This is a genomic window from Mesorhizobium sp. M0037 (genome assembly GCF_040323635.1).
In the GTDB taxonomy this organism is placed as follows: Bacteria; Pseudomonadota; Alphaproteobacteria; order Rhizobiales; family Rhizobiaceae; genus Mesorhizobium.
In genome coordinates this window covers 111970-167373 of the sequence record NZ_JAMYVB010000013.1, presented here as the reverse complement: position 1 = coordinate 167373, position 55404 = coordinate 111970, and the positions used below count along the sequence as shown (strand labels likewise).

The 55404-nt window shown below is 64.0% G+C and carries 56 protein-coding genes, 1 tRNA gene and 1 pseudogene (2 of these 58 cut by a window edge); 35 read left to right on the top strand and 23 right to left on the bottom strand.

The window, feature by feature from the left end; translation table 11 throughout:
• Positions 1 to 999, top strand: the final stretch of a protein-coding gene (secA, locus tag NKJ78_RS20420) for a preprotein translocase subunit SecA (protein ID WP_023672992.1). The gene continues 1734 nt to the left of window position 1, outside the view; 999 of the gene's 2733 nt are visible here — the last part of the coding sequence; its start codon lies off the left edge, out of view; it ends in the stop codon at positions 997 to 999.
• A 222-nt stretch (positions 1000 to 1221) separates the two neighbouring features.
• On the opposite strand, the gene NKJ78_RS20415 is transcribed toward secA, so the two are convergent.
• Positions 1222 to 3810 carry a helix-turn-helix transcriptional regulator gene (locus NKJ78_RS20415; RefSeq protein ID WP_352459762.1) on the bottom strand — a complete coding sequence of 863 codons (2589 nt, stop codon included), beginning with the start codon at positions 3808 to 3810 and terminating at the stop codon, positions 1222 to 1224.
• Positions 3811 to 4054: 244 nt separating this feature from the next.
• Between NKJ78_RS20415 and NKJ78_RS20410 the strand changes: the two genes are divergently transcribed.
• From NKJ78_RS20410 to NKJ78_RS20380, 7 genes are all read left to right on the top strand, one after another.
• Positions 4055 to 4327 carry a DUF4242 domain-containing protein gene (locus tag NKJ78_RS20410; protein WP_023673765.1) on the top strand — a complete coding sequence of 91 codons (273 nt, stop codon included), beginning with the start codon at positions 4055 to 4057 and terminating at the stop codon, positions 4325 to 4327.
• Positions 4305 to 4610, top strand: a complete 306-nt coding sequence (locus tag NKJ78_RS20405; protein ID WP_084023795.1) for a hypothetical protein — start codon at positions 4305 to 4307, stop codon at positions 4608 to 4610. The genes NKJ78_RS20410 and NKJ78_RS20405 overlap by 23 nt, the downstream gene beginning before the upstream one ends.
• A gap of 163 nt (positions 4611 to 4773) precedes the next feature.
• A complete protein-coding gene (locus NKJ78_RS20400) occupies positions 4774 to 5277 on the top strand; it encodes a hypothetical protein (RefSeq protein ID WP_023694007.1) in 504 nt (167 codons plus the stop codon).
• Between the two features lie 264 nt (positions 5278 to 5541).
• Positions 5542 to 6945: a lipopolysaccharide biosynthesis protein gene (locus tag NKJ78_RS20395; RefSeq protein WP_352459761.1), complete on the top strand. Its 1404-nt coding sequence runs from the start codon at positions 5542 to 5544 to the stop codon at positions 6943 to 6945.
• On the top strand, positions 6945 to 8225 hold the full coding sequence (locus tag NKJ78_RS20390; RefSeq protein WP_023698693.1) for a GNAT family N-acetyltransferase: 1281 nt from the start codon (positions 6945 to 6947) through the stop codon (positions 8223 to 8225). The genes NKJ78_RS20395 and NKJ78_RS20390 overlap by 1 nt, the downstream gene beginning before the upstream one ends.
• A gap of 75 nt (positions 8226 to 8300) precedes the next feature.
• Complete coding sequence (locus NKJ78_RS20385) at positions 8301 to 9452, top strand: YncE family protein (RefSeq protein ID WP_352459760.1); 1152 nt, start codon at positions 8301 to 8303, stop codon at positions 9450 to 9452.
• A 140-nt stretch (positions 9453 to 9592) separates the two neighbouring features.
• The gene (locus NKJ78_RS20380; protein WP_023673757.1) at positions 9593 to 10168 is read left to right on the top strand and encodes a cation efflux transmembrane domain-containing protein; all 576 of its coding nucleotides are present in this window, start codon (positions 9593 to 9595) and stop codon (positions 10166 to 10168) included.
• A 188-nt stretch (positions 10169 to 10356) separates the two neighbouring features.
• On the opposite strand, the gene NKJ78_RS20375 is transcribed toward NKJ78_RS20380, so the two are convergent.
• A tRNA-Leu gene (locus tag NKJ78_RS20375) sits at positions 10357 to 10441 on the bottom strand.
• Between the two features lie 205 nt (positions 10442 to 10646).
• Between NKJ78_RS20375 and NKJ78_RS20370 the strand changes: the two genes are divergently transcribed.
• A complete protein-coding gene (locus NKJ78_RS20370; RefSeq protein WP_023685316.1) occupies positions 10647 to 11231 on the top strand; it encodes a YqaA family protein in 585 nt (194 codons plus the stop codon).
• 62 nt (positions 11232 to 11293) lie between these two features.
• The gene (locus tag NKJ78_RS20365) at positions 11294 to 11812 is read left to right on the top strand and encodes a disulfide bond formation protein B (protein ID WP_352459759.1); all 519 of its coding nucleotides are present in this window, start codon (positions 11294 to 11296) and stop codon (positions 11810 to 11812) included.
• A 265-nt stretch (positions 11813 to 12077) separates the two neighbouring features.
• Here NKJ78_RS20365 and NKJ78_RS20360 read toward each other — a convergent pair whose 3' ends face one another.
• Entirely contained in the window at positions 12078 to 12635 is a 558-nt protein-coding gene (locus NKJ78_RS20360; protein ID WP_008874122.1) for an HNH endonuclease, read from the bottom strand.
• 128 nt (positions 12636 to 12763) lie between these two features.
• On the bottom strand, positions 12764 to 13405 hold the full coding sequence (locus tag NKJ78_RS20355) for a DNA-3-methyladenine glycosylase family protein (RefSeq protein WP_352459758.1): 642 nt from the start codon (positions 13403 to 13405) through the stop codon (positions 12764 to 12766).
• 74 nt (positions 13406 to 13479) lie between these two features.
• Here NKJ78_RS20355 and gluQRS point away from each other — a divergent pair, with 74 nt between their 5' ends.
• Positions 13480 to 14355 carry a tRNA glutamyl-Q(34) synthetase GluQRS gene (gluQRS, locus tag NKJ78_RS20350; RefSeq protein WP_352459757.1) on the top strand — a complete coding sequence of 292 codons (876 nt, stop codon included), beginning with the start codon at positions 13480 to 13482 and terminating at the stop codon, positions 14353 to 14355.
• On the opposite strand, the gene NKJ78_RS20345 is transcribed toward gluQRS, so the two are convergent.
• The gene (locus NKJ78_RS20345) at positions 14356 to 14643 is read right to left on the bottom strand and encodes a hypothetical protein (protein ID WP_352459756.1); all 288 of its coding nucleotides are present in this window, start codon (positions 14641 to 14643) and stop codon (positions 14356 to 14358) included. It lies immediately after the preceding gene.
• Positions 14644 to 14861: 218 nt separating this feature from the next.
• On the opposite strand from NKJ78_RS20345, the gene NKJ78_RS20340 reads away from it, so the two are divergent.
• Positions 14862 to 15737: a DMT family transporter gene (locus tag NKJ78_RS20340; protein ID WP_023671676.1), complete on the top strand. Its 876-nt coding sequence runs from the start codon at positions 14862 to 14864 to the stop codon at positions 15735 to 15737.
• Here NKJ78_RS20340 and NKJ78_RS20335 read toward each other — a convergent pair.
• On the bottom strand, positions 15734 to 16585 hold the full coding sequence (locus NKJ78_RS20335) for a YihY/virulence factor BrkB family protein (protein ID WP_023671675.1): 852 nt from the start codon (positions 16583 to 16585) through the stop codon (positions 15734 to 15736). The two genes, NKJ78_RS20340 and NKJ78_RS20335, sit on opposite strands and share 4 nt — an antisense overlap.
• Before the next feature lie 60 nt (positions 16586 to 16645).
• On the opposite strand from NKJ78_RS20335, the gene NKJ78_RS20330 reads away from it, so the two are divergent.
• The 7 genes and pseudogenes from NKJ78_RS20330 (at position 16646) to NKJ78_RS20300 (ending at position 22073) form a co-directional block, all read left to right on the top strand.
• Positions 16646 to 17512 carry an SDR family oxidoreductase gene (locus NKJ78_RS20330; RefSeq protein ID WP_352459755.1) on the top strand — a complete coding sequence of 289 codons (867 nt, stop codon included), beginning with the start codon at positions 16646 to 16648 and terminating at the stop codon, positions 17510 to 17512.
• Between the two features lie 24 nt (positions 17513 to 17536).
• The gene (locus tag NKJ78_RS20325; protein WP_023671673.1) at positions 17537 to 17728 is read left to right on the top strand and encodes a twin transmembrane helix small protein; all 192 of its coding nucleotides are present in this window, start codon (positions 17537 to 17539) and stop codon (positions 17726 to 17728) included.
• 19 nt (positions 17729 to 17747) lie between these two features.
• Entirely contained in the window at positions 17748 to 18329 is a 582-nt protein-coding gene (locus NKJ78_RS20320; protein WP_023698700.1) for a cob(I)yrinic acid a,c-diamide adenosyltransferase, read from the top strand.
• 31 nt (positions 18330 to 18360) lie between these two features.
• Positions 18361 to 19160: pseudogene (locus NKJ78_RS20315) on the top strand (rhomboid family intramembrane serine protease).
• A gap of 214 nt (positions 19161 to 19374) precedes the next feature.
• Positions 19375 to 20124: an electron transfer flavoprotein subunit beta/FixA family protein gene (locus NKJ78_RS20310; RefSeq protein ID WP_023686691.1), complete on the top strand. Its 750-nt coding sequence runs from the start codon at positions 19375 to 19377 to the stop codon at positions 20122 to 20124.
• Between the two features lie 20 nt (positions 20125 to 20144).
• The gene (locus NKJ78_RS20305; protein ID WP_023704307.1) at positions 20145 to 21074 is read left to right on the top strand and encodes an electron transfer flavoprotein subunit alpha/FixB family protein; all 930 of its coding nucleotides are present in this window, start codon (positions 20145 to 20147) and stop codon (positions 21072 to 21074) included.
• A gap of 120 nt (positions 21075 to 21194) precedes the next feature.
• Positions 21195 to 22073, top strand: a complete 879-nt coding sequence (locus NKJ78_RS20300) for a 3-hydroxybutyryl-CoA dehydrogenase (protein WP_023671668.1) — start codon at positions 21195 to 21197, stop codon at positions 22071 to 22073.
• A gap of 27 nt (positions 22074 to 22100) precedes the next feature.
• Here NKJ78_RS20300 and NKJ78_RS20295 read toward each other — a convergent pair whose 3' ends face one another.
• From NKJ78_RS20295 to NKJ78_RS20280, 4 genes are all read right to left on the bottom strand, one after another.
• Positions 22101 to 23402 (bottom strand): diguanylate cyclase domain-containing protein, encoded by a 1302-nt coding sequence (locus NKJ78_RS20295; RefSeq protein ID WP_352562619.1) that lies wholly within the window; start codon positions 23400 to 23402, stop codon positions 22101 to 22103.
• Complete coding sequence (locus NKJ78_RS20290; RefSeq protein WP_352562618.1) at positions 23363 to 24034, bottom strand: PAS domain S-box protein; 672 nt, start codon at positions 24032 to 24034, stop codon at positions 23363 to 23365. The genes NKJ78_RS20295 and NKJ78_RS20290 overlap by 40 nt, the downstream gene beginning before the upstream one ends.
• A 202-nt stretch (positions 24035 to 24236) precedes the next feature.
• Entirely contained in the window at positions 24237 to 24875 is a 639-nt protein-coding gene (locus NKJ78_RS20285) for an NrsF family protein (RefSeq protein WP_023671666.1), read from the bottom strand.
• A 1-nt stretch (position 24876) separates the two neighbouring features.
• Positions 24877 to 25428 (bottom strand): sigma-70 family RNA polymerase sigma factor, encoded by a 552-nt coding sequence (locus NKJ78_RS20280; protein WP_023671665.1) that lies wholly within the window; start codon positions 25426 to 25428, stop codon positions 24877 to 24879.
• A gap of 204 nt (positions 25429 to 25632) precedes the next feature.
• Here NKJ78_RS20280 and NKJ78_RS20275 point away from each other — a divergent pair, with 204 nt between their 5' ends.
• The 3 genes from NKJ78_RS20275 (at position 25633) to NKJ78_RS20265 (ending at position 29445) form a co-directional block, all read left to right on the top strand.
• On the top strand, positions 25633 to 26640 hold the full coding sequence (locus tag NKJ78_RS20275) for an iron ABC transporter substrate-binding protein (protein ID WP_023737455.1): 1008 nt from the start codon (positions 25633 to 25635) through the stop codon (positions 26638 to 26640).
• A gap of 154 nt (positions 26641 to 26794) precedes the next feature.
• Positions 26795 to 28366 (top strand): ABC transporter permease, encoded by a 1572-nt coding sequence (locus tag NKJ78_RS20270; protein WP_023737454.1) that lies wholly within the window; start codon positions 26795 to 26797, stop codon positions 28364 to 28366.
• Positions 28363 to 29445, top strand: coding sequence for an ABC transporter ATP-binding protein (locus tag NKJ78_RS20265; RefSeq protein ID WP_023686694.1), 1083 nt, complete (start codon positions 28363 to 28365; stop codon positions 29443 to 29445). The genes NKJ78_RS20270 and NKJ78_RS20265 overlap by 4 nt, the downstream gene beginning before the upstream one ends.
• Before the next feature lie 35 nt (positions 29446 to 29480).
• On the opposite strand, the gene NKJ78_RS20260 is transcribed toward NKJ78_RS20265, so the two are convergent.
• From NKJ78_RS20260 to ugpB, 4 genes are all read right to left on the bottom strand, one after another.
• The gene (locus tag NKJ78_RS20260) at positions 29481 to 30542 is read right to left on the bottom strand and encodes a sn-glycerol-3-phosphate import ATP-binding protein UgpC (protein ID WP_023673333.1); all 1062 of its coding nucleotides are present in this window, start codon (positions 30540 to 30542) and stop codon (positions 29481 to 29483) included.
• 7 nt (positions 30543 to 30549) lie between these two features.
• Positions 30550 to 31398, bottom strand: coding sequence for a sn-glycerol-3-phosphate ABC transporter permease UgpE (gene ugpE / locus NKJ78_RS20255; RefSeq protein ID WP_352562617.1), 849 nt, complete (start codon positions 31396 to 31398; stop codon positions 30550 to 30552).
• A 9-nt stretch (positions 31399 to 31407) separates the two neighbouring features.
• Entirely contained in the window at positions 31408 to 32292 is an 885-nt protein-coding gene (gene ugpA / locus NKJ78_RS20250; RefSeq protein WP_023685330.1) for a sn-glycerol-3-phosphate ABC transporter permease UgpA, read from the bottom strand.
• A gap of 70 nt (positions 32293 to 32362) precedes the next feature.
• A complete protein-coding gene (ugpB, locus tag NKJ78_RS20245; RefSeq protein ID WP_023726977.1) occupies positions 32363 to 33673 on the bottom strand; it encodes a sn-glycerol-3-phosphate ABC transporter substrate-binding protein UgpB in 1311 nt (436 codons plus the stop codon).
• A 474-nt stretch (positions 33674 to 34147) separates the two neighbouring features.
• On the opposite strand from ugpB, the gene NKJ78_RS20240 reads away from it, so the two are divergent.
• Positions 34148 to 36595 (top strand): bifunctional diguanylate cyclase/phosphodiesterase, encoded by a 2448-nt coding sequence (locus NKJ78_RS20240; protein WP_023737452.1) that lies wholly within the window; start codon positions 34148 to 34150, stop codon positions 36593 to 36595.
• On the opposite strand, the gene tlpA is transcribed toward NKJ78_RS20240, so the two are convergent.
• A complete protein-coding gene (gene tlpA / locus NKJ78_RS20235) occupies positions 36592 to 37284 on the bottom strand; it encodes a thiol:disulfide interchange protein TlpA (RefSeq protein ID WP_023743998.1) in 693 nt (230 codons plus the stop codon). The two genes, NKJ78_RS20240 and tlpA, sit on opposite strands and share 4 nt — an antisense overlap.
• Before the next feature lie 34 nt (positions 37285 to 37318).
• On the opposite strand from tlpA, the gene argH reads away from it, so the two are divergent.
• From argH to lysA, 3 genes are all read left to right on the top strand, one after another.
• Positions 37319 to 38719, top strand: a complete 1401-nt coding sequence (gene argH / locus NKJ78_RS20230; protein ID WP_023743997.1) for an argininosuccinate lyase — start codon at positions 37319 to 37321, stop codon at positions 38717 to 38719.
• A 68-nt stretch (positions 38720 to 38787) separates the two neighbouring features.
• Positions 38788 to 38994 carry a hypothetical protein gene (locus tag NKJ78_RS20225; protein WP_023743996.1) on the top strand — a complete coding sequence of 69 codons (207 nt, stop codon included), beginning with the start codon at positions 38788 to 38790 and terminating at the stop codon, positions 38992 to 38994.
• An 80-nt stretch (positions 38995 to 39074) separates the two neighbouring features.
• A complete protein-coding gene (lysA, locus tag NKJ78_RS20220; protein ID WP_023743995.1) occupies positions 39075 to 40343 on the top strand; it encodes a diaminopimelate decarboxylase in 1269 nt (422 codons plus the stop codon).
• 20 nt (positions 40344 to 40363) lie between these two features.
• Here lysA and NKJ78_RS20215 read toward each other — a convergent pair whose 3' ends face one another.
• On the bottom strand, positions 40364 to 40666 hold the full coding sequence (locus NKJ78_RS20215; protein ID WP_023673323.1) for an ArsR/SmtB family transcription factor: 303 nt from the start codon (positions 40664 to 40666) through the stop codon (positions 40364 to 40366).
• Positions 40667 to 40716: 50 nt separating this feature from the next.
• Here NKJ78_RS20215 and NKJ78_RS20210 point away from each other — a divergent pair, with 50 nt between their 5' ends.
• The 3 genes from NKJ78_RS20210 to NKJ78_RS20200 all read left to right on the top strand — a co-directional run bounded on the left by NKJ78_RS20210 (position 40717) and on the right by NKJ78_RS20200 (position 44796).
• Positions 40717 to 41658, top strand: a complete 942-nt coding sequence (locus tag NKJ78_RS20210; RefSeq protein WP_352459749.1) for a threonine/serine dehydratase — start codon at positions 40717 to 40719, stop codon at positions 41656 to 41658.
• A 136-nt stretch (positions 41659 to 41794) separates the two neighbouring features.
• Positions 41795 to 44383: a TIGR02302 family protein gene (locus NKJ78_RS20205; protein WP_023686705.1), complete on the top strand. Its 2589-nt coding sequence runs from the start codon at positions 41795 to 41797 to the stop codon at positions 44381 to 44383.
• A 41-nt stretch (positions 44384 to 44424) separates the two neighbouring features.
• Complete coding sequence (locus NKJ78_RS20200) at positions 44425 to 44796, top strand: glyoxalase superfamily protein (RefSeq protein ID WP_023685340.1); 372 nt, start codon at positions 44425 to 44427, stop codon at positions 44794 to 44796.
• On the opposite strand, the gene NKJ78_RS20195 is transcribed toward NKJ78_RS20200, so the two are convergent.
• Complete coding sequence (locus NKJ78_RS20195; protein ID WP_023698713.1) at positions 44793 to 45656, bottom strand: LysR family transcriptional regulator; 864 nt, start codon at positions 45654 to 45656, stop codon at positions 44793 to 44795. The two genes, NKJ78_RS20200 and NKJ78_RS20195, sit on opposite strands and share 4 nt — an antisense overlap.
• 226 nt (positions 45657 to 45882) lie before the next feature.
• Here NKJ78_RS20195 and NKJ78_RS20190 point away from each other — a divergent pair, with 226 nt between their 5' ends.
• Positions 45883 to 46833, top strand: coding sequence for a DMT family transporter (locus NKJ78_RS20190; protein WP_352459748.1), 951 nt, complete (start codon positions 45883 to 45885; stop codon positions 46831 to 46833).
• A 6-nt stretch (positions 46834 to 46839) separates the two neighbouring features.
• Here the strand turns inward: NKJ78_RS20190 and NKJ78_RS20185 are convergent, their stop codons facing one another.
• The 3 genes from NKJ78_RS20185 to NKJ78_RS20175 form a co-directional block, all read right to left on the bottom strand.
• Positions 46840 to 47211, bottom strand: coding sequence for a response regulator (locus NKJ78_RS20185; protein WP_023694030.1), 372 nt, complete (start codon positions 47209 to 47211; stop codon positions 46840 to 46842).
• A 64-nt stretch (positions 47212 to 47275) separates the two neighbouring features.
• A complete protein-coding gene (hpt, locus tag NKJ78_RS20180; RefSeq protein WP_023673315.1) occupies positions 47276 to 47818 on the bottom strand; it encodes a hypoxanthine phosphoribosyltransferase in 543 nt (180 codons plus the stop codon).
• 23 nt (positions 47819 to 47841) lie between these two features.
• A complete protein-coding gene (locus tag NKJ78_RS20175) occupies positions 47842 to 48477 on the bottom strand; it encodes a hypothetical protein (RefSeq protein WP_023685343.1) in 636 nt (211 codons plus the stop codon).
• A gap of 174 nt (positions 48478 to 48651) precedes the next feature.
• Between NKJ78_RS20175 and ftsE the strand changes: the two genes are divergently transcribed.
• The 3 genes from ftsE (at position 48652) to NKJ78_RS20160 (ending at position 51146) form a co-directional block, all read left to right on the top strand.
• Entirely contained in the window at positions 48652 to 49311 is a 660-nt protein-coding gene (ftsE, locus tag NKJ78_RS20170; protein WP_023685344.1) for a cell division ATP-binding protein FtsE, read from the top strand.
• Positions 49304 to 50293, top strand: a complete 990-nt coding sequence (locus tag NKJ78_RS20165; RefSeq protein ID WP_023673312.1) for a cell division protein FtsX — start codon at positions 49304 to 49306, stop codon at positions 50291 to 50293. Before ftsE ends, NKJ78_RS20165 begins: the two co-directional genes overlap by 8 nt.
• Before the next feature lie 133 nt (positions 50294 to 50426).
• On the top strand, positions 50427 to 51146 hold the full coding sequence (locus NKJ78_RS20160) for a YdcF family protein (protein ID WP_023748503.1): 720 nt from the start codon (positions 50427 to 50429) through the stop codon (positions 51144 to 51146).
• A 98-nt stretch (positions 51147 to 51244) separates the two neighbouring features.
• Here the strand turns inward: NKJ78_RS20160 and NKJ78_RS20155 are convergent, their stop codons facing one another.
• Positions 51245 to 51877 (bottom strand): pyridoxamine 5'-phosphate oxidase family protein, encoded by a 633-nt coding sequence (locus NKJ78_RS20155; RefSeq protein ID WP_352459747.1) that lies wholly within the window; start codon positions 51875 to 51877, stop codon positions 51245 to 51247.
• 114 nt (positions 51878 to 51991) lie between these two features.
• Between NKJ78_RS20155 and NKJ78_RS20150 the strand changes: the two genes are divergently transcribed.
• The gene (locus NKJ78_RS20150; RefSeq protein ID WP_352459746.1) at positions 51992 to 52897 is read left to right on the top strand and encodes a LysR family transcriptional regulator; all 906 of its coding nucleotides are present in this window, start codon (positions 51992 to 51994) and stop codon (positions 52895 to 52897) included.
• Between the two features lie 115 nt (positions 52898 to 53012).
• A complete protein-coding gene (locus NKJ78_RS20145) occupies positions 53013 to 53822 on the top strand; it encodes a lysophospholipid acyltransferase family protein (RefSeq protein WP_352459745.1) in 810 nt (269 codons plus the stop codon).
• A 69-nt stretch (positions 53823 to 53891) separates the two neighbouring features.
• Here NKJ78_RS20145 and NKJ78_RS20140 read toward each other — a convergent pair whose 3' ends face one another.
• Both NKJ78_RS20140 and NKJ78_RS20135 read right to left on the bottom strand, forming a co-directional pair.
• Positions 53892 to 54518: a LysE family translocator gene (locus NKJ78_RS20140; protein ID WP_023704324.1), complete on the bottom strand. Its 627-nt coding sequence runs from the start codon at positions 54516 to 54518 to the stop codon at positions 53892 to 53894.
• Positions 54519 to 54601: 83 nt separating this feature from the next.
• Positions 54602 to 55404, bottom strand: partial view of an aldo/keto reductase gene (locus tag NKJ78_RS20135; protein WP_023685347.1) — the 3' portion only. It continues 145 nt past the right edge of the window; the window shows 803 of its 948 coding nt (coding positions 146-948); the start codon falls outside the window, past its right edge; the stop codon is at positions 54602 to 54604.

The window sequence follows — 55404 nt, the reverse complement described above, 5'->3', positions numbered from 1 at the left end:
CGTTCGAAATTCTTCCTGTCGCTGCAGGACGATCTGATGCGCATCTTCGGCTCCGAGCGCATGGACGGCATGCTGCAGAAGCTTGGCCTCAAGGAAGACGAGGCCATCATCCATCCGTGGATCAACAAGGCGCTGGAAAAGGCGCAGAAGAAGGTCGAAGCGCGCAACTTCGACATCCGCAAGAACCTGTTGAAATACGACGACGTCTCGAACGACCAGCGCAAGGTGGTGTTCGAGCAGCGCATCGAATTGATGGACGGCGAAGGCCTGTCCGAGACGATCGCCGAGATGCGCGAAGGCGTCATCGAGGAGATCGTCACCAAGAACATCCCCGAAAACGCCTATGCCGAGCAGTGGAACGTCGCCGGCCTCAAGGCCGAGGTCGCCGAATTCCTCAATCTCGACCTGCCGGTCGAGGACTGGGTCAAGGAAGAAGGCATTGCCGAGGACGACATCCGCGAGCGCCTGACCAAGGCCGCCGACGCCGCCGCCAAGGAGCGCGCCGAGCGCTTCGGCCCAGACGTGATGAGCTATGTCGAACGCTCGGTGGTGTTGCAGACGCTCGATCATCTGTGGCGCGAGCACATCGTCAACCTCGACCATCTGCGTTCGGTCGTCGGCTTCCGCGGCTACGCCCAGCGCGACCCGCTGCAGGAATACAAGAGCGAGGCGTTCGAGCTGTTCCAGGCGCTGCTCGGCAATCTGCGCCAGGCCGTCACCGCGCAATTGATGCGCGTCGAACTGGTCCGCCAGGCCGCCGAAGCACCGCCGCCCGAAGCGCCTGAAATGTTCGGCAGCCACATTGACGGCACCACGGGCGAGGACGATTTCGAGGGCGGCGAGACCGCACTTCTGGTCCGCCAGGAGAGCAACGCCATCGTCGCTCCCGAAGACCGCGATCCGAACAACCAGGCGACCTGGGGCAAGATCGGCCGCAACGAAGCCTGCCCCTGCGGCTCCGGCAAGAAATACAAGCACTGCCATGGCGCGTTTGCCTGATTTCGAAGGCTAGGTCGGCGGGACAGCACCCCCCTCTGGCGTGCCGGCCATCTCCCCCTCAAGGGGGGAGATCAGCAGCTTCGGCGCCGTAACTTCTTTCAATTTCGACAATTGGCGAAAGCTACAGCGACAGCCAATCTCCCCCCTTGAGGGGCAGATGTCCGGCAGGACAGAGGGGGGTGCGAAGGATCGCGACCTCTCGGTCCAACCCTCGTCAAAACCTCACAACAACCCCGAATCGCGCGCGGTCGCTGTCGCCTCGCCGCGCGACACCGCATCCAGCTTGCCCAGCACCGCCGAGACATGGTGATCGACCGTCTTTGGCGAAATCGTCAATTGCTCGGCGATCCGCTTGTTGGAGAGGCCGCGTTCGATCAGCTGCAGCACCTGCATCTGGCGCAAGGTGAGGCCGGCGAGGTTGGCGCGCGTCGAGCGGCGCGGGCCGCGGGCGATGCCGCCAACGCCGTTCTTGCGCATGATATCGCGCAGGCGCTGGGCTGCCGGCCTTGCCCCCAGGCCGTCGAAAATATCCAATGCCAGCCGCTGCCCCTCGTCGTCGCCGAGGATGAGCGCCAGTCCGCGCTCGTATGGCGCATTCAATTCGGCCCAGAGTGCCGAAGCCGAACGCCAGTCGCCGGTTAGAAGCAGCCGGTATGGTGTCGCCATGTCGGCGGTGTCGCCGGCCGGCATACCGGGAGAGAGCAATGTTCGCCACAGCGCCAGCTCCCCGACATGGGCACGCGAGCGCACCGGCGTTTCGGCGCGGGTGATCAGCGCCAGCGCCTCTTGCCTGTCGGCCAGGCCCAGCCATGCCTGCTCCGCCATCAGCGCCGCGTAAGAGCTCAGCATCTGCAGGTCGCCGCCGCTTCCGACCAGGCGCGCCATTTCGGCGAACAGCGGCTCGGCCGAGGGATCGCCGCGCCTCAGGCGCAGTTTCGCCAGTGCCAGCAGCGCCGGAAACCGGCCCACGGTGGTTGTCCGATCATTATCGATGACATCGCTTGCCGTCGCGGCGGCCTCATCCCATTGGCCCTGACGCAGTTGCACATCGGCCAGCATGCCCCTGAGATAGTCGCGCCAGGTGCCGAGGTCGTTCTCGGTGCAATAGTGGATGCCGCTCTCGAGCACCGGACGTGCCGCGTCGTAGCTCATCTGGGTGATCTCGAAACAGGCGCGGTTGGTGAAGGCGCGCGCGGCATGTTCCTGGAAATTGCCCTGGAGCGCAATTTCAAGGCTTTGGTCGAGGCGCAGGCGTCCGGCATCCGGATTGAGCCACTGCTCGACGCAGCCGACATTGTTGAGGGCATGCGAGGCGATGTCGGGACGGTTCATCCGCGCAGCCAGCGCCGCTGCCTTCTCGCCATAGAACAGCGTGTCCTCCACCCTCTCCGACAGCATCGCCAGATGCGAAAGGTTCGAATAGGCCATGGCGAGTTCGGGACCGGCGGGAGCCGCTTCCAGCATCGCCACAGCCTCGGCGCCGAAGGCGGCCGCCGCCTCGCGGTCATCGCCCATTTCGCTCAGCCGGGAGAGCCATCTCAGGCTGTCGCCCTCCTTCAGCCTGTTGCCGTCTGCCTGATGCAACCGGCGCGCCTGTCCCTGCGCTGCAAGCGCATCATCGATCTTGCCGATGAGATGGCACTCGAAGGCATGACTTTCGTAGAGCGCGGCGCGCTCGATCACCGGCAGGCTGTCGGCCTGCTGCAGGGCGATCTCGTAATAGCCGGCGGCATCGCGATGGGCGCCGACGCGCGACGCCTCGCGCGCGGCGATTGGCGCAAGTTCGCGCACCGCCGCCAGATTATGCGCCTCGACCGCATGATGCACCAGGCGGCCTGTGGAGACGTCGCCATTTTCGAGCAGTGCCGCCAGCGCACGCTGGTTGAATTCCCGCCTGTGCGACGTCGTCAGCATCATCTCGATGGCGCGCCGCGCGATGTCGTGCCGGAAGGCGTAGCCGTCGCCCAGATCGTCGAGCAGGCCGTTGGCGACACACTCGGCCAGCTGGCCGGCGCTGGCGACGCCGCACAGGCCCTGCAGAGCCCAGACGTCGGCGCGGCGCGGAAACACCGACACCGCGTCGAGCATTGCGCGGGCGCCTGGCGACAGCCGTTCAGCCCGCGCCAACACGGCGTCGCGCACGCTTGCCGGCAGCGCCGTTTCGTTTTCCGCCGACAGCAATTCGGTAACGAAGAAGGCATTGCCGGCGGTCGCCCGGTAGATGGCGTCGCCGTCGCGTCCGGCCGCATCGGCGAGCGACAGCACGGCCGCCTCGCTGAGCAGCGGCACGTCGATGCGCGCCACGCTGCCGGCCGGGATTTCGCCCAGGGCGCGGCGCACCCGCATCTGTCCCTCGCTGCGGTCGGTGCGCGCCGTCAGCAACAGCAGGATGTGGGTGTTGGCGATACGCCGGCCAAGGAAGCGCACGAAATCGAGCGTCGCATCGTCGGCCCAGTGCAGGTCTTCGATCACCAGCAGGCTCGGTCCCTTGGCCGCAAAGGCGTCGAGCGCATCGGAAAACAGCGGCAGTCTCTGCCCATGCCGGGCGTCGATTGCGCGCGGCAGCGCCCATTGCGCCTCACGGGCCAGATCGTAAAGCGGCCCCAGCGGATCGGGGATCGACAGGTCCTCGCAAGCGCTGCGCAACGTCGCCGCGCTCTCTCCGACACGGGCCGCGAATGCCTCGACAAGCGCCGTCTTGCCGGCGCCGGCCTCCCCGGCCAGCACGGCGATGCGGCCATGGCCGCGTATTGCATCGCCAAGCAGTGTCTCCAGCTGCTGCAGCTGCATCTGCCGTTCCAGAAGCATCATTGTCATCGTCTCACAGGATCGGAGTTTTCCCACCATGGCGGGCCGCTCACGATTAGCCCGTGAAGAAAGCGCCGCAATGTGACTTCGCACACATTGCCGTGCCTCTTTCCACAAAGAACGACGCCAATATAGGGAATCGTCCCGCCAAATATGGGGAATCGTTCCGATGCGCGGCCCGGGCCGGCGTGGTCAACGTCCAGCAGCGCTCCGATCGAGCGTGAACCAATGGAAAAGGAAACCTTCCATGCCTCGCTACCTGATTGAACGCACATTTCCGGACGGCCTCAACATACCGATGACCGATATCGGCGCCAGCGCGGTGGGCGGCGTCGTCATGCGCAATGCCGAAAAGGGCGTCACCTGGATCCAGTCCTTCGTCACGCCCGACAAGAAGCACAGCTTCTGCATCTACGACGCGCCGACGCCCGAAGCTATCCGCAGCACCGCTCAGAAAAACTCGCTGCCGGTCGACAAGATTACGGAGGTGCGGGTTCTTGACCCTTACTTTTACCTCTGATCCTGCGTTCGGTCGCCACGATGATGAGCATCAAACTGTCCTTCGCGGCCATGGCGAACTGCCTGATGGCCTGCCGCTCGGTGGAATCGGGCCTGTCCTGGGAAAGACCGGCCGGCCAACCTCCGTGCTCGGCCGTCTATGGCGGTTCGCGTCGAAGCTGCCTGCGTATCTGTCTGAAAGGCGGCGCTTGCCCCCGGAAGGCGACTATCTGAGGCGCGACATCGGGCTATCGGAGCGGGACGTCCCGCAGGAATATTGGCAATATTACTTTTGGGATCGTTGATTTTGCTCATTTTTTTAGCGCGGCGGTCAAAGCTCGGCAACCGAAGCGGCATATCCATCGCACAGCCGGCAGGGACAAAACTGTCCCCAATCCTTAAACCACGCCACCGGCGTTTCGGCATCGGCCGCCGTCGCCTTAAGCGTCAACAAACGGACGGAAGACCATGACCATAACTCTTTGGACGACACGCTTCGCGGCTTTCGCCGCCATCTCGATCGCGGCGGGTGCGGCCGCCCAGGCGCACGACGCCAATCCGCTGGCCGAAAAGGTGCGCGCCGCCAACAGCCGCTTCGAAAATGTGGCAGCCGCCACCGCCGAAGGCTATGCCCCCATCCCTTGCGCCAGCGGCATCACCGGCGGCGCCATGGGCATCCACTATGTCAACGGCGCCTATCTCAAGGACGATGCCGTCGATGTCGCCAAGCCCGAAGCGGTGATGTACGAGCCGACGGCCGACGGCAGCCTGAAGCTGATAGCGGTCGAATACATCACCTCGAAAGGCCCGGCCTCGCTCGAAGGCCAGCTGTTCAACTTCAACAGCGCCCCCAATCGCTACGGCCTCGGCCCGTTCTACGAACTGCACGTCTGGGCATGGAAACAGAACCCGACGGGCGCCTTCGCCGACATGAACCCGAACGTGTCGTGCGACGCCATGAAGGGGATGTAACGCCTCACATGTGACACCTCGGGCACCGGACATCCGGTGCCTGGCCATCCCCATTGGCGGGGGAGGGGCGAGCGAAACGCCGACCGGCTCCCCAGTCTTCCCCGGCGTTCGCTCGCCTTTTGTTATGCCCCGGCATACGATGACGCACCTTGCACACGCGGCCATCCTTGGCCCCTCGGCGCACCCGCACCTGCCCACCCTTTCTTAAGGTGTTTCGGATACATCGAAACCTTGAAAAGAGGCGGAAAACGGAGAGACATCGGGGTGCGGTTTTCCGCGGCGACGACGGCCGGGCGGTTCTTGCCGCAGCGCTTGGCGCTGCGCATGGGGCCTCTGCTTGGCCGGATCGATGCGGTGCTGTTCACCGCCGACGAGCGCGGCGAAGCCGGGCGCATGTCGCTGATCGCCTTTGCCATCCGCATCGTCAGCGCCGTCATCGCCTTCATCAGCCAGGTGCTGATGGCGCGCTGGATGGGCTCGTTCGAATACGGCATCTTCGTCCTCGTCTGGGTGACGATGGTCATCGTCGGCAACCTTGCTTGCCTCGGCTTCCACACCTCGGTCATCCGCTTCATCCCCGAATACCGCGAACGCAACATGATGGCCGAGCTGCGCGGCATCGTGGTCGCCAGCCGCCTGTTCGTGCTGATTGCCTCGACCGCGATCGCCGGACTTGGCGCACTGGGCGTCTGGCTTTGCGCGAACTGGATCGAGAGCTACTATGTGATGCCCTTCATCCTCGGCCTGTTCTGCCTGCCGATGATCGCCATGGGCGATCTGCTGCAAGGCCAGTCACGCGCCAATTCCTGGGCGTTGTTTGCGTTGTCGCCGACCTATCTGGTGCGGCCGGTGCTGATCCTGGCGCTGATGGCGCTGATGCTGGCGCTGGGCTATGCGCCCGACGCCAGGACAGCGATCTTCGCTTCGATCGCCGCCACCTACGCCACAACGCTCGGCCAGCTCATCGGCGTGACCACACGCATGGGCAGGAATATCCCGTCCGGGCCGATGAAGGTGCATTTCGCCGAGTGGTTCATCGTCTCGCTGCCGATCTTCCTGGTCGAGAGCTTCTTCTTCCTGCTCACCAACGCCGATGTGCTGATGGTCGGCGCCTATCTCCAGCCCAATGACGTCGCCGTCTATTTCGCCACCGTCAAAACGCTGGCGCTGGTGCATTTCGTCTATTTCTCCGTCAAGGCCGGCGTCGCCCAGCGTTATGCGCAGTTCACCCATGGCGAACCGGAAAAGCTCGCCGCCTTCGCCCGCGAGACCGTGTCGTGGACGTTCTGGCCCTCGCTGCTGATGGCGCTGCTGGTGCTGGCGCTCGGCGAACCGATGCTGGTTCTGTTCGGCCCCGAATTCACCGCCGGCTATCCGCTGCTGTTCCTGCTGGTGTTCGGCGTCGTGGCGCGCGCCGCCGTCGGCCCGTGCGAAAGCCTTCTGACGATGAGCGGCAACCAGAACATCTGCGCCGCCGTCTATGCCATGACGCTGGCCTTCAACATCGGTCTCAACGTGGTGCTCATCCCGCTCTTCGGCCTGTGGGGCGCGGCGATCGCCACCAGCCTCGCCATGGTCTTCGAGGCCAGCGCCCTGTCCTTCACCGTCTGGCGCAAGCTCGGCATCGTCATGCTGATCTTCGTGCCCGCAGCAAAGCGAGCCGCCTGATGGCCGCCATCCCGCTGATCGAGGAAACCAGCGGCGGTCCGGCCGGCGCCATGGTGTCGGGCCTTGCCGGTCTGGCGCGCGATGCCGATCCGGCGCATCTCGAGATCCTCGCCAACAACCGGCCGCTGCGCAAGCTGGCGATCTATCCGGCTTCGGCCGGCTTCGAACTGGTCGAGGAACTCGACTATCTGTGCACCCGCACGATCGAGCCCAACGTCTTCTTCAACCCGCGCTTTCTGGCGCCGGCCATGCCCCGGCTGGAAGATCGCGAGGTCAAGCTGGCAGTGATCCGCGACGGCGACGAATACCGCAACCGGCTGCGCCTGCTGGTGCCGTTCTCGGTCGAGCGGCCGGCCGTGCCGCTCGGCGTTCCGGTGATGCGCACCTGGTCGAGCCCGTTCGGGCCGATCGGCACGCCGCTGGTCGACCATGACGACCCGATCGGCGTCGTCGAGGATTTCTTCGGCATGCTGTCGCGGCCGCATCTCAAGCTGCCGAAGGTCTTCGTGCTGCCCGACATGCGCCTCGACGGCCCATTGGCCAGCGTGCTGGCCACCGTTGCCGAGACGCGCGGCCTGACAATGGTCACCACCGGCAAGGCGGACCGGCCGGTGCTCGAAAGTACGCTCGACGGCGAGGCGTATCTGAAGGCATCGCTGCGCGCGCACCACTACCGCGAATTCCGCCGCCTGAAGCGGCGCCTGGGGGATCTCGGCAGGCTGGAACATGTCGTGGCGCGGGGACCGGACGAAATCCGCCACGCCATCGAAAGTTTTTTGACGCTGGAAGCCGCCGGCTGGAAGGGCCGCGAGCGCACCGCCATGGCCATCGACCGCTACCGCGCCGCCTTTGCCCGCGAAGCCGTGCACCGGCTGGCCGAGCACGACATGTGCCGCATCCATTCGCTGACGCTGGACGGCCGCACGATCGCCTGCCTGGTCGTCTTCGTCGAGGCCGGCGTCGCCTACACCTGGAAGACCGCCTATGACGAGACGCTGGCGACCTATTCGCCGGGCACGCTGTTGATGATCGAGGTGACCAGGCAGCATCTCGACGACCCCAACATTATGATGACTGATTCCTGCGCCGTGCCCGACCATCCGGTGATGAGCCGGCTGTGGAGCGAGCGCAAGCCGATGGGCTCGCTGGTGATCGGACTGACGCCGGATGCCGATCGGCTGGCCCGCCAGGCCGCCTCGCAGCTGCATCTCTACCGCGAGACCCGCAACATGGCCCGCCTGCTGCGCAACCGCGTGAAGAGTTTGCTGGGACGGCGATAGCCACTGGATCAACGGCAAGACACCAGCTATGGCTCGCGCGGCAATTTCGGCCGGCCTTCACGACAAGCCATCCTGATGATCAGAACCTTCTTGCGTCACGCCGGTCCCCGTGCGGCCTTTTCGCTGCTTGCACTGCTGCCTGTCCGCGCCCGGGCCGATAGCTGCCCCGAGGATTGCAGCGAGCCCGCACCGTCCATCAACATCTACAGCCACACCGCCGCCGGCCATCTCAGCCCGGCCACGCTGGGTGCACTGCCGCGCGTCTATGTGCCGAACCGCTCCTCCAACAGCGTCACGGTAATCGACACCATGACGCTCAAGGAAGTCGACAGGTTCCCGGTCGGCAGCAAACCGCAGCACGTCGTGCCGTCCTGGGACCTGAAGACGCTCTGGGTCGCCAACAATGGCACCGGCAAGAACGGCAGCCTGACGCCGATCGACCCGATGACCGGCAAGCCCGGCCCGCAGATCGCCGTGGACGATCCCTACAATTTGTATTTCATGCCGGGCGCGGCCATTGTCGTCGACGAAGCCCTGGAGCGGCTCGATTTCCGCGATCCTCACACCATGGCGCTGAAGTCGGCCCTGCCGACGCCCACTTGTCCCGGCATCAACCACGCCGATTTCTCCGTCGACGGCGCCTACGCGATCTTCACCTGCGAATACGGCAATGGCGGGTTGGCCAAGATCGACCTGAAGAACCAGAAGGTGCTTGGCCATCTCGACTTCTCGAAAATGGGCATGCCGCAGGACATCCGCCTCTCGCCCGACGGCAAGGTTTTTTACGTCGCCGACATGATGAATGACGGCGTGTTCCTCGTCGATGGCGACAGTTTCAAGGAAATCGGCTTCATCCCGACCGGCATCGGCGCCCATGGCTTCGTCGTCAGCCGCGACGGCAAGCGGCTCTATGTCTCGAACCGGGGCTCGCACAAGATGGAGCAGGGCCAGGCAAAGGGACCGGGCAGCGTGACGGTGATCGACTTCGCTACCCGCGCGGTCGTCACGCAATGGCCGATCCCCGGCGGCGGCAGCCCCGACATGGGCAACGTCAGCGCCGACGGCAAACAACTATGGCTGTCCGGCCGCTTCGACAGTGCCGCCTACATGATCGACACGACATCAGGCACGGTGACCAAGTTTCGGGTTGGCTCAGAGCCGCACGGCCTGACGGTGTGGCCACAGCCGGGGCGGTATTCGCAAGGGCATACGGGGAATATGCGCTAAGTCCGTGTTCGAGGCGCGGCTCGAACGCAAAAGGTCGCAAGGGCAACCGCCCATCGGCCGGGACCCGGAACGAGCAGGGGCTTTCCTTGGAAACCGCGAAGCTGTAGCTCCACACACTGGTTTCGGATACTGCCCAGAAGATGAACCTTCGCCGCATCGTCCTCATCGTCGCGCTTCTCAATCTTGCCTATTTCGGGATCGAGTTCGCTGTGGCGCTCGCCATTGGATCAGTGTCCCTGTTCGCCGACAGCATCGACTTTCTTGAAGATGCTTCCGTGAACCTCCTTATCCTGCTCGCACTTGGGTGGTCTGTGCGCTCCCGTGCGCGGGTGGGGATGGCATTGGCGCTCATCCTTCTCATGCCGGGTCTGGCAACGCTCTGGACGGCTTGGGAGAAGTTCAACGTGCCGGTGCCGCCGCAGCCCATCGCCTTGACCTTGGCGGGACTTGGCGCTCTCGCCGTCAACCTGTCCTGTGCCTACATGCTGGCCGCGCACCGGCATCGTGGCGGCAGCCTCACAAAGGCGGCCTTCCTGTCGGCCCGCAACGACGCCTTGGCCAACATCGCCATTATTGCCGCAGGGTTGGTCACGGCCTTGCTCTGGCATTCCGCGTGGCCCGATTTGGCGGTGGGATTGGGGATCGCGGTCATGAACGCCGACGCGGCCCGCGAAGTGTGGGAAGCTGCCCGTGAAGAACACCGTGCGGCGGCCTGAGAGCACGTAGAGCGGGGCTACCGGCCGCCGCTGATTGGCGCTATCGCTGTCATCCTCAGCAGCCGCGGTTGGCTCTGTGTTCGAGGCACTGTTCGAACCCGGAGGGTTCGCAAGGGCGACCGCCCGTCGGCCGGTCAGGCCGCCCCATCGGAGCCCATGAGCGAAGCGAACTGGCGTGAGATCAAAAATGGTGCCCCTAGCCGGAATCGAACCAGCACTCCTTGCGGAACTCGATTTTGAGTCGAGCGCGTCTACCAATTCCGCCATAGGGGCTCAGGCCCAAAGGCCTGGATGGGCGCGGACTATACGGTTGGAGGCCTGTTCGTCAACTGGCCAAATGCGCCGCCGTGCCCTGCTTGCGGCAAAAGCCCGCCTTTCTGTTTCGTGAAGCTCCTGCCATTGTGCGGCGCGGAAAATCTTTCTAGACAGACGCGCATCAAAGCGCGTTGCGTGTGGCAACCTGCATCCAGGAGAGCCGATGCTTCGCGGACTTTACGACTGGACCTTGTCGCTGGCGGCCCGCAAATCCGCCGAATGGTGGCTGGCCTTCATCGCCTTCGTCGAAAGCTCGGTGTTTTTCATACCTGCCGACGTCTTGTACCTGCCCATGGCGTTGGCGCGGCCCGAACGCGCCTATCGCTACGCGCTGACCGCCACCGTTGCGTCCGTGCTGGGCGGCATTGCCGGCTGGCTGATCGGCTACTATGCCTACGACACGATAGCACGGCCGATGCTGGAGCACTTTGGCGGCCTTGACGCGTTCGAGAGGTGGCAGTCGGCCGGCACCGGGCTGATGCTGGTGCTGCTCGTCACATCGGGTGCCGCCCACCTGCCGCCGATCAAGGTGGTCACCATTCTGGCAGGCGCCCTCCACGTCAATCTTGTCGTCTTCATCGTCTCCGCCATCCTGGCGCGTGGCGCTCGTTTCCTGCTTCTTGCCTGGCTGCTGCGCCGCTATGGCGAGGAGATCAAGGAATTCATCGAGAAGCGTTTGGGATTGATCGTCGGCGCCGGCGCCGCCGCCCTGATTTTGCTCTATATCGTCGTCAAATACGCCTTCTGACCGCCCAAGGCGGGCGGTGGGTCAGGACTATGCCGGCGGACGGCGAATTCAACGGACGAAACATGACAGCCACGATGACAGCCGATACCGGACGCCAGCGGACGCGCACCGCTTTGTTTCTCACCGTGGCCATGGCCGCCACGGTCGGCTCCGCGCTCGCCTTCCAGCACATAGGCGGCTACATCCCCTGCCATCTCTGCCTGGAACAGCGCACGCCCTATTATATCGGCGCCCCGCTGATGCTGCTGGCGGTGATCGCCTCGATGTTCAGCGCACCCGCATGGCTGACGCGCGGCCTGCTTGCCGTCGGCGGCCTGCTGATGCTCTACGGGCTCTATCTCGGCGTCTATCATTCGGGCGTCGAATGGGCCTGGTGGCAGGGTCCGGCCGATTGCACGGCCGGCGCCGGCCCGGTCGATACCGGCGGCAAGGGCGTGCTCGACGCGCTCGACAAATTCGTGCCGCCATCCTGCGACAAGGCAGCCCTTCGTATCCTCGGCCTGTCGCTGGCCGGCTGGAACGCCATAGCCAGCTTCATCCTCGCCGCCATCGCCTTCCGCAGCGCGCTGGCGCGCGATTAATCAAGCGCGAGGTCGCGCCATGCGGCCAGTCTCTAAATGTTGGCACCGCCCCTCATTGCCCTGCCGGGCATTTCTCCCCGTATAGTGACGGGGAGAAAGACGCAGTCATCAATGGTTTCGCCAATCCCGAACGCTGAAAGAAGGGCGCCAAATTTGCAGCCAATTCCCTTCTCCCGTCACTATAGGGGGAGAAGGTGGCGGCAGCCGGATGAGGGGCAGCACCTAACATCGGCGATTGCCCTGGCAAGGCCGATCGCGCCAATCCCTACGGCTCCAACTCCACATCCCAGTAGAGATAATCCATCCAGCTTTCATGCAGATGGTTGGGCGGGAACAGCCGGCCATTGTTGTGCAGGTCGTGCACGGTCGGCTGGTAGGGCTTCTGCAGCGGCCACATCTTGGCGTGCGCCGGCATCATGCCGCCCTTCCTCAGATTGCAGGGTGAACAGGCGGCCACGACATTCTCCCACGTCGTCGCCCCGCCGCGATGGCGCGGGATGACGTGGTCAAAGGTCAGATCCTCGGGCGTGCCGCAATACTGGCACTGGAAGCGGTCGCGCAGGAACACGTTGAAGCGGGTGAATGCCGGGTGCCTCGACGGCTTCACATAGGCCTTCAGGCTGACGACGCTGGGCAGCTTCATCGAAAAGGTCGGCGAAGACACCGCATGCTCGTATTCGGCGACGATGTTGACCCGGTCGAGGAACACCGCCTTGATGGCGTCCTGCCAGGACCAGAGCGACAAGGGGTAATAGCTGAGCGGACGGTAATCCGCATTCAGCACCAGCGCAGGAAGCCCATCCGGAGATACGGCAACCGTCACCTTGTTGACCTCCTCATTCTAGAACCGATCGGCGCGGATACTGTAAGCCCGACATGACAGGGATGTGAAGCGGATTGTCATCAGCCAAAAGCGGCAAAAATGCAGGATTTTCATGCTTTTTTACGATTTCAGGCCGGAGGTGCTGCGTCCCGGCCCCTGGTTTCGCGATAATAGGACCAGAAAAGCCGCGATGCGACGCCTCGCCACGGGCTCCATGATTCGGCCAGGGCGATGAGCGTTTTCTCCGGCGGACGCGGTTCGATGCCCAACGCGTGGCCAACCGCGCTTTGCAGCGCGACGTCGCGAGCGGGGAAAATATCGGGGTGGCCGGCGGCAAACAGGAGATAGACCTCCGCCGTCCACGGGCCGATGCCCGGCACCGCAACCATCGCTGCGATCGCCTCCTCGGCGTCGAGCGAACAGAGGTGATGCAGGTCGAGCCCCTCAACCACGGCCTGCGCAACCGCGATCAGACCGCGCTGCTTCGGCCGCGACAGCCCGGCCTCGCGAAACATGTCCTCGCCGGCGGCAAGGATCGCCTGCGGCGTTAGCGGATCGACCAGTTTCACCAGCCGGCCGAAAATCGCATCGGCGCTCGCACGGGATACTTGTTGCGAAACGATAATGGAGGCCAGGCTTCGAAAACCGGGTTCCGACAGCCGCAGCGGCACCTCGCCGGCCATGCCGCGCACCTTTTCCAGGCGCGGATCGATTGCGCAAAGCGCATCCAACCCGCGCGCAATATCGTCCAGTGTCGCGACGCGTTGCATGTTTTCTTGTTCCTGAACCGGCCGCACGGTAGCAATTGGCAAAACCGCTGCACAACCCGATTGCCGCTTGTGAGATGACGCTCCTGACATTCCGCTTCGCGCCGAGCCCGAATGGCGAACTGCATCTCGGCCATGCCTATTCGGCACTGCTCAACCAGCAACTGGCGCGTGCGGCCGGCGGCCGCCTGCTGCTGCGCATCGAGGACATCGACACGATCCGCTGCACGCCTGAATTCGAGGCCGGCATCTTTCGCGACCTCGAATGGTTAGGTCTCGAATGGGAACAGCCGGTGCGGCGCCAGGCCGAGCATTTCACCGACTACCGGGCCGTGCTCGACCGGCTGGTCCGCGAAGAACTCGTCTACCCTGCCTTCATGAGCCGTGGCGAGATCAGGGCCTTCATCGCCGACAGCGAAAAACGCGGCCGCGACTGGCCGCGCGACCCGGACGGCGTGCCGCTTTATCCCGGCGCCGACAAGGCGCTGCCGATCAGCGAACGCAACCGCCGCATCGCCGAAAATGCGCCCTTCGCCTGGCGCCTCGACGTCGATGCAGCGCTGGCGCGCGTCGGCACGGATTTGTCCTGGCGCGAATTCACCAACGAGACGCTTTCGGCGACGCAGCGTGTCGAGGCGCGTCCGCAGGACTGGGGCGACGTCATTCTGGCGCGCCGCGGCATCCCGACCAGCTATCACCTGGCCGTCGTCGTCGACGACGCTCTGCAAGGCGTCAGCCATGTCGTGCGTGGCCGCGACCTTTATTCCGCGACCGGCATCCAGCGCCTGCTGCAGGAACTGCTCGGCCTCGGCCAGCCGCAGTATTTCCACCACCGTCTCATACTCGGACCGGATGGGCGCAAACTGTCGAAGAGTTTTGCTGATACCGGCCATGCCGCGCTGAGGCAGGCAGGCATGTCGCCGGACGATGTCAGGCGGCTGGTCGGGCTCTGACTAAAGCCGGGCTAGCCCCGCCTTGAGCAGCGCCAACGCGCCGATAAACGCGAAGGCGCCGCCCAGTCCCCAGGCAACCGCGAGCTTCAGATCTCTCAGGACGATGCCATGTTCGTTCGCGGCCATGACCGCGGCGAAAAAGCCGAGCGTGAACAGCAGCGTGTTGCCGGTCGACCCAAAACCGTCCTCCTGCATGATGGCGTCGAGCGCTGAGCCGAAGAAGAAGCCGAACACGGTCACACTGGCCACCGTCATCAACAGCCAGCTTGTATCGAGATGCAACAGCATGCGCGCTCCCTGTCGAAGCCAAAACGCCATGTCGCCGGATCGATCGACAGAAGTCGATTGCCCTGACGCCGCCCTTTGAATTCGGCCACCTCCTACATCAGGATGAGCTTATGTACCAATTGTTTCACTTTGCTTGCCGGATTGAACCGCATTAGAGCAATTGCCGTATTTATCTCTTCACCGAATCGGACCTCTCCACCGGAAACGGCTTCCCCGAAATGCACAGTCTCAAGCGGTTCATCCCCGCCTCGTTTGTCGTCCTGTGGGCGACAGGTTTCATCGGCGCGCGCTACGCCATGCCCTGGGCGGAGCCCTTCACCTTTCTGGCGGCCCGCTTTGTCATCGCCGCCTTGCTGCTCGCCGGCCTGATGCTCGTGCTTGGCTCGAAGCGAGCCACAAGGGCAGAAGCGCTTCACGCCACGGTCTCTGGCATCCTCATGCATGGCATCTATCTCGGCGCGGTGTTCTGGGCGATCCACAGGGGCATGCCCGCCGGGCTTTCGGCGCTGATCGTCGGCCTGCAGCCACTGATCACGGCCGTGCTTGCCGGCCGGTTCCTCGGCGAGGCCATCCTGCCGCGCCACTGGGCCGGCCTTGCCGTCGGCCTTGTGGGGGTGATCATCGTGCTGTGGCCAAAGCTCGGCGCTCTCGGCGGCGGCGTTACGCCCGAAACCCTGGCGGCGTCGCTGGTCTCGGTGCTGGGCATGAGCGCCGGGACCATCTGGCAGAAGCGCTATGCCTCGGGTGGCGACCTGGTGGCGGCGACGATGTGGCAATATATCGGCGGCGGCTCGCTGATGATCCTGGCTTCGCTGGCCCTTGAGACCCACACGGTGATCATCAACGGCGAACTGATCTTCGCCATGGCCTGGCTGGTCCTGGTGCTGTCGATCGGCGCCATCTTCTTGCTGATGGTGATGATCCGCGACGGCGAGATGTCGAAGGTCGCGTCGCTGTTCTACCTGGTGCCGGCCGTCACCGCTGTCATCGCCTGGGCGCTGTTCGGCGAACGGCTCAGCCTCGTGCAGATCGTCGGCATGGCAATCGCGACGCTCGGCGTCGGGCTGGCCACGGCTCGGCCAGCCAAAACCTAGCTGCCGACACGCGCGCGCGCTTCGAGAAAGCGGCTGATCGCTGCATTGAGTTCGCCGCCGAGGATGAAGATCGCCGACAGCATATAGAGGAAAACCACGGCGATCATGATCGAGGCGAGGCCGGCATAGGTCGTCACATAGGACGAGAAATGGTCGAGGTAGGTCGCGAACATCGTCGAGCCGACAAGCCACGCAGCCAGAGTGAAAATGATGCCAGGCACCAGCGAGACAAAGCGGCGCTTGCCCGCCGGCAGCCAATAGTGGACGGCAAACAAGCCACCAATGATGACGGTTGAGGCGATGACGTAACGCCACAGCGTGATCGTGCCCGTATAGGGTTTGATCCACTCGAAATGAGCTTCCGCCAGCCGCGCCAGCAAGGGCGCAAAGACCAGGAGCACGCTGATCGCCAGGAAACCGGCCGTCGCGATCAGCACGAAGAAAATGCTCTGCACCCGGCGGTAGATGATGCCGCGCGTTTCGGCGACGCGGTAGGCGCGGTTGAGCGAGGTGCGCAGCGCCTCGATGCCGTTGGAGGCGAAATAGGCCGCCAGCAGCACGCCGTAGGTCAAAAGATCGGTGCGCCGCACGGTCAGCACGTTGAGCACTTCGCGCGCGATAGGCTTGGCGATCTGTTCGGGCCAGGTGTCGAAGACCAGGTGCACGGCAGTATCGGCGAACGCCTGCGCGCCGAGGAAGCTCGCCAGCGTGGTGGCGAAGATCAGGAACGGGAACAGCGCCATCAGCGAAGTGATCGCCAGATGGCTGGCCATGGCCCAGCCGTCATCGGTGTTGAAATGGCCAAGCGCGTCATAGAGCACGCGGCGCAGCACGACGATATTCCGCATCAAGAGCCGCGTTCCCTTCGATTGTCTCGACGCCGCGAATATGGGAAGGGATTGTGGCAAATGGCAACCCTTGCTCAAACCACGGTCCCGCCTGCCAAAGAGTTGCGCACCATCATCGTCACCGGCGCCTCGTCCGGGATAGGCGCCCACTGCGCCCGTGCGCTGAAGGCGGATGGCTGGCGGGTGCTTGCAACGGCGCGCAAGCCTGAAGACATAGCCGCACTCGAAGCAGACGGCATCGAAGCGTTTTACCTCGATTACCGTGAGCCGGACTCTATCGAAGCCCTTGTGGGCTCGGTGCTGGAGCGGACAGGCGGACGCCTCGACGCCCTGTTCAACAACGGCGCCCATGCACAGCCCGGCGCCGTGGAAGACCTGCCGGTTGCGGCATTGCGCGAGCAGTTCGAGGCCAATTTCTTCGGCTGGCACGACCTCACCCGACGCATCGTACCGGTAATGCGTCGCCAGGGACATGGCCGCCTCGTTCATTGTTCCTCCATCCTTGGGCTCGCGCCGGTGCCTTTTCGCGGCGCCTACTCAGCCTCCAAGCACGCGCTCGAAGGCCTGATGCTGTGCATGCAGCAGGAACTCAGGGGCAGCGGCATCCATGTCTCGCTGATCGAACCGGGGCCAGTGACCTCGAAAATCGCCAGCAACGGGCTGTTCTGGTTCCTGAAGAACATCGACCACAAGAATTCCGTCCACCACCTCGCCTATGCCTCGCAGCTGGCGCGGCTTCGGGCCGGCGGCAGCTCATCGCGGCTGAAAAAGGGGCCGGAGGTGGTCTATGCGGCCTTGCGCCATGCACTTCTGTCGCGGCGCCCGCGCCCGCACTATGTGGTAACAGTGCCGGCCAGGATCGGCGTGATGCTCAAGCGCATCCTGCCGGCATCGATGCTCTACCGCGTTCTGGCCAGACGCGCCTGACCGCAACAGAACTGGGAACAGATCATGGCAACCGTCATCAAAGTCCTCCTCGTCCTCGTCATGGTCGCCGTGGTGATCGTGCTTGTCCGCGGCCTCATCAACATGATGCGCGGCGGCTCCGGTGTGAGCTCGAACAAGCTGATGCAGGCGCGCGTGCTGTTGCAGGCGCTGGCGTTGGCACTGATCCTGCTGGTGGTGTACTTCACCCGCAAGTGACGGCCGTTCGGGAGGCGACGTGGTCAAGCTCAACAAGATCTACACCCGCACCGGCGATGACGGCACCACTGGCCTCGGCACCAGTGAACGCAGGCTGAAATCCGACCTGCGCGTCGATGCGTACGGCACCGTCGATGAAGCCAATGCCTGCATCGGCATCGCCCGCCTGCACACAGCGGCAAGTTATCCCGCCATCGACGCCATGCTGTCCCGCATCCAGAACGATCTGTTCGACCTCGGCGCCGATCTCGCCGTGCCCGACGACGGCAAGCCGCTCGGCTACGAGCCGCTGCGCATCATCGCCTCGCAGACCGACCGCGTCGAAAAGGATATCGACCTTCTCAACAAGGATCTGCAGCCGCTCAAATCCTTCGTGCTCAATGGCGGCACGCCGGCGGCGGCAGCACTTCATCTTGCCCGCACCGTGGCGCGACGGGCCGAGCGGATCATGGTGGCGCTGGCGCAGGACCCGGCCGAACATGTCAATCGCGAGGGGCTGAAATACATAAACCGCGTCTCCGACTTTCTGTTCGTCGCCGCTCGTGCGGTCAATGACAACGGAAATGCCGACGTGTTATGGGTGCCCGGCAAGAACCGCTGAATTTTCTCGAAGGCGGGAAAGGGCTTGGGGCATGTTCATCCCGCTTTACGACTCCAACAGGTTGCGCCACATCCGGCTGCAATATGTGACGATCCGCTGATCGCGGCCAACGCGTTGGTCTTTCTCATCACCACGATCGGCGGCGAAAATTTCAACAATGCCGCCGTGCTCGGCCTCGGCTTTATTCCTTCCGTTGTCCACGATACGGCAGAACTCTCGCCCCAATTCGTCGTCATTCCGGAGAGCCTGAGTTACCTCACCTATGCCTTCCTGCATGCCGATATCTTTCATCTCGGCGGCAACATGCTGTTCCTGTGGGTGTTCGGCGACAATGTCGAGGACGCACTCGGCCACATCCGCTACCTCATCTTCTACCTGCTTTGCGCCATCGCCGGCGCCTTCTTCCAGGGGCTCGTCGCCTGGAGTTCGGAGGTTCCGCTGATCGGCGCCTCCGGCGCCATTGCCGGCGTCGTCGCCGCCTATCTGGTCCTCTACCCCCGGGTGAAAGTGTGGGTGCTGGTCTTTGCCCGGATTCCGCTGCGTATCCCGGCCTTCATCCCGCTGATCCTGTGGATCGGCTTCCAGGTGGTGATGTTTGCCGCCGGCGGCGAAAACCAGATATCCTGGGCCTGCCATATTGGCGGCATCATTGCCGGTGGCGTGCTGGTGCTCATTATGCGCAGCCGCGGCGTGCCGCTGCTCGCCGGTGGCGACGGCGAGCCGCAACCCGCCGATCAGCCAGCCGCTTCTACTGGGCCGGCGCCAGCCGGTCCCGCTCCCGTGCAACCTGAGACGCGTTGGGGCCGGGGTGGCGCTTCCGGTCACAAGTGAACCGATTTGGGTGGTTTGGCCGCTGCCGTGGCATATTGACGTGTTGCGTCGCCACAACTACGGAGAGCGCCACCGCTAGGCGGCAGAAGACCAGAATTCGTCCGGCCAGGATTCCGTTTGGCCGGAATTCAGTCAGGAATGTCGGCTTTCGACAACTCTGCGGAGGCGCACGCTGCTATAGCGCGCCCGGATATCTCAGGAGAGGTGACAGACAATGAAGATCCTTGTGCCCGTGAAGCGGGTTGTGGATGCGAACGTCAAGGTTCGCGTCAAGGCCGATGGTTCGGCGGTGGAACTCGCCAACGTCAAGATGGCGATGAACCCGTTCGACGAGATCGCGGTGGAAGAGGCGCTCCGGCTGAAGGAAGCCGGCAAGGCCGAAGAGATCATCGTCGTTTCGGTCGGCCCGCAGCAGGCGCAGGAAACGCTCCGCACCGCGCTCGCCATGGGCGCCGACCGCGCCATCCTGGTCAAGACCGACGAGCAGACCGAGCCGCTCGGCGTCGCCAAGGTGCTGAAGGGCGTCGTTGACGCCGAACAGCCCGGTCTCGTGATCCTCGGCAAGCAGGCGATCGATGATGACTCGAACCAGACCGGCCAGATGCTGGCCGCCCTGCTCGGCTGGGCACAGGGCACTTTCGCCTCCAAGGTCGTGATCGACGGCGACAAGGCCAAGGTGACGCGCGAAGTCGACGGCGGCCTGCAGACGGTGGAACTGAAGATGCCGGCGATCATCACCGCCGATCTTCGCCTCAACCAGCCGCGCTATGCCTCGCTGCCCAACATCATGAAGGCCAAGAAGAAGCCGCTCGACGAAAAGAGCCCGGCCGATTACGGCGCCGACGTCAAGCCGCGCCTGAAGGTGCTCAAGACCGAGGAGCCCAGCGGCCGCAAGGCGGGCGTGAAGGTCAAGAGCGTCGCCGAACTGGTCGACAAGCTGAAGAACGAAGCCGGCGTGCTCTGAGACTGGAAGGAACAGATAAAATGACCATTCTCCTCATCGCAGAACACGACAACGCAAGTCTTTCCGACCAGACCGCCAAAGCGCTCTCGGCGGCGCTGCAGATCGGTTCGGACGTGCATGTGCTGGTGGCCGGCAAAGGCGCCAAAGGCGCTGCCGACGCCGCCGCCAAGCTCAAGGGCGTGAGCAAGGTGCTGCTGGCCGAGGCCGACGAACTGGCCGAGCGCCTCGCCGAACCGCTCGCCGCACTCGTTGTCTCACTGGCCGGCGCCTACGACACCATAATCGGGCCGGCGACCTCGTCGGGCAAGAACGTCTCGCCGCGCGTGGCGGCCCTGCTCGATGTCGCGCAGGTCTCCGAGATCATCGAAGTGGTTTCACCAGACACGTTCAAGCGGCCGATCTATGCTGGCAATGCGATCCAGACGGTGCAGTCTACCGACGCCAAGAGGGTCATCACTGTGCGCACCGCCTCCTTCCAGGCTGCCCCCGAGGGCGGCTCGGCAGCTGTCGAGACGGTGAAGGCCGCGGCCAATCCCGGCCTCTCCACTTTCGTCGAGAACAAACTCTCGGAAACCGACCGTCCGGAACTGACCTCGGCCAAGATCATCATTTCGGGCGGCCGCGCGCTCGGCTCCTCGGAAAAGTTCCAGGAAGTCATCCTGCCGGTCGCCGACAAGCTCGGTGCAGCCGTTGGCGCCTCGCGCGCTGCCGTCGACGCGGGCTACGCCCCGAATGATTGGCAGGTCGGCCAGACCGGCAAGGTCGTGGCGCCTGACCTCTATATTGCCGTCGGTATTTCCGGCGCCATCCAGCACCTTGCCGGCATGAAGGATTCGAAGGTCATCGTCGCCATCAACAAGGACGAAGAGGCGCCGATCTTCCAGGTTGCCGATTATGGCCTGGTCGGCGACCTGTTCGTCATCCTGCCGGAACTGCAAAAGGCGCTTTGACGCTTTCTGCCAAAGCGTATTAAATTGTGAAAGGGTGGGGTAGACGAAGCTGCCCCACCCTTTTAGTTTGCACTGCACAAAAAGCAGGCCGCAAAGGCCTTTTCGACGGGATCGCTGCAAATGGCCAAGATCGAGACGATCGGCATCATCGGCGCCGGCCAGATGGGCGGCGGCATCGCGCATGTATCAGCACTTTCGGGTTTCAAGGTGCTGATCTACGACGTCTCGCCCGACCGTATCGAGAAGGGCATTGCCACGGTCAGCGGCAACATGGCCCGCCAGGTCGGCTCCGGCAAGCTTGAGGAAAAGCTGCGTAACGAAGCGATGGCGCGCATTTCCGCAGCCCCCACCATGGCTGATCTCGCCGGTGCCGATCTGGTGATCGAGGCGGCGACCGAGGACGAGACGGTCAAGCGCAAGATTTACGCGCAGCTCTGTCCCCAGCTCAACCCGGAAGCCATTCTGGCGACCAACACCTCGTCGATTTCGATCACCCGGCTTGCGGCGCAGACCGACCGTCCCGAGCGTTTTATCGGCATACATTTCATGAACCCCGTGCCGCTGATGAAGCTGGTCGAACTGGTGCGCGGCATCGCTACCGAGGATCAGACCTTCGAGGCGGCCAAGGCCTATGTGAAACAGCTCGACAAGACGATCACCGTCTCTGAAGATTTTCCGGCCTTCATCGTCAACCGCATTCTGTTGCCGATGATCAACGAGGCGATCTACACGCTCTATGAGGGGGTCGGCTCGGTCGATGCCATCGACACCGCCATGCGGCTCGGCGCCAACCATCCGATGGGACCGCTGCAGCTCGCCGATTTCATCGGCCTCGACACCTGCCTGTCGATCATGCAGGTGCTGCATGACGGCCTGTCGGATTCGAAATATCGCCCCTGCCCGCTGCTGGTGAAATATGTCGAGGCCGGCTGGCTCGGCCGCAAGACCGGGCGCGGCTTCTACGACTATCGCGGCGAGCATCCGGTTCCGACGCGCTAACCACCAGAACGAAAGTTCCGTGCTCCCTCAGGACGCCGCTGCAAGCGGCGGCTCTGCTTGGCCTCTTGACCCGGTATCGTCAGGCGCCACGGAAACACAGCCGCGGCCGGCGGCCTTGGCCGCATAGCAGGCAGCATCGGCCCGGGCGATGATCTCGTCGACTTCACCGCTGTTGCTGTGGATTGGCGCCAGCCCGATGCTGGCATCGATCGCATGCGGCCGGCCGTCCCAGCTGAACTGCAGGCCGCGGATGGCGTCGATGACAGAGCGTGCGGCAATCCTGGCGCCGGCGCTCGGCCCGGCTTTCAGGATGACCGCGAATTCGTCGCCGCCGAGGCGGGCCACGATATCCTCCGGCCCAAGCGCACCGCGAATGGCCTCGGCAACCCGCTTCAGCAAGGCGTCGCCGGCGGCGTGCCCGCCAGTGTCGTTGACCAGCTTGAAATGGTCCAGATCGATGAACATGAAATGATGTTCGCCCGCCGACCTGGCTGTGCCGGCCTTGCGGCTCCGGTCGACCAGTTCCTCCATGGTGCGGATAAAGCTCGAACGGTTGGCAAGGCCGGTCAGCGCATCATGCGCGGCGGCATAGGCGAGCTGGCGCTGCAAGGCGCGCGCATCGGTGAAGTCCTGGAAGACGATGACAAGACCGCAGAACTCCTGGCGGTCGTTCATGATCGGCGACACCACCTGGCGGATGCTGCAGCGTGTGTCGTCGCGACGGATGAGGACGGCGCGACTGTTCTGGTCGGCAGGGCTGGCGCTGCCGAGCGCCGGCCGCGTCATGCCGATCCTTTGCCCGGTTTCTTCGTCCACCGCCCAGTAGACATGGCCAAGCGTCTTGCCGAGCGCCTCCGCGCCAACAACGCCGGTGAGCTTTTCGGCGACCGGGTTCATGAAGGTGATGCGGTTGGCGGCATCGGTGCAGATGACGGCGTCGCCGATCGACTGCAGCGTCACCCTCAGCCGCTCCTTCTCGTCGGCCAGCATTGCCGCCGATACGATGAGGCTTTCCTCGGTTTGCTTGCGCTGGGTGATATCGGTCAGGCTGCCGATGGCCCTGACCAGCCGTCCGTCCTTGTCGCGTTCGAGCGTCTTGCCGCGGTCGAGGATCCAGACCCAGTGGCCATCCTTGTGGCGCATCCGGAACTCGGCTTCGAAGAACGGTGTCCTGCCCTCCAGATGGGCACGATCGGCTTCGGCGACGTTTTCGCGATCGTCGGGGTGGATCATCGCCAGCCAGCGGTCGGGGTCGCCGTCCAGTTCGCCATCGGCATAGCCCAGCATCTTCACCCAGGTGGCGGAGTAGGTGGTGCCGCCCTTCCGCATATCAAGATCCCAGACGCCTTGTCCGGCGCTGGCCAGGGAAAATTCCAGCGCGTTTCGGCTTCGGCTATGCGCGCCTCGGATTGCTTGCGCGCATCGATATCCTCGATCTGGGAGACCAGGTAGAGCGGGCTCCCGCTCTTCTCGTCGCGAATGACGGAACCGGCAAGATGGGCCCATACCGGCGTGCCGTCCTTCCTGAGGTAGCGCTTTTCGAAGTGGAAGGCGTTGACGGTGCCCGCCCGCATGCCGTCCATCGTCTCACGGCCGATCTGCACATCGTCGGGATGGGTGATCTGAAAGAAGGTCAGCGCCTCGATCTCCTGCTTGCTATAGCCGAGCATGGCGGCGAAGGCCGGGTTGGTTTCATGGATGCGGCCGTCGAGGCCGACAATGGCGATGCCGATCGCCGAATCCTCCATGGCGCGGCGGAAACGCTGCTCGCTTTCGGCGATCTGCCGGCGGTCGTCCAGTATCCGGTAAATGAACAGGGCGGCGAGAATCAGCGCAACGGCGGCGACCGGCACCGATATCTGCAGGCAGAGTTTCAGCACTTCGGCGCTGACATCGAGCCGCGACAGCAGGAGCGCGACCACGGCAGCGCAAAGCCCTCCGGCCGCAAGCACCAAAGCCACGTGACTGTCAGCCCGCAGGCTTTTTCGCTCTCGTCGCATCACTGTGCATGCCACCCCATGCGCAACACATTTCTGCAAAAAACACTGGATGATCGATTTTAAGGAAAGGTTGCGCCGGAGCCACCGGCAACACGGTGAACCCGCAAACAATTGCCGGCATGATTAAGGATCGGTGATTATTGGGCGATCTTGAACCGCCCGGTCACCAGCGCACGAAGAACCGTCCCCCGAGCGCGCCCAGACCGGCGAGGACGGCGATGGCGAGCGTGTACCAGGTGGCGACGAAAAGCGGCGAATCGTCGAAGCAGTGCGCGGCGTAGAAGGTTGCCGCCAGGCCGCCGGCGAGCAGTCCCGCGACCGCCCCGGCCAACACCGGCCGCGTCGGCGCGCCATAGCGCAGCATCCACAGGAAGACGGCAAGCGGGCCGATTCCGATCAGCGGGATGAAGCCCATGCAGATCATCATGTTGGAGCCGACCATGCGCGTGCTCCACATCGGCTCCGGCACCATGAACAGTTCGAGAGCCACCGCCACGGCCACCAGCAGCGGCGCCGCCAGCATCCAGGCCGCGGCTCTTGCCGTCGAAGCGCCCGGCGTCGACAACGCCCGGACCAGGCCAAAGGCGGTGACGGCGAGCACGATGGTGAACACGAACTTCGCCAGGAACCGCATCGTGTGCATGGCGGTCATGATGTCGGGACGCGGGCCGATGGTGAGAAAGAAGACCAGAGCCGCGATCACCGCCGCGGCTGCCGCCGCCATCAACCAGGCCGAGCGCAGCGGCATCGCCTTGCTGCTTGTGTCGGCGTCGAGTGCCTTGATGAGATCCTCCGTCCTCATGTCACTGCCGCCCGAAGCGCCCCTGCCCAAATCGCTTGGCGATCGCGGCAAGCCCGCGATGCAGCGACACCCGCACCGCCGTCTCGCTGACGCCGAGCCTGGCCGCCGTCTCGCCGATGGAGCGGCCGTCGACCGAGATCGAAGAAACGACGGAACGCTGCGCAGCCGGCAGTCCGTCCAGCGCCCGGTTGATGTCGCGTTCGCTGACGGTCTCGGTTTCCGGCTCGGCAAAGGTCTCGGCGATCTCGTCGATCTCGATTTCGATGCGCCGTCCGCGCCGCCGGAAAGCATCGATCAGCTTGAAGCGGGCTATCGCATAGATCCATGGCAACACCGGCGCGTCCTGGCGCCAGGTATGCCGTTTCACATGAATGGCCAGCAAGGTTTCCTGCACGACATCCTCGGGATCGACCCCGCCCTGTACGATCTTGCGCCTCGCAAAGCCGCGAACCAGCGCGGCGATCCGGTGCAAAAAGTCGGCGTAGGCCCTTTCATCTCCCGCGATCGCGGCCCGCATCAGCCGGGAAAGCTCGGCCTCATCCTTGCCGCTCACAAGAGTTCACTCCCCGATCTTCGCGCCTCGGCACCGATTTGTTACGTGTCCGGCGAAATGATGTCCAAGCCAAAGTGCCGCAAAATCACGAAAGTTTGCGGGAGCGGCGACCGATTGAAGCAGCCGAGCAATGTTGACTACTGCTGTCAGGTATCGATAGGTGCAGCCTGCGAAACCAGAACCACCGAGATTGAGGATGACGCCATGAGATACACGCTCTCCACCCTAGCGGGGGCCACAGCGCTGGCCGTGAGCATGATCGCCGGGCCGGCGATGGCCGCGGATGCCGGGATCATCGTCTACAACGCCCAGCATGAGAGCCTGGCCAAGGAATGGGTCGAAGGTTTCACCAAGGAAACCGGCATCAAGGTCACGCTGCGCAATGGCGGCGACAGCGATTTCTCCAACCAGATCGTCGCCGAGGGCGCTTCTTCGCCGGCCGACGTGTTCCTGACCGAGAACTCGCCGGCCATGACTCTGGTCGAAGCGGCGGGCCTTTTCGCGCCGGTCGACGCCGACACGCTGGCGCAAGTCCCGGCCGAATTCCAGCCGAGCACCGGCAAATGGGTGGGTGTCGCGGCGCGCAGCACCGTCTTTGCCTACAACAAGACCAAGCTCACGGCCGAAAAGCTGCCCAAATCGATGCTCGATCTCGCCGATCCCGCCTGGAAAGGCCGCTGGGCAGCCTCGCCTTCCGGCGCCGATTTTCAGGCCATCGTCAGCGCGCTGCTCGAGCTCAAGGGCGAAGCCGCAACCGCCGACTGGCTGAAGGCCATGAAGGAGAATTTCACCGCCTACAAGGGCAACGGCACGGTGATGAAGGCGGTCAATGCCGGCGAGATCGAAGGCGGAATCATCTACCACTATTACTATTTCGGCGATCAGGCAAAGACCGGCGAAAACAGCAAGAACGTCGAACTGCATTATTTCAAGAACCAGGATCCCGGCGCTTTCGTCTCGATCTCCGGCGGCGGCGTGCTCGCCTCGAGCAACCACCCGAAGGAAGCCCAGGCGTTCCTCAAATGGGTGACCGGCAAAGGCGGCCAGGACGTGCTGAAGACCGGCACGTCCTTCGAATACGCTATCGGCAAGGACGCGCAGTCCAATCCCAAGCTGGTGCCGCTGGCCGACCTGCAGGCGCCGAAGGTCGATCCGGCGACACTGAACTCCAAAAAGGTGACCGACCTGATGACGGCAGCCGGCTTGCTTTAGTCCGCGTTCGTCCTAAAAGGGCAACGTTTGCGCTCCTGCGAGGCTTTCCGCAGGAGCGCTCTGTTTTCGGGATGGCTTCGTCCATGACGACATATTGCGTTTCCGGCCGCGCCTGCGGCGCCCCCGCCCCGGCGGCAGTGGCGCGGTCGAGCTGATGCAAACTGCCGTCGATCTCGCACGTTCAGGCCAGACAGTCGGGCGGTCCCGCCGGAAGCCCATGTCCTGGATCGCGCTTGCCGCCATAATTGTCTCGCTGCTGTCGCTGCTGCCGCTGGCGTTCATCATCTGGATCGGTGTGCAGATCGGCTGGGACACTGCTTCGGCCCTGGTCTTCCGGCCGCGCGTCGGCGAACTTCTGGTCAACACCGTGCTTCTGGTGGCGCTCACCGTGCCGATCGCCACCGTGCTGTCGGTGACGCTGGCATGGCTGACCGAGCGCAGCGACCTGCCCGGCGCCCGCCTGTGGGCTTGGCTGTCGGTGGCGCCGCTCGCCATCCCCGCCTTCGTGCATTCCTACGCCTGGATCACCATGGTGCCGACCTTGCACGGCCTGTGGGCCGGCGTGCTGGTCTCGGTTCTCGCCTATTTCCCGTTCCTCTATCTGCCGCTGGCGGCGGCTCTGCGCCGGCTCGATCCTGCTTTGGAGGACGCAGCCGCAGCACTCGGCCTTGGACCATGGCGGGTGTTTTGGCGTGTCGTGCTGCCGCAGCTGAGACTGGCCATTTGCGGCGGCGCGCTGCTGGTCGGCCTGCATCTGCTGGCCGAATACGGCCTCTACGTCTTCATCCGCTTCGACACTTTCACCACGGCGATCGTCGACCAGTTCCAGTCGACCTTCAACGGTCCCGCCGCCAACATGCTGGCCGGCGTCCTGGTGACTTGCTGCTTCGTGCTGCTCGCGCTGGAGGTGCTGGTGCGCGGCGAGGAACGCTATGCCCGCGTAGGCTCGGGTGCCGCGCGCCGCCAGCAGCGCACCAGGCTCGGTCGCGCCACCCTGCCCTGCCTGGCTCTGCCTGCCATCGCCACGCTTCTCGCCATCGGCGTGCCCTTCGTCACCATCGGCCGCTGGCTGGTCGCCGGCGGCGCCGATGTCTGGCGTTTGGACGAGATCGGCCTGGCGCTTGGCCAGACACTGTTCCTGGCGCTGGCCGGCGCCTTGCTTGCGACCATCGCCGCCATGCCGATGGCCTGGATCTCGATCCGCGCGCCGGGACCGCTGCAGCGGCTGCTCGAAGGCTGCAACTACATTGTCGGTTCGCTGCCCGGCGTGGTCATCGCGCTGGCCTTGGTCACCATTACCGTGCGCATCGCCATGCCGCTCTACCAGACGCTGTTCACAATCCTGGTCGCCTATGCCCTGATGTTCCTGCCGCGCGCCTTGATCAGCCTCAGAGCCTCGATCGCACAGGCGCCGGTCGAGCTCGAACGCGCCGCCGCCAGCCTTGGCCGGCCGCCGCTGAAGGCGCTTTGGTCGACAACGATTCGCCTGTCGGCGCCGGGGGCTGCGGCCGGCATGGCGCTGGTCGCGCTCGGCATCATGAACGAGCTGACCGCCACCCAGATGCTGGCGCCCAACGGCACGCGCACGCTGGCCATGGCGTTCTGGTCCTATAGCGGCGAGATCGACTATGCCTCCGCCGCCCCTTACGCCTTCATCATGGTGGCGATGTCGCTGCCGCTGACTTGGCTGCTCTATGTCCAGTCGAAACGGATGGCCGGGCGATGAGCTTTCTCGAAATCAGTGGCCTCACCAAGCACTACGGCCCGGTCGCAGCCCTTGCCGGCATCGAGCTCAGCGCCGCAAGCGGCAGTCGCACCGCGATCGTCGGCCCGTCCGGCTGCGGCAAGACGACGTTGCTGCGGCTGATCGCCGGCTTCGAGGCGCCCGACCAGGGCCGCGTCGTGCTCGACGGCGAGGTGCTGGCCAATGGCGGCCATGCGGTGCCGGCGCACCGCCGCGGCATCGGCCTGGTGGCGCAGGACGGCGCCCTGTTCCCGCATCTCAGCATCGGCGACAATATCGGCTTTGGCATGGCCCGCGGCGAGGACCAGCGCGCCGAGCGCATCGCCGAGCTCGCCTATACCGTCGGGCTGGACAAGGCGATCCTCAAGCGCCGCCCGCACCAGCTCTCCGGCGGCCAGCAGCAGCGCGTGGCGCTGGCCCGCGCCATGGCGATGAAGCCCAGGCTGATGTTGCTCGACGAACCGTTCTCGGCGCTCGACACCGGTCTGCGCGCCTCGATGCGCAAGGCCGTCGCCGAACTACTCGAAGCCGCCGGCATCACCACCATCCTGGTCACCCACGACCAGGCCGAGGCGCTGTCCTTCGCCAGCCAGGTGGCGGTCATGCGCGACGGAAAGTTCTCTCAGATCGGCACACCGCGAGAACTCTATCTGCAGCCGAAAGACCGCATGGTTGCCGAGTTTCTTGGCGACGCCATCATCTTGCCGGCAAAGATTTCAGGCGGCTTCGCCACCTCCTCGCTTGGTCGCATAGCCGTCGACTCGAAGGAGCGGCGCGACATCGCCCGCATCATGCTGCGACCGGAGCAGGTGCAGGTAAAGCGCACGTCGCGCGAAGGCATGTCGGGTCCTGCGGGCACGATATTCGCCGAGGTGACGGACTCGGAATTCGCAGGCTCGATGTGCACCATTGCCGTGCGGCTGTTGAACAACCCCGATCCGCCGGACGCCGCGGCGATCGGCAGCACACCGCTGACCTTACGCAAGCCGGGAATCGACGCACCTGCCGTCGGCGAGATCGTGCGTCTGACAGTTTCCGGCAAGGCGCATGTCTTCGCCTGAACTGCCGATGCGTCGGATTGGCGCGAGCGGCTGCGTCAATCGACTCGTTTCCCAGCATTGTCGAACCAATGCAGCTTCTCGGCCCTGGCCACGACGCGCAGTTGATCGCCGGGTTTGGCCGTGGCGCGGCCGGCCACACGCACGACGATGCGGTTGCCGCCGGCGGCACAGTGAAGAAAGCTTTCGGCTCCCACAGGTTCGACCGCCTCGACCGCCGCAGGCAGAATAAGCGCGCCGGATGATGCCTCGGCACTGAAGGTGACGTCGGCATCCTCAGGGCGGAAGCCAAGCGTGGCGGCGTTCGTAGGCGCGAAGTCAACCGTCTTGCCGTCGGTCAGCGCCGGACCAGCCGGTCCTTGCGAAAGAGGCAGAAGGTTCATCGGCGGCGCTCCGATGAAGGAGGCGACGAAGGTCGATGCCGGCTTCTCGTAGATGTCGAGCGGCGCGCCCGTCTGCTCGACCAACCCGCCATTCATGACGACGAGAATATCGGCCAGCGTCATCGCCTCAAGCTGGTCGTGGGTGACGTAGACCGAGGTGACACCGAGCGAGCGCTGCAAATTCTTGATTTCGACCCGCATCTGGCCGCGCAGTTTGGCGTCGAGGTTGGAAAGCGGTTCGTCGAACAGGAAGACTTTTGGATTGCGCACGATTGCGCGACCCATGGCCACGCGCTGGCGCTGGCCGCCGGAAAGCTCGCGCGGGCGCCGGTCGAGCAGCGCCGTGAGCTCCAGCACCTTGGCGGTCGAGCGAACCCTGCTGTCGATCTCGTCCTTGGGAGTACCCCGGTTGCGCAACCCGTAGGCCATGTTGTCGTAGACCTTCATATGTGGATAGAGCGCATAGTTCTGGAACACCATGGCGATGTCGCGCTCGGTCGGACCGATCGTGTTGACGATCTTGCCGTCGATGGCGACGGTGCCGGAAGAAATGGTCTCAAGCCCGGCGATCATCCGCAGCAGCGTGGACTTGCCGCAGCCGGACGGCCCAACCAGCACGCAAAGCTCCTTGTCGGGTATGGCGATCGAGACACCCCTCACCGCCTCGACGCCGCCGGGATAGACTTTCTTCACATCCTTCAGATCGATGGTCGCCATCAGCTTCTCACTTTTCGGTATCGACCAGTCCGCGCACGAACCAGCGTTGCATCAGCACCACGATCAGGATCGGCGGCAGTATGGCCATCATCGCGGTGACCATGACCAGATGCCATTGGGTATCGGCATCGGCGAAGGAGACCATCTTTCTGAGTGCGATGACGATGGTGTTCATGTCATTGCTGTTGGTGACGAGCAGCGGCCACAGGTACTGCGTCCAGCCATAAATGAAGAGGATGAGGAACAGCGCCGCGATGTTGGTGCGCGACAGCGGCAGCAGGATGTCGAAAAAGAAGCGCCATGGTCCGGCGCCGTCGACACGCGCCGCTTCCACCAACTCACCTGGGATGGTCATGAAGAACTGGCGAAACAGAAGCGTGGCGGTGGCCGAGGCGATCAGCGGAATGATCAGGCCGGCATAGGTGTCGATCATGCCGAGATCGACCATCACCTTGTAGGTCGGCAGGATGCGCACCTCGACGGGAAGCATCAGCGTGATGAAGATCAGCCAGAAGAAGACCATCCGAAGCGGAAAACGGAAGAACACGATCGCATAGGCCGAAAGGATCGAGATGAAAATCTTCCCCACCGCGATGCCGAGCGCCATGATCGTGGTGTTGAGCAGCAATCGGCCGACACTGACGCCGCCGATGCGGCCGACACCGCCGAACAGCGCCTCGCTGTAATTGTTCCAGACCTGGTCGCCGGGCAAAAGAGGCAATGGCGGCTTGAGGATGGTCTGCAGCGTCTGCGTGGAGGCAACGAAGGTGTAGTAGATCGGGAAAGCGACGATCAGGATGCCCAGGATGAGCACGGCGTGGGCGATGAGGGCGCGAAGCGGGGACTGACCAATCATCGCTCGCGCTCAACCGTAGTGGACTTTGCGTTCCACATAGCGGAACTGGATGGCCGTGAGTGAGATGACGATGACCATCAGGATGACCGACTGCGCGGCCGAATCGCCGAGGATCAAATTGACGAAACCGTCATTGTAGACCTTGTAGACCAGCGTCTCGGTGGCCTTGCCTGGCCCGCCGCCGGTGACGGCATGAACGATACCGAAAGTGTCGAACAGCGCATAGACAGTGTTGACGACCAGCAGGAAGAAGGTCGTCGGTGCGAGCAGCGGGAAGACGATGGTCCAGAAGCGCTTCGTCTCCCCGGCGCCGTCCATGGCCGCCGCCTCTATCAACGTCTTCGGCACCGCCTGCAGCCCGGCGACGAAGAACAGGAAATTGTAGCTGATCTGCTTCCAGGCAGCCGCAGATACCAGCAGGATCATGGCTTGGTTTCCGTTAAGCAAGGGATCCCAGGCGATGCCGAGACCTCTCAAGGCGTAGGCCAGCGAACCGATCGAGGGGTTGAACAGAAACAGCCACAACATGCCGGCAATCGCCGGCGCCACCGCATACGGCCAGATCAGCAGCGTGCGATAAAGGCCTTTGCCGCGCACCACCTTCTCGGCCATGACGGCAAGCAACAGGGCCACACCCATGGCGACCATCGCGGTCGCCAGAGAGAACACCAGCGTAACTTTGATCGAGTTGAGGTAGGCCGGGTCGGCCAGCACCTTGCGAAAATTGGCGAGCCCGACGAACTTGCTCTTCAGCCCGAACGGGTCTTCCCTAAGCATCGACTGGTAGAGCGCCTGCCCGGTCGGCCAGTAGAAAAAGATCAGCGTAATGGCGAGTTGCGGCGCCACCAGCAGGTAAGGCAGGGTCTTGTTGGGAAAGACGACGCGTGGAGACAGGGTGATTCCCTCACTATTCAGGAAATCGTCCACGCGGGTCCGCGTGGACGAGGTTCAACTGACAATCGCTTCAGTTTCCGATCGCTTCCTGAATCGCCTTGTTGCCGCGTGCGACCGCGTTGTCGAGCGCCTGCTGCGCAGTCTGCTGGCCGGCCAGCATCTTCTCGAACTCCTCATTCTCGATGTCGCGCACCTGCGGCAGGTTGACGAGGCGCACGCCCTTCGAGTTCTCGGTCGGCGCCTTGCCCAGCATCTGCAGGATCGGCGTCTCACGGCCCGGGTTCTTGTCATAGAAGCCGGACTTCTTGGTCGCCTCATAGGCAGCGAGCGTCACCGGCAGATAACCCGACTTCTGATGCAGATACTCCTGCACTTCGGTCTTGGACAGGTAGGAGAAGAACGCCGCGACGCCCTTGTATTCCTCGTCCGATTTGTTGCCGAACACCCACAGGCTGGCGCCGCCCGGCGTGGTGTTCTGGGGCGCGCCCTTGGCGTCACTATCATAGGGAAGCTGGCCGATGCCGTAGTTCATGCCCGACTTGACGATGTCACCGAGACCCCCCGACGATTCGGTGAAGATGCCGCATTCTCCGGCAAGAAAGATCTGCTTGGCTTCGGATGTACGGCCGCCATATTTGAAGGTGCCGTCCTTGGCCAGGTCGGCGAGCGCCTGGAAATGATTGACGAAGATCGGCGCATTGATCTTGAGCTCGACGTCGGTTCCGGCAAGTCCGTTCTGGTTGGTGCCATAGGAAACGTCATTCCAGGCAGCGAAGGCCTCAAGGTGGATCCAGGTCAACCAGGTCGAGGTATAGCCGCAGGAAGCGGCGCCGCTCGCCTTGATCTTCTTGGCGGCTTCCCACACCTCGTTCCAGGTCTTTGGCGGATTGTTCACATCAAGCCCGGCCTTCTGGAAGATATCCTTGTTGTAGTAGAGGATGGGCGACGAGGAATTATAGGGGAAGGACAGCATGGTCCCGTCCGGCTTCGAATAGTAGCCGACGATGCCGGGCAAATACTGGCTCTTGTCGAAGGTCACGCCGGCGCTGGTCAGCACATCGGCCACCGGCTTGATCGCACCTTCGGCGGCCATCATGACGCCGGTACCCACGTCGAACACCTGGATGATGTCGGGCGCTTGCCCCGCACGAAAGGCAGCGATGCCGGCATTCAGCGTTTCGGGATAGGTGCCCTTGAAAACAGGGAGAATTTCATAGTCGCTCTGGCTGGCATTGAAATCCTTGGCGATCTTGTCGACCACCTCGGCATTGGCGCCGGTCATTGCATGCCACCAACTGATCTGGGTGGCGGTGAAGGCGGAGGTGGTGGAAAGCAGGGTCAAGGTGGCGGCAACACCGGCCGCAAAGCCGAACAACTTCATGTTTCATCTCCCGTTTGTCATTGGCGAAAGGGGCGCTCCCGCGAACGCAATATGTGTCGCTGATGACAATCGGACAACGGATTTGTTGCTGTTTCGTGAATTTCATACCCGGCTAACTTCGCGCCCCCTCGCTCTGCAACGAGGACAGAGAGAAATGCCAAGCCGGCTCAGCGATACATGGGCGCGGTGGGCCTGCGACGATCGCCGACCGCCGGCGATGCATGAAGGGCCCCCGTGACAGCGCCACGCACCTGTACCATGCGGCCGCCATACCGGCGCTCGGCCAGATCGAGATCGGTAGAGCGGCATCGCGCCAAGCGCTGCTGTGACCCTGTCTGGAATGAGACAGGATCGCCGCAAGGTACAACCCGAAAAACCCGCTGTAGTTGTAGTTCGCATAACCGATTCTTCGTCAAGCGCGACATACTAATCAAGTGGACGGCTTGATTGCTGTGGGAGAGCAGGTGGGGCGAGATGCTGACGGTCTATAATTGTATCGTGCATGAGCACGATCTGAGACTGGTCGCACTGGCAGCGCTCATTTGCGGTATTTCTTCCTTCTCGGCGGTCAACCTGCTTCGCCATGTCGACCGCTCGAGCGAGCGCAACCGCTATACCTGGCTGATGATAGCAGCCACTTCCACCGGCTTCGGCATCTGGGCGACGCATTTCATCGCAATGCTTGCCTTTTCTCCCGGAATCCCCAACGCCTACAATGCGGAAATGTCGGCGCTTTCGCTCGCCGGTTCCGTCGCCCTGACCGCCGCGGGCATGTGGATCGCCACCTTGCGCCGGGGCATCGACTACCCTCTGGTCGGCGGCGCGGTCCTCGGCGCTGGTATCGCCGCCATGCACTATATCGGCATGGCCGCCTTCGAGGTCGAAGGGCGCATCGTCTGGAACCCGCTGCTGGTCGGCGTCTCGGTGCTGACAGGCGTCACCCTCGCCGCGCTGGCGCTGCTGGTCGTGTTGCGACGGCCGTCCATGCAGGCCACAATCGCCGCCGCCATCCTGTTGACGCTGGCGATCTGCAGCCTGCACTTCATCGCCATGGGCGCGGTGTCGATCTTCCCGGACTCCTCCATCCAGATATCGCAGTTCACGGTTGAACCGGTGTCGCAGGCCTTCGCCGCCGCTGCAGTCAGCATGGCTATCCTGGTGCTTTCAGCCGCAGCATTGTGGATCGACCTGCGTTTCCGGCGTCACAAGCTCGAGGCAGAGCGCATGCACGGCCTCGCCAACGCCGCCGTCGAGGGGCTGATCGTCTGCGACGGCGCCCGCATCGTCAGCGCCAATGACAGCATCGCCGCGCTAACCGGCATGGCGCCGGAAGTGCTGAACGCGATGCTGCTTGGCGATCTCTTCGGCGAACGCACCGCGGCCGGCATGTCCGACTGCAGCGGACAGGCACAGGAAGCGGAGCTCAGAGCCCATGACGGCGCCACCATCCCCGTCGAACTTATCGCCAGGAGCATCGACTATTGCGGCAAGCGGCACAGCGTGGTCGCCGTGCGCGACATCCGCGAACGCCGGAAGGCCGAGCAGGAGATACTGCGCCTCGCCCATTTCGACCCGCTGACCGGGCTCCCCAACCGCCGCAGTTTCTCCGGCCGGCTCGAGGCCGAAATTGCCGCAATGGACCGCGGCGGCAAGGGCGGGCATCTTGCGCTGCTGCTGCTAGACCTCGACCGCTTCAAGGAAGTGAACGACCTGTTCGGGCACGGCGCCGGCGATGCCATGCTGCAGAAGGTGGCGCTATGCGCCTCCGCCGTGCTCCGCCACGGACAGATGCTGGCGCGTCTCGGCGGCGACGAGTTCGCCATCATCGCTCCGAACCTTCCCGATCCGCAGGCGGCCGGCCGCATCGCCGAGGCGGTGCTGGCGGCCATGCGCGAGGAAAACCGGCTGTCGGTCGGTGGCGGGCTGGTGTCGGCCAGCATCGGCATTGCACTTTATCCGCTCGACGCCGATGAGCCGACACTCCTGGTCAGCCACGCCGACACCGCGCTCTACCGCGCCAAGGCCGAGGGCAAGGACACCTACCGTTACTTCGAGGCCTCGATGGGCGCCGAGGCGCGAGACCGGCGCGTGATGGAGCACGAACTGCGCCAGGCCATGGCGCGCGATGAGTTTCGCCTCGTCTACCAGCCACAAAAGGAGATCAGCAGCGGGCGGATGGTCGGGTTCGAAGCGCTGATCCGCTGGCGCCATCCGCAGCGCGGCGACGTGTCGCCGGCGACCTTCATCCCGGTGGCCGAAGACAGCGGCGTCATCATCCAGATCGGCGAATGGGTGCTGGCGACGGCCTGCGCCGAGGCTGCGCGCTGGAAGAACCCTCTCACCGTCGCGGTCAATGTCTCGGCGGTGCAGCTCCACAATCCGAATTTCAGCCGCAAGGTGCATGAAGTCCTGCTCGGCTCCGGCCTGACGCCCGGCAGGCTCGAACTCGAGATCACCGAAACGGCGCTGGTCAAGGACATGCCGCGCGCGCTGGCGACCTTGCGCCAGGTGAAGGCGCTTGGCGTGCGTGTGGCGATGGACGATTTCGGAACCGGCTACTCCTCGCTGTCCAATCTCCGCGCCTTCCCCTTCGACAAGATCAAGATCGACGGCTCATTCATCAAATCAGTCGACAGCAACGGCCAGGTGGCAGCCATCGTGCGCGCCGTTCTGGGGCTTGGCCGCGGTCTCGGCCTGCCGGTTTTGGCCGAGGGCGTCGAGACGCTGGGCGAGCTGAAATTCCTCGACGCCGAGGCCTGCGAGATCGGCCAGGGCTACTATCTAGGCCGGCCGAGCCCGATCGAGGCGTTCAGCGAACTGACCGGCGTCGCGGCGCCGGCGGCACAAGAGGACGCCAGCGTCAAACAACGCGGCGGCAGCATCTTGATGCTGCCGCCGGCGGCGGCCCTGCGCTCATCCTAAGGGGCGAGTGCGGCCTCGACCAGGCGCTTGGCATCCGGTCCCGACCATTCCGCCGGTCCGTTCATATGCGCGACCAGGCAGCCTTCGCCATCGATCAGCATGGTGACGGGGAGGCCTAGCGCCAAGCCGCGCGTCTTGACGTCGTTGAACAGCGCCAGCGTCGAATCGCGGTAGTAGCCGAGCGACCCGATGCCGATATCGGCGAGGAACTTCTTCGGCTTCACATCGTCGCCGGCATCGACATTGACCGCGACCACTTCGAAGGCATCGCTGCCCTTTTCCTTCTGCAAGGCGTCGAGCGCCGGCATTTCGGCGCGGCAGGGCGCGCACCACGTTGCCCACAAATTGAGCAGCACGGTCTTGCCGGCATGATCGGCGATCGTCATCGGCTTGCCGTCGGGACCGTTGAAGGCGAGACTTTTCAGCGATTGCGGCGGATCGGCGGGCAGCAATGCCGCCACCTGGCCGGTGGCCGCGGCGGCAACCTTTTTGGCGCGGTCGCTCTTGGCGGCGCAGGCGACATCGTTCTTGCTGTTGCCCGCGCCGGCCGCAGGTGCGCTGCCGGTGGCTGCGTTGTTGCCAGACCCGCTCTCGCTGACATATACCGCGACCGCGCCGGCCAGCACGCCCGCCAGCAAAGCGGCGAGGATCAGGCGCGGGGCCGGGAAGTATCTGTTACCGTCTGCCATTTTCTAAGACTGCTCCGGAGCACGGGTTATAGCGATGAGCGACAAGAAGGCCAGCAACCAGATGTGGGGCGGACGTTTTGCCTCGGGTCCGGCCGCGATCATGGAAGCGATCAACGCGTCGATTTCGTTCGACCGCAAACTCTATGCCCAAGACATAAGAGGTTCGATCGCCCACAGCGAGATGTTGGCTGAAACGGGCATTATTTCGGCGGCCGATCAAGAAAAAATCGCTCACGGGCTGAACACGATCCTGAAAGAGATCGAGGCCGGCACGTTCGAGTTCTCGACCCGGCTGGAAGACATTCACATGAACATCGAGGCCCGCCTTGCCGATCTGATCGGCCCGGCCGCCGGCCGCCTGCACACGGCGCGGTCACGCAACGACCAGGTGGCGGTGGATCTCCGGCTCTGGGTCAAGGACGAGTGCTTTCGCGTCGCCGAGGCGCTGAAGGGGCTGATCTCAGCCTTGCTCGATCGCGCCGAGGAGCATGCGGCGACCGTGATGCCCGGCTTCACCCACATGCAGGCGGCGCAGCCGGTGACCTTCGGCCACCATTGCATGGCCTATGTCGAGATGTTTTCGCGCGACCTGTCGCGCGTCCGCGACGCCATCGAGCGGATGGATGAAAGCCCGCTCGGCGCGGCAGCGCTTGCCGGCACCAGTTTTCCGATCGATCGCCACAAGACCGCCAAGGCGCTCGGCTTCCGCGAGCCGATGCGCAATTCGTTGGACAGCGTCTCCGACCGCGATTTCGCGCTGGAGTTTTTGAGCCTGGTGGCGATCTCCGCCACGCATCTGTCGCGGCTCGCCGAAGAAATCATCATCTGGTCGACGCCGCAATTCGGCTTTGTCAGACTGTCGGACAGTTTCTCCACCGGCTCCTCGATCATGCCGCAGAAGAAGAACCCGGACGCCGCCGAACTGGTGCGCGGCAAGACCGGCCGCGTCACCGGCCATCTCGTCGGGCTGCTGACCGTGATGAAGGGCATGCCGCTGACCTACGGCAAGGACATGCAGGAAGACAAGGAATCGGTCTTCGACGCCGCCGAGACGCTCGATCTGATGCTGGCGGCGATGACCGGCATGGTGCGCGACATGACGGTCAATGCCGCCGCCATGAAGAAGGCCGCCGGCTCGGGCCACGCGACCGCGACCGACCTCGCCGACTGGCTGGTGCGCACGCTGGGCCTGCCCTTCCGTGAGGCACACCATGTCACCGGTCGCGCGGTGGCGGTGGCCGAAGAGAAGAAGGTGAGCCTTGAAAAGCTGTCGCTGGAAGATCTGCAGTCGATCAACCCCGGCATCACGGCAGACATCTTCTCGGTTCTGGCGGTGCAGAATTCGGTGAAGAGCCGCACCAGTTTCGGCGGCACGGCGCCGTCGGAGGTCAGGAAGCAGATCCGCAGCTGGAAAAAGCGCATCGCCAAGGCATGATGCCGGGGTGCAATGCGCCTAAAACTCGGTTAAAAGCGCAGCACATAATGTTTCGGACGGATGGATCGATGACCGCAAGCAGGATTTTGGTGACGCTGACGCTGCTTACGGCGATAGCTGCCGTGACCGCTTGCGGCCGTAAGGCCGGTCTCGACACGCCCTATGAAGCGGCCGTCCAGGCCCGCAAGGACGCCGAGCGCGCCAAACAGCCGGTGCCGCCGGAGCCGGAAAAACCGGTCGTGGACAAGAAGTTCATCCTCGACCCGCTGATCTAGAGCCGATGAGACCGGCTTGGTCTTTCTGGCCAGGTCTCGTGCTAACCAGGTCTCGTGCTCCAACTTCCGGAAACACTCTCGTGAACCATTTCGATTACCGCGACGGCGTGCTCCATGCCGAGGACGTGGCGATACCAGACATCGCCGCAAGCGTCGGCACGCCGTTCTATTGTTATTCGACGGCAACCTTGACCAGACACTACCGGGTGTTCGCCGGGGCCTTTGCCGGGCTCGACACGCTGGTCTGTTACGCCTTGAAGGCGAATTCCAACCAGGCGGTGCTGCGGACGCTGGCAAAGCTCGGCGCCGGCGCCGATACCGTCTCGGAAGGCGAAATGCGCCGCGCGCTCGCCGCCGGAATCCCGGCCAACAAGATCGTGTTTTCCGGTGTCGGCAAGACCGCGCGCGAGATGGATTTCGCGCTCGAGGCCGGCATTCTCTGCTTCAATGTCGAATCCGAGCCGGAGCTTGAATTGCTGTCGGCCCGCGCCACCGCGCTCGGCAAGGTGGCGCCGGTGTCGCTGCGCATCAACCCGGATGTCGACGCCAGGACGCACAGGAAGATCTCCACCGGCAAGGCCGAGAACAAGTTCGGCATTCCCTGGCAACGGGCGCGCCAGGTCTATGCCCGCGCGGCCGGGCTGCCGGGCACCAAGCCCATCGGCATCGATACCCATATCGGCAGCCAGATCACCGAGTTGCAGCCCTTTGACGATGCTTTCGCGCTTCTGGCGGAACTGGTCGGCGCGCTGCGCGCCGATGGCCACCCCGTCGAGCATGTCGATCTCGGCGGCGGCCTCGGCATCCCCTACCGCACCGACAACAGCCCGCCGCCTCTGCCCGATGCCTATGCCGAGATCGTCAGGAAGCATCTGACAAAGCTTGGAGTGAAGGTGATGTTCGAGCCGGGCCGGCTGATCGTTGGCAATGCCGGCATCCTGGTCTCGGAAGTGATCTTCGTGAAGGAAGGCGACGCCAAGAACTTCCTCGTCGTCGACGCCGCCATGAACGATCTGATCCGGCCGACGCTCTACGATGCCTTCCACGACATCAAGCCGGTGGTGCAGCCGCCGGCCGACACGCCGCGCATGGGGGTCGACGTCGTCGGCCCGGTCTGCGAGACCGGCGACTATCTCGGCCTCGACCGTGACCTGCCCCGGCTCAAGTCTGGCGACCTCATTGCCGTCACCACCGCCGGCGCCTATGGCGCGGTGCAATCCGGCACCTACAACACCCGCCTACTTGTGCCTGAGGTTCTGGTCGACGGCGACCGTTTCCATGTCGTACGCCGGCGCCAGACCTATGACGAGCTTATCGGCCTGGATTCGGTGCCCGACTGGCTTGCATAGGAGCCGCCACGGCGGCTGCGCTACAGCCGGTTTTGGATGAGCATCCTTGTGTCGGCGATCCTGTCCTCGTCGCGGCGGTAGAACGTCCATTGCTTGATGCGCTTGGGCCGCAGCAGACCGGCCTGGGTAAGCACGCGCATATGTTCGGAGAGCGTCGCCTGCGTAATGCCGAGCTTCTCCGCGATCAGCAGCGCGCAAACGCCGTCCTCGACCAGATCGCCGTCTGCCTGGGCCGGGAAATGCGCCTGCGGATCCTTCAGCCAGTCGAGGATCTGCAGCCTGCGTTCATTGGCGATCGCCTTGAAGATTTCAACCTCTTGCATTTAGCCATTTTGCCAAGTTACTAATTGCTGTCAATCCCAAGGAGATGGTCATGACGAACGGCAACACCGTCACGCGCGAACGCATCGCCGCGATGGAACCGCGCATCCGCCCCTATATCAGGCACACGCCGGTGCTGCGCGTCGACATGGCCGATTTCGACCGGCCGCCGCTGGCGGTCGACCTCAAGCTCGAATGCCTGCAGCATTCCGGCTCGTTCAAGGCGCGCGGCGCCTTCACCAATCTGCTCGAACGGCCGGTGCCTGCGGCCGGCGTCGTCGCCGCATCGGGCGGCAACCATGGCGCCGCGGTCGCCTATGCCGCCATGCGGCTTGGCCACAAGGCGACGATCTTCGTTCCCGAAGTCAGCCCGGCGGCCAAGCTGCAGCGCATCCGCGGCTACGGCGCCGAACTGATCGTCGGCGGCGCCCGCTATGCCGAGGCGCTGGCCGCCAGCGAGGCTTGTGCTGAAAAGACCGGCGCGCTGCAGATCCATGCCTTCAACCAGGAGGAAACATTGGTCGGCCAAGGCACGCTCGGCCTCGAAATCGAAAACGATCTGCCCGACATCGACACGCTGCTGGTCGCTGTCGGCGGCGGCGGCCTGATCGGCGGCATCGCCGCCTGGTTTGCCGGCGGCATCAGGATCATCGCCATCGAGCCCGAAGGCGCGCCGACGCTGCATCACGCCTTCGAAGCCGGCCACCCCGTCGATGCGCCCGCCGAAGGCGTTGCCGCCGATTCGCTGGCGCCCAAACGCGTCGGCGAGATGATGTTCCCGATCGCCGAGGCTTTTGTCGAGCGCTCCATTCTGGTCACCGACGACGCCATCATTGCCGCGCAGAAGGCGCTGTGGGAGCGGGTGCGGATCATCGCCGAGCCGGGCGGCGCAGCGGCCTTCGCAGCGCTGCTGTCCGGCCGCTACACGCCGGCGCCGGGCGAGCGGATCGCCGTCCTTGTCTGCGGCTCGAATACCGATCCGGCGAAATTCTAAACCTTGCTTCGACTGAAGTGGGACGCAAACCCGTCAAAGCTTTTCAAGTTTTCCGGAACCGCCTCGCCTTTGCCGTGTTTGCTGGTAAACTTCTGCTTGTTGAGTCCGGGCCATCCCGCCCGGGCAGGAAGGGCCGATGACGGAACGCCCCATTTCCAGTGGCGATCGCAGCCTGGCCGGGCGGCTTGCCCTGAGCCGGCTGGCGACACGGGTCTCGATGACGGTCGAGCGCGGCTGGCCGCTGCTTCTGCCGCTGCTCATCATCGCCAGCCTGTTTCTCAGCCTCTCCTGGCTCGGCCTTTTCCCCCGGCTGCCTGACATTGCGCGCGTTATCCTGGTCACGGCGTTCGGTATTGCCACGCTGGCGGCGCTCTATCCGCTGCGTTTCTTCAAGCTTCCATCCGCCGCTGAAATCGACCGCCGTATCGAGGCCGCCAACCAGCTGCAGCACAGCCCGGTGCTGGTGCAGACCGACCGTCCCAGCGGCAAGGAAAGCATCTTTTCCCAGGCGTTGTGGCGCGAACACCAAAAGCGCATGGCCGACAAGCTCGGCAGCCTTGGCGCCGACCTGCCGCGTACGCGCGTGCCGGAGCGCGATCCGTGGGCATTGCGTGCCGTGGCGGCGCTGCTGTTGGTCACCGCTTTTGCCTTCTCCTTCGGACCGTCCGGCGGCAGGCTGTCCGATGGTTTCAGTGCCCATGCGGCGCGCGACATCGTACCGCCGCGCATCGATGCCTGGGTGACCCCGCCGGCCTATACCGGCAAGCCGCCCATCTTCTTGACCGCGCCAGTCATCGATGGCAACGCCAAGCAGGCGGTTGCCACCTTCACCGTGCCGCAAGGCAGCGACGTCTCGCTGCGCGTGACCGGCGGCTCCGGCGAGGAAACGCTAAGCTTTGCCGACAAGGGCGGCAATGCTCGCGCCATCGACCCGTCGGGACCACAGGTGGCGGCCGTCAAGGCAGCGGCGGTCAACCCCGCGACCCCCAAGCTGCGCCAGTTCACCGGCAAGCTGACCGCCGACGGCACGCTGACGCTGAAGTCGGGCGAAGCCGATCTCGGTCGCTGGGCCTTCGCGGTGATCCCCGACAAGCCGCCGACGATCCGCTTCGTCGGCGAGCCCAAGCGCGCCGTCAACGGCGCCTTCGAGCTCAACTACCAGATCGACGACGACTATGGCGCGGCCACCGCCAAGGCGGTTTTCGCGCTGGCCGATCCGGCGGCGCCCGATGCGCATCCGCTCTACGGTCCGCCTGACCTGCCGCTGGCGCTGCCGCGCCGCGGCGGCAAGGCGAACGCCGCCAAGACCACCAAGGACCTCACCGAGCATGTCTGGGCCGGCGCCAGCATCAAGCTGTCGCTTGTGGCCACCGACGATGCCGGACACACCGCGACCAGCGAAACCAAGACTATTGTGATGCCGGAGCGGCCCTTCGCCAACCCGCTGGCGCGGGCGGTGGTCGAGCAGCGCCGCCTGCTGGCGCTCGACGCCAATGCCAAGCCGCGCGTGCTCGACCTGATGGACGCCATCACGCTGCGGCCCGAGGACACGTTCGACAACATGTCGCATTACCTCGCCATCATGAGCGCCCGCAGCCGGCTGAAGATGTCGGACAGCGACGATCAGTTGCGCAACGAGGTTGCCTATCTCTGGGAAATCGCGCTCGGCATCGAGGAAGGCAATCTCTCGTCCGCCGAAAAGCGGCTCCGCCAGGCCCAGCAGGCGCTGCAGGACGCCATCAAGCGCGGCGCCAGCGACGAAGAGATCGAAAAGGCGATGAAGGAACTGCGCGAGGCGATGAACGAATTCCTGCAGGAATTCGCCGAGCGCGCCAAGCAGAACCCGAACGCGCCGCAGATGCAGCAGAATGGTCGCGAGCTGCGTCAGAGTGATATCGACCGCATGATGGACCAGATCGAGAACCTGGCGAAGTCGGGCGACCGCGACAAGGCGCAGGAGCTGCTGTCGCAGCTGGAAAACATGATGAACAACCTGCAGGCCGGCCGTCAGCAGCAGGGCGGCGAGCAGGACAGCGAGATGCGCCAGCAGATGGACAAGCTGGGCGAGATCATGCGCCGCCAGCAGGAGATGATGAACGACACCTACCGCATGGACCAGATGCAGCGCGGAGATAATCAGCAGCCCGGCGAAGGCAATGGCGACGACCCGGACCAGCCGGGCGTCGGCAAGGATCGCGATCCTCTCGCCCGGCCGAAGTCGATGACACCGCAGGAATTCGCCGATGCGATGAAGCAGCTGCAGGAAGGCCAGGGCCAGTTGCAGAGCGAACTCGACAAGCTGAAGAAGGGCCTGGAAGGCATGGGCATGCAACCCAATGAGGGGTTTGGCGACGCTGGCAAATCCATGGGCAATGCCGAAAAGTCGCTTGGCGAAGGCGAAGGCGACCAGGCAGTCGGCCACCAGGGTCGCGCGCTGGAAGCGCTGCGCAAGGGCGCCAAGGAGATGATGAAGCAGCTGCAGGCGATGCAGGGCGACCAGGGCGGCAGCCAGGAAGGCGGCCGCCAACAGGACGCCGGCCGCGATCCGCTGGGCCGACCACGCGCCAGCCGCGGACCCGATTTCGGCGATTCGGTGAAGGTGCCCGACGAGATCGACGTGCAGCGCGCCCGCCAGATTCTCGAGGCGATTCGCAAGCGGCTCGGCAACGCGCTCAGCCCCGACATCGAGCGCAGCTACCTCGAGCGGCTGCTGGAGCTGAAGTAGCCTCCAAGGCAACATCCGTCGAACTGAATGGTATCAGCGCCATGCCGAAACTCGGTGCCGTCACGCCCATCCTGCGCATCTTCGACATCGCCAAGGCACGCGAATTCTATGTCGACTTTCTCGGCTTCAAGGTCGAGTTCGAGCACCGCTTCGACGACAATGCGCCGCTCTATATGGGTGTAATCCGCGACGGCTGTGTCCTGCATCTGAGCGAACATCATGGCGACGGCGCGCCGGGTATAGCCATGCGCATCAAGGTCGAGGACATCGCGGCATTGCACCGCGAACTGATCGGCAAGAGATACCGCTACGCCCGGCCGGGCCTCGAAACCACGTCGTGGCAGACCCGTGAAGTGTCGGTCGGCGACCCCTTCGGCAATCGCCTGCATTTCTACGAGGATGCAACAGACTAAGCCGGCCGGTTGACGAACGCCTCGCGGATCGCCTCCTGCATGCCGTCGATAGCCTCGCCTGAGGCATTTGGGCTGCGGTGCATCACCACATTCGAGGAATCGATATGACCGAACCCGTCAGCGGCGGTGAGTTCACGACAGCCATCCGGAATATTGCTGTGCGAGATCGGCGCGATCGCCAGGCCAGAGGTGACGGCGAGCTTCAGGCCGCCGGTGGTGTCGCTGGTATAGGCGACACGGTAGGCCAGCCCACGCTGCTCCAGCGATTTGATGGCGAAGTCCTTGCACCAGCCGGCCCGGTTGTAGAGCGCGATCGGCACCGGCCGCTCCTCATGCATGTGATGCAGGCTCGATGTCACCCACACGGTCGGATCGTGCATCAGCACCTCGCCGCCGGAAGGATCCTGCCATTCGAACACCACGGCGAGGTCGAGTTCACCGGCCGCCAACGCTGCCAGCTGGGCGCCCGAATGTGCATAGCGCACGGTGACCTCGACCTTGGTGTGACGCTTCGAGAAGGCGCCGAGCGCGCGCGACAGGATGGCGTGACCATATTCCTCGGGAATGCCGATGCGCACAGGCCCGCCAAGCGGTGCCGCCGCCATCGATGCCGCCGTCTCGTCGAGCAGAGAGACGATGCGGCGGGCATTGACGATCAGCTCGCCGCCACGGCGCGTCAGCGCCACGCCGCGCGAGCCGCGTTCGAACAGGCTGTCGCCGACCAGCTCCTCGAGCTTCTTCATCTGCATCGACACCGCCGACTGGGTGCGCCCGGCCTGCTCCGCCGCCCGGGTGAAATTGCCCGCTTCGGCAATGGCAACGAAGGTGCGCAGGAGATCGCTGTCGAGGGGTGGCCGCATCGAATCCGTCATAAGCAAATTTGATCGCTGGTATCATTCCAATTCGTTTGCAACATGTCAAACGCCGCAGCATAGTCCGCTCGCCCATTGGATATGCCGCCGCGAAATCGGCTGCGGACCAATCAAAGAGTCCTCACTCATACCCGCTGCCCGAAACGGTGGCGGGTTCTTTTTACCCCATGGCCGGGCGGCTGCGGGCAGTTATGGCAAGGGCCGGCAGAACAACATGCGCAACCGGATCGTTCTCGGCATCATCAGCCTGTGCCTTGGCGTGCTGGTGTTCTCGCTCCAGGACCCGCTGGTCAAGGCGGTGTCGGCCGGCTATCCCGTGACCGAGGTGATGTGGATCCGCTCGATCGTCGCTTTGCCGATCCTGATCTTTCTCGTTCGCGCCGACGTCGGCCTGCGGGCCATCGCCTCGAAGCGGTTCGGCCTGCTGACGATACGCGCCTTCATCCAGTTCTCCTCCTATACGGTCTACTATCTGGCGATCGCTGCCTTGCCGCTCGCCGACGCGGTGGCGCTCTATTTCATGGCGCCCCTGTTCATCATGGCGATAGCCGGGCCCTATCTCGGCGAGCGGGTATCCTGGCAGGCTCTCGCCACCGTGCTGATCGGCATGCTGGGCGTGGTCGTGATGCTGCGCCCGGGCGCCGGCCTGTTCGACTGGGCGGCGCTGCTTTCGTTGGGCTCGGCTTTGCTCTACGGCTTTTCACAGCTGATGGCGCGCAAGATCGGCGACACCGAATCCTCCACCGTCATGGCCTTCTACCAGAACGGCGCCTATCTGGTCGGCGCCGCTGCGGTTGCCGGCACATTCTGGCTTGCCGGCATAACCCATGCTGTCCACCCCAGCCTCGAATTCCTGGTGCGGCCGTGGGTCTGGCCGACGACCCCGGATTTCCTCAAGATGGCGGCCTGCGGCTTCGTCGCTTCGGCCGGCATGATTCTGCTGTCGCAGGCCTACAGGCTGGCGCCCGCCAACCGCGTCGCCACCTTCGAATACACCGGCATCATCTGGTCGCCACTGTGGGGCTTCCTGTTCTTCGACGAGGTGCCGCGCTCGACCACTGCCATCGGTGCGGCGCTGATCATCGGCGCCGGTCTGCTGGCGCTCAACACCGAACGGCGCCGGAGCGCTGCGCCTGTCCTCGCCGCGTCTCAGGATGTCGCCTGAAGCGTGTCAGGCGAAGCAGGCGAGCGCCTGGTCGACCCGCGAGCGGATTTCGGCCAGCGTGAAAGGCTTTTGCACGACGTCGATAATGACGCCGTTCAATTCCTCGGCGCGCTCGCGCTGGTCGGCATAGCCGGTCATCAGCAGGATCTTCATGTCAGGGAAAAGCCTGGCTGCGGCGATCGCCATCTCGATGCCGTCCATTTCCGGCATGCGGATATCGGAGACGACGAGGTCGTAACCGCCGCCTGCAGCACTGACCATCGCCAGCCCCTGCGCGCCGTCGGCGGCGATATCGATCGAGTGCCCGGCGCGTTCGAGCGCGCGGGCGGCGAGGGTGCGGACGGACTCATCGTCCTCGACGATCAGAAGCTTTGCCATGGGCCGGAATTTGGCGGGCAAAAGTTGACTTTTTCTGAAAATTTGAAGCGTCGGGGGCCTTTTCTCAGGCATCGCCTTTGACGACACCGACAAACGGCAGTTCGCGAAAAGCGTGAGCGACGTCCATGCCGTAGCCGACGACGAAGTAATCGGGACAGTCGAAGCCGACATAGTCGGCGTTCAGCTCGGTCTGGCGGCGCATGCGCTTGTCCAACAGCACCGCGATGGCGCAGCTTTTGGCGCCGCGCGACAGCATCAGGTTGCGGGTGAAGGAGAGCGTCTTGCCCGACTCCAGGATATCGTCGATCAGCAGCACGTCGCGCCCGGCGACCTCATTGTCGATGTCGCGCAGCACCCTCACCTCGCCGCTGGTGGTGCCGGCGCCATAGCTGGAAATGAAGATGAACTCGACCTCGGGCGACAGCCCGACATCGTGCATGGCGCGGATCAAATCGGCGGCGAAGATGAACGAGCCCTTCAGCACCGAAATCACCAGCAGGTCGTGATAGTCGTGCTCGGCGATCTCCTTGGCGAGTTCGAGATTGCGCCGCGCGATCGCGGACGCCGAAAACAGGACCTCGATGTCCTTGCCGCGCACAACTGGCATCAACAACCTTTCCAGAGAACCGACTAGCCGGCGAAGGTGACCGCCACGGCCTTGACGCCGTTTCTAGGCACATCGAGGCGGCTGGAAAAGCCGAATCTTTCGCCGGGCGCCAGAGAACGGTTGGATGTCCCCAGAGTATAACGGGTGATGCGGCTGTCATTGCCGGTGACACGTATCTCCAGCGGCGGCAATTGTCCCGCCTTCAAACCGTCATTGACGGCCTCGCCATCCACGAACAGCACCGGGGCGGGTCCTGAGGCGTCGACACGCGACGTGACGCCGGCAATGCTGAGTACGGCGCCCTCCGGCTGTTCGACTGACCAGAACGGCGTCTGGCGCACCAGCGCATGGCCACCCGAGACCCAGAAGGCGGCAAGCGCCGCACCGATGCCGGCAATCCAGAAGATCGGCCCGCCACGCGATGCCGGCCGCCCGGCTGACGCATCTGATTTGCGCAGCATCTCCATGCCTTCCATCGACGGGGTCGCGATGTCGCGCGCCGGCGTCGGCATGGCTTCTATCAGTGGGATCAGCTGCGGCAGCACCTCATAATCCGCGTCGACGATGTCGGTCGCCACAGGACGCGATTCCGGTGCGACACTTGTCCCGGTCATGATTTCGCCGGAAACCGGGCGCGCGGTTCGTTGCTCAGCCATCATGGCCCCGCTGTTGCCTCTTCGTTTCTTTTGCGTAAATGGAAATGGTTAACGCTTCCCCACCGGAACCCTTGTGACGCACTCAAAAACAGCGAAAATTAACCGACGGTTAACCATGGCGGCCGATGGTCGTTGGACAGAAAGGGCTGGCACGCCGCCGCCCTCAGGTCGTCGCACGTGATCCGCTTCGAAAATGTCGGCCTTCGCTATGGCATGGGTCCGGAAATCCTCCGCGACATCTCCCTGCACATTCCGGAGAGCTCCTTCCAGTTCCTGAGCGGGCCCTCGGGCGCCGGCAAGACGACGCTGCTGCGCCTTCTGTTCATGTCGCTGAAGCCGACACGCGGGCTGATCACCATCTTCGGCAAGGACCGCTCGCGCATCTCGCGCGCTGAACTGCCGCATCTCAGGCGCCGCATCGGCGTGGTGTTCCAGGATTTCCGCCTGCTCGACCACATGACCACCTATGAGAATGTCGCTCTGCCGCTGCGCGTGCGCGGCCGCGAGGAAGCGAGCTACCGCACCGACGTCACCGAACTTTTGAAATGGGTCGGCCTGGGCGAGCGCATGCATGTGCTGCCGCCGGTCCTTTCGGGCGGCGAAAAGCAGCGCGCGGCAATCGCTCGGGCCTTGATCGAACAGCCCGAAATCCTGCTTGCCGACGAGCCGACCGGCAATGTCGACCCGCCGCTGGCGCGCCGGTTGCTCAGGCTGTTCATTGAGCTCAACCGGCTCGGCACCGCGGTGGTGATCGCCACTCACGATCTCGGCCTGATGGAGCAGGTCGACGCGCGCCGCATGATCCTGGCCGGCGGAAGGCTGGATATTTATGACTGAGCTATCGGCCGAACAGCTGCATGAAGACGCCGCCGAGCCCGCAACGACGACGCAGCGCGTCCAGCGCCGCATGGCGCCGATCGTGCCGGCGCAGAATATTGCCGGCCGCGCCTTGGTGCTGGTCATCGCCATCATGACCTTCCTGTCCTGCCTGACTTTCGGCGCCGTCACGCTGGTGCGCGACACTGCCTCGGTCTGGGAAAACCAGATCTCGCGCGAGGCCACGATTCAGATCAAGCCGGTCGACGGCCTCGACATGGAGGCAGCCCTTGCCCAGGCCTCGCAGATCGTCGGCGAATTCCCCGGCGTGAAGGAAACCCGGATCATCGATCGCGACGCCACCGCGCGCCTTTTGGAGCCATGGCTGGGCTCGGGCCTGAATATCGACGAATTGCCGGTGCCGCGCCTGATCATCGTCACCATCGACGAGACCAGCCCGCCCGACTTCAGCGCCATCCGTGCGGCGCTCACGCCCAAGCTGCCGAGTGCTTCGCTCGACGATCATCGTACATGGGTCGACCGGCTGGTCGCCATGGCCCGCACCACGGTCACCATCGGCATCGCCGTGCTGGTCCTGATGCTGTCGGCGACGGTGCTGACCGTAGTGTTTGCGACGCGCGGCGCTATGGCGGGTAACGGCCATATCATCGAAGTGCTGCATTTCGTCGGCGCCGAGGCGCGCTTCATCGCGCGCGAATTCCGCTGGCATTTCCTGGTCACCGGCATGAAGGGCGCGGCCGCCGGCGGCGCAGCCGCGATCCTGGTTTTCATCGTCTTTTCCTGGTGGTCGTCGCGCAACATGGCAACGCCGCAGGCCGACCAGGCCACCGCTTTGTTCGGCAATTTCGCCATCGGATCGGCAGGCTATCTCGGCGTCGGCCTGATGGTGCTGGTGATCGGCGGACTGACGGCGGCGACCTCGCACGCCACCGTCGTCGCCTATCTCAGCGACATCGATGTCCGCCAGCCGGATGCGGGGTGAACTGTGAGGGCAGAAGCGAAAACAGTTCGGGGGCAAGGACAGGAATGGAAGGGACGATCACGGATCGAAAACCGACGTAACGCAATGTGCGCTTTTTTCCTTACCAAAAAGGCATTTCAGGATTAACCATAGGATGATGAACGCGCGGGAGTCGACCGGAACGGCTGGACAGATGCCAGTGGTGCGTTCGCGTATGCGCACCGGGCTGGGCCGTTTGCGCACCGCCCTGCGTCTCGCCTCCCTCTGTCTACTGCTGCTGGTGGCCCTGTTTGCCGGTGGCTTCGGCTGGTTCGCCAGCAAGGTCAGCCACATGACGACCCCGACCAACCCGGCCAAGGCCGATGCGATCATCGTCTTGACCGGCGGTCAGGCCCGCCTCGACGCAGCACTCGATCTGCTTGCCTCCGGCAAGGGCGAGCGGCTGCTGATCTCAGGCGTGCATCCCTCTGCCAGCCGCCGCCAATTGCAGGCTGCTACCGGCGGCGACAAGGCGCTGTTTTCCTGCTGTGTCGACATCGACCGCGCCGCGCTCGACACGATCGGCAATGCCGAGGAAAGCGCTAAATGGGTGGAGAGCCACGCCTATGGCAGCGTCATCCTCGTCACCAACAATTACCACATGCCGCGCAGCCTGCTCGAGATGGGCCGCCTGCTGCATGGCGCCAGGCTTGAACCCTATCCGGTGGTCAACACCAATCTGGACAATGGCGACTGGCTGACCAAGCCGGAAGCGCTACGCGTGCTTCTGACCGAATACAGCAAATACCTGCTGGCGCTTGCGCGCGGCGTCGTCCCGGTCCGCCAGACTGCCGACAGCGTCGCACTGGCCGAGGTTTCGACCGCCAAGGACTAAAGCAATTCCAGGAAAAGTGTGTAGCGGTTTTCCCGGGAAAAGCACGTACGCTTTCCCTTGGGAATTGCGTCCAAACAGACGACTCTGACGGCGCTCGATTACCCCTTGGCCGTGCCGTCTTCCGCGCCACGCAACCGCGCAATCTCCTGTTCGAGGCTTTCAATCCGCTTGTCGCGTTCGGCGAGTGCGGCCGCGACATCGGCGGCCTCGAATCGCTGCGGAATGTGTTGCGGGCAATTGGCATCCCAGGCCGAGACGGTGAACAGGATGACCTGCTCGGGGCGCGCCTTGTAGTCCTGCGGCATCAGCCTTGCCAGAAGCTCGGCATCGTCCTCGACGACGCGCGCCGTGCCCCAGATCTTGACGCGCCGGCGATGCGCATAGTCGATCAGGAACAGGAATGCCTGGTTGTTGTCGGCGAGATTCCCCTGCGTGATGAACTGCCTGTTCCCGGAGAAATCGGCAAAGCCGATGGTCTTCTCGTCCAGCACCTTGAGGAAGCCGGCTGGCCCGCCTCGATGCTGGATGTAGGGCTGACCCTCGCCATTTGCCGTCGACAGGAAGACGCTGGTCTGCGCCGCGATGAAGTCGGCGAGGTCGGGCGTCATATGGGCGCGCCATCCGCCGCGCTCCTCGGCGCTGGCATAGCCCTTGCGCGAACCTTTGCGGGTCTGGATCGCCTTGACCGTCGGCGTGAAGGCGACATCGCTGGTGAAAGTATGAGCATTCAGGGAAGCCTCCGCGAGGCCGAAACACGGCCATTGTACGCGAAGAGGTAGATCCTTCCATGTTTTGGATGTAGATGGCATAGTTGCAAGCTATCCTTCCAATTTCCGGAAGAAAGTATGGATCGTCTCGAAGCCATGTCGCTGTTCGTCGCCGCGGTGGAAGCGGGCAGCCTTTCCGCTGCCGGCCGCCATTTCGGCATTCCACTGGCAACGGTCAGCCGCAAGGTTTCCGACCTCGAAAAGCACCTTCAGGCGCGCCTGCTGAACCGTTCGACCCGTCAGCTCACGCTGACCGATGCCGGCCAGGCCTATCTCGCCGCCTGCCGCCGCATCCTCGGCGAGGTCGGCGAAGCCGAACGCACCGCTGCCGGCGAATACAGCACGCCGACCGGCGACCTGTTCATCACCGCGCCGGTCGTCTTTGGTCGCCTGCACGTGCTGCCTGTCGTCACCGAATTCCTGGCGGCTTATCCTCAAGTCAACATTCGCCTGACGCTGGCTGACCGGATAACCCAACTGGCGGAGGAACATCTCGACCTTGCCATCCGCATCGGCGAGCTTGCGCCTTCGAGCCTCATTGCCATCCGCGTCGGCGCGATCCGTCGCGTCGTGTGCGCCAGCCCCGCCTATATCGCCGCGCATGGCATGCCGCGGACGCCGGACGATCTGGCCGCGCATGAATGCATCAGTTTCGAAGGGCCTGCAGCGCTCGCCAGCTGGAGCTTTGCCGGCGACAAGGGCGAACTGATCGTGCCGATCCACTCACGGCTGCGCGTCAACACGGCGGAAGCTGCAATCGATGCCGCGATTGCAGGCGCCGGGATGACGCGGGTGCTCTCCTACCAGATCGCGGACGCAGTACGTTCCGGCGTGCTCGTCCCGGTCTTGCGACCCTTCGAGCCGCAGCCGTGGCCGGTGAGCCTCGTCCATGCCAGCCAAGGCCTGCTGGCGGTGAAACTAAGGGCGTTCCTCGATTTCGCCGCTCCGCCGCTGAAGCAGCGGCTATTGCAGGCGACGTGGTGAGTTGAGACTGGCCTGAGTCAGTGGCGAGCCGGCCTATGTCAGGCCATTGCGGCGTTTCCTTTTTGCCCGCGCTTGGTGTAACCAACGCACACCTCCTCAACGGGCCCTTCCCCGCATGCTCTATATCCGCTCGCTGGCGTTCAACTTCGTCTTCTATGTCAATCTGATCGTCCAGATGGTCCTCTGGACCCCTTACTACTTCCTCTCGCCACGCCATCGCGCCTGGTTCGTGCCGAAATTCTGGTCGCGCACCAGCCTGTGGCTCTACGACAAGATCGCCGGCACCAGGAGCGACATCACCGGCGTCGAGAACCTGCCGGAGGGCTCTTTCATCCTGGCGCCGAAACACCAGTCGTTTTGGGACGCGATCGCTTTCTTTCCCTTCCTCCACGATCCGCTTTATATCCTGAAGCGAGAGCTGACCTGGATCCCCTTCTTCGGCTGGTACATCCTGAAGATGCGGATGATCCCGGTTCACCGCGGCAGCCGCTCCAAGGCGTTGAAGCAGGTCGTTGCATCGACAAAGCAGGAGATGGGGCGCGATCCGCGCCAGCTGATTATCTACCCCGAAGGCACGCGCCGAGCGCCAGGCGACGAGCCGGCTTACAAATACGGCATTGTCGAGCTCTATACGCAGCTTGGCGTCCCGGTGGTACCGGTCGCCCATGTCGCCGGCCTCTATTGGCCTCGCCGCAAATTCTTGCGCTTTCCCGGCACCATCAAGGCCCGCTTCCTGCCGCCGATTCCGCCCGGGCTCGGCAAGGACGAATTCATGGACCGGCTGATCGGCGATACGGAAGCCGCCTGCGACCAGCTGCTGATCGAGGCATCGCAGGCTCCTAACCCGCCGCAAATGCCGCCGACGGCGGTCAAGCGGCTGGCCGAACTCGCCGCGGCCGCCAAAGCAATTCCAGGAAAAGTGTGAGCGGTTTTTTCCGTCATGAATCGCGCCAAAACAAAAAAGACCAAAGCTTGATCTCTTCTGCGGGCCGGCTCAAGGCCACGCCGCCAGCGCCGTGGTCAGCACCAGCGTCGCCGCGAAGGCCAGATTGATGATCCGCGACGTCAGCGGCTGGCGCAGGGTGCGGGCGAAGGCCGCGCCGGCCAGCAGCCACAGCACATGGATGGCTACGATCATCAGGGTGAGAACCGCCAGCCTGGCCGGGATGCCGAGAGCATCGGCGCCGGCTGCGGTCGCGGAGCCAGCAAGGACCGCAGCAATCGCCACATAGGCTTTCGGGTTGGCAACGGCGAGCAGGAAGCCGCCGAGGAAGGTCGGCAGAACCGCGCTGCTGTCACGCGCGGCCAGCGGCGGCGCTGTCGCTATTCTGTAGGCGAGGTAGAGAATATAGGCGGCGGAAGCGACCGCCAGCACTGGCGCTACGCCCGGCATCGAGGTGAGGATAGCCTTGATGCCGGTGGCCACGACCAGCAGCACCGCGACCGTGCCTAAAATGATCCCCGATGTGTAGTGAAGCGAATTGCGCAGGCCGAAGGCGGCCCCTATCGCCGTGACGCTGATCGTCGCCGGGCCAGGACTGCCCATGACAACGGTTGCCGCCAGCACCAGCGCCAGCAATTGCTGCCAGGGCTGCGCCTGCGAAAGAATGTCTGCGGCCATGCTGCCTCTTCTCCACAATAATGGAGAACAGTGTGGCAAGGCGGACAGCCGTCGTCTTGAACGATCGTGCCGAACCTGCGCGGCTAGGCGCTGGCCTTGTCCAGCGCCACGAGATCCTCCGCGCTGAGCTTCAGCGATGCGGCGCGCACCAGGCTGTCGACCTGGTCCAGCGTCGTGGCGCTGGCGATCGGCGCAGTGATGCCGGGCTGCGCCATCACCCAGGCGAGTGCTACTTCCGCCTGCTTGGCCGAATGGCGCGCCGCCACAGTGTCGAGTGCGGCCAGAATGCGCATGCCGCGCGCATTGAGATAAGCCTTCACGCCGCCGCCGCGTTCACTTTTGCCGAGATCGGCCTCGCTACGGTATTTGCCGCTCAAAAACCCCTTGGCGAGACTGAAATAGGTGATGACGCCGATATCCTCGGCCACGCACACATCATGCAGCGGCCCGTCGAAGGATGAGCGGTCGTAGAGATTGTATTCCGGCTGCAGCACGCTGTAGCGCGGCAGCCCGCGCAGGCTGGCAACATCGAGCGCGGCGCGCAGCTGGCCGGCGTCAAGATTCGAGGCGCCGATATGGCGGACCTTGCCGGCAGCGAGCAGCTTCTGGTAGGCGCCGAGCGTCTCCTCATAAGGGGTTGTCGGGTCCGGCCAATGCGAGAGATAAAGGTCGATCACGTCGGTCTGCAGTCGCTTGAGCGACGCCTCGACTGCCCTTTCGATATGGGCAGCGGACAGATCCTTCTTGCCTTGTCCCATATCCGAGCCGACTTTGGTGATGACGATGATCTTGTCACGGTTGCCGCGGCTTTTCATCCATTTGCCGATGATGGTCTCGGACTCGCCGCCCGCGTGGCCGGGCACCCAGCGCGAATAGGCATCGGCCG

Bases quoted from the DNA above. Each gene is read 5' to 3' on its own strand.
- NKJ78_RS20415 (WP_352459762.1), bottom strand. From the start codon at position 3,810: ATGATGCTTCTGGAACGGCAGATGCAGCTGCAGCAGCTGGAGACACTG.
- NKJ78_RS20410 (WP_023673765.1), top strand. From the start codon at position 4,055: ATGCCTCGCTACCTGATTGAACGCACATTTCCGGACGGCCTCAACATA.
- NKJ78_RS20400 (WP_023694007.1), top strand. From the start codon at position 4,774: ATGACCATAACTCTTTGGACGACACGCTTCGCGGCTTTCGCCGCCATC.
- NKJ78_RS20390 (WP_023698693.1), top strand. From the start codon at position 6,945: ATGGCCGCCATCCCGCTGATCGAGGAAACCAGCGGCGGTCCGGCCGGC.
- NKJ78_RS20385 (WP_352459760.1), top strand. From the start codon at position 8,301: ATGATCAGAACCTTCTTGCGTCACGCCGGTCCCCGTGCGGCCTTTTCG.
- NKJ78_RS20380 (WP_023673757.1), top strand. From the start codon at position 9,593: ATGAACCTTCGCCGCATCGTCCTCATCGTCGCGCTTCTCAATCTTGCC.
- NKJ78_RS20370 (WP_023685316.1), top strand. From the start codon at position 10,647: ATGCTTCGCGGACTTTACGACTGGACCTTGTCGCTGGCGGCCCGCAAA.
- NKJ78_RS20365 (WP_352459759.1), top strand. From the start codon at position 11,294: ATGACAGCCACGATGACAGCCGATACCGGACGCCAGCGGACGCGCACC.
- NKJ78_RS20355 (WP_352459758.1), bottom strand. From the start codon at position 13,405: ATGCAACGCGTCGCGACACTGGACGATATTGCGCGCGGGTTGGATGCG.
- gluQRS (WP_352459757.1), top strand. From the start codon at position 13,480: ATGACGCTCCTGACATTCCGCTTCGCGCCGAGCCCGAATGGCGAACTG.
- NKJ78_RS20345 (WP_352459756.1), bottom strand. From the start codon at position 14,643: ATGCTGTTGCATCTCGATACAAGCTGGCTGTTGATGACGGTGGCCAGT.
- NKJ78_RS20340 (WP_023671676.1), top strand. From the start codon at position 14,862: ATGCACAGTCTCAAGCGGTTCATCCCCGCCTCGTTTGTCGTCCTGTGG.
- NKJ78_RS20335 (WP_023671675.1), bottom strand. From the start codon at position 16,585: ATGCGGAATATCGTCGTGCTGCGCCGCGTGCTCTATGACGCGCTTGGC.
- NKJ78_RS20330 (WP_352459755.1), top strand. From the start codon at position 16,646: ATGGCAACCCTTGCTCAAACCACGGTCCCGCCTGCCAAAGAGTTGCGC.
- NKJ78_RS20325 (WP_023671673.1), top strand. From the start codon at position 17,537: ATGGCAACCGTCATCAAAGTCCTCCTCGTCCTCGTCATGGTCGCCGTG.
- NKJ78_RS20310 (WP_023686691.1), top strand. From the start codon at position 19,375: ATGAAGATCCTTGTGCCCGTGAAGCGGGTTGTGGATGCGAACGTCAAG.
- NKJ78_RS20305 (WP_023704307.1), top strand. From the start codon at position 20,145: ATGACCATTCTCCTCATCGCAGAACACGACAACGCAAGTCTTTCCGAC.
- NKJ78_RS20300 (WP_023671668.1), top strand. From the start codon at position 21,195: ATGGCCAAGATCGAGACGATCGGCATCATCGGCGCCGGCCAGATGGGC.
- NKJ78_RS20295 (WP_352562619.1), bottom strand. From the start codon at position 23,402: ATGCGGAAGGGCGGCACCACCTACTCCGCCACCTGGGTGAAGATGCTG.
- NKJ78_RS20285 (WP_023671666.1), bottom strand. From the start codon at position 24,875: ATGAGGACGGAGGATCTCATCAAGGCACTCGACGCCGACACAAGCAGC.
- NKJ78_RS20275 (WP_023737455.1), top strand. From the start codon at position 25,633: ATGAGATACACGCTCTCCACCCTAGCGGGGGCCACAGCGCTGGCCGTG.
- NKJ78_RS20270 (WP_023737454.1), top strand. From the start codon at position 26,795: ATGCAAACTGCCGTCGATCTCGCACGTTCAGGCCAGACAGTCGGGCGG.
- NKJ78_RS20265 (WP_023686694.1), top strand. From the start codon at position 28,363: ATGAGCTTTCTCGAAATCAGTGGCCTCACCAAGCACTACGGCCCGGTC.
- NKJ78_RS20260 (WP_023673333.1), bottom strand. From the start codon at position 30,542: ATGGCGACCATCGATCTGAAGGATGTGAAGAAAGTCTATCCCGGCGGC.
- ugpE (WP_352562617.1), bottom strand. From the start codon at position 31,398: ATGATTGGTCAGTCCCCGCTTCGCGCCCTCATCGCCCACGCCGTGCTC.
- ugpB (WP_023726977.1), bottom strand. From the start codon at position 33,673: ATGAAGTTGTTCGGCTTTGCGGCCGGTGTTGCCGCCACCTTGACCCTG.
- NKJ78_RS20240 (WP_023737452.1), top strand. From the start codon at position 34,148: ATGCTGACGGTCTATAATTGTATCGTGCATGAGCACGATCTGAGACTG.
- tlpA (WP_023743998.1), bottom strand. From the start codon at position 37,284: ATGGCAGACGGTAACAGATACTTCCCGGCCCCGCGCCTGATCCTCGCC.
- argH (WP_023743997.1), top strand. From the start codon at position 37,319: ATGAGCGACAAGAAGGCCAGCAACCAGATGTGGGGCGGACGTTTTGCC.
- NKJ78_RS20225 (WP_023743996.1), top strand. From the start codon at position 38,788: ATGACCGCAAGCAGGATTTTGGTGACGCTGACGCTGCTTACGGCGATA.
- NKJ78_RS20215 (WP_023673323.1), bottom strand. From the start codon at position 40,666: ATGCAAGAGGTTGAAATCTTCAAGGCGATCGCCAATGAACGCAGGCTG.
- NKJ78_RS20210 (WP_352459749.1), top strand. From the start codon at position 40,717: ATGACGAACGGCAACACCGTCACGCGCGAACGCATCGCCGCGATGGAA.
- NKJ78_RS20205 (WP_023686705.1), top strand. From the start codon at position 41,795: ATGACGGAACGCCCCATTTCCAGTGGCGATCGCAGCCTGGCCGGGCGG.
- NKJ78_RS20200 (WP_023685340.1), top strand. From the start codon at position 44,425: ATGCCGAAACTCGGTGCCGTCACGCCCATCCTGCGCATCTTCGACATC.
- NKJ78_RS20195 (WP_023698713.1), bottom strand. From the start codon at position 45,656: ATGCGGCCACCCCTCGACAGCGATCTCCTGCGCACCTTCGTTGCCATT.
- NKJ78_RS20190 (WP_352459748.1), top strand. From the start codon at position 45,883: ATGCGCAACCGGATCGTTCTCGGCATCATCAGCCTGTGCCTTGGCGTG.
- NKJ78_RS20185 (WP_023694030.1), bottom strand. From the start codon at position 47,211: ATGGCAAAGCTTCTGATCGTCGAGGACGATGAGTCCGTCCGCACCCTC.
- hpt (WP_023673315.1), bottom strand. From the start codon at position 47,818: ATGCCAGTTGTGCGCGGCAAGGACATCGAGGTCCTGTTTTCGGCGTCC.
- NKJ78_RS20175 (WP_023685343.1), bottom strand. From the start codon at position 48,477: ATGATGGCTGAGCAACGAACCGCGCGCCCGGTTTCCGGCGAAATCATG.
- NKJ78_RS20165 (WP_023673312.1), top strand. From the start codon at position 49,304: ATGACTGAGCTATCGGCCGAACAGCTGCATGAAGACGCCGCCGAGCCC.
- NKJ78_RS20160 (WP_023748503.1), top strand. From the start codon at position 50,427: ATGATGAACGCGCGGGAGTCGACCGGAACGGCTGGACAGATGCCAGTG.
- NKJ78_RS20150 (WP_352459746.1), top strand. From the start codon at position 51,992: ATGGATCGTCTCGAAGCCATGTCGCTGTTCGTCGCCGCGGTGGAAGCG.
- NKJ78_RS20145 (WP_352459745.1), top strand. From the start codon at position 53,013: ATGCTCTATATCCGCTCGCTGGCGTTCAACTTCGTCTTCTATGTCAAT.
- NKJ78_RS20140 (WP_023704324.1), bottom strand. From the start codon at position 54,518: ATGGCCGCAGACATTCTTTCGCAGGCGCAGCCCTGGCAGCAATTGCTG.